Raw genomic sequence first — 57,671 nt, forward strand, 5'->3', positions numbered from 1 at the left:
AAACAGAATCACGACTTTGTGGCCCGTCTTGACCACCCAGCTTTGCAGCTTCACCAGTTCGCCTTGCAGGCGGAACAGTTCGCTGAAATAAATCCTTCGAGCAGCCTTCTCGGCGCTTTCCTCAACGTGCTCATCAAACAGGGTGTTGAGGTCATGCCCGTCTTCGGATAACTCCAGTTCCAGTTCTTCGTCACTGTGATCAAGCAGCTCACGGTGGATGCGCTGTATCAAGGCGTCTTCGGTTGAGTGCATGGGAGGAACTCGCGTCGGGGAGGGGAGTGGCAGAGTGTTAGTCGCAACTTGTTACGAAGTAATTACACGCGCACGCGCTGCTGCGGAGGCGGTAAACGGGGACAAAAGCGCTTCGCCATTCAATTTTCATAAAAACGTAACAAACCTATTGCAGAGTGCGGGAGCCCGTTATCACAAGGAGTTTCCTTAATGAAAAGCTTGATGAAGTCTGCTGCACTCGCCGTTGCGGTTTCTCTTTGTGCCAGTTCCATGGCGTTTGCTGAGGAAAGCGTTCGTCTGACAGGTTCCGGCGCCAGTTTCCCGGCACCGATCTACCTCACCTGGTTCAAGGATTTCAGCAAGAAAACCGCGGGTGTCACTGTGGATTATCAATCCAAGGGCAGTGGCGCAGGTGTGCAGGACTTCCTGAATAAAACCGTGGATTTCGCCGCCAGTGACTCGGCCATGAAAGATGAAGACATCGCCAAGGTTGCCGAGGGTGTGCAATTGCTGCCGATGACGGCGGGCGAAATCGTGCTGGCGTTTAACCTGCCGGGCAATCCTAAAGAGCTTAAGTTGCCTCGTGACGTTTACTCCAACATCTTCCTGGGCAAGATCACCAAGTGGAACGATCCGCAGATCGTCGCAGCCAACCCGAGCCTGAAACTGCCTGATATGCCGATCACCGTTGTGGTGCGTGCAGACTCCAGCGGTACCACTGCGGTATTCACCAAGCACTTGGCGGCAATCAACCCGGCGTTCCAGAAGGACCTGGGTGAAGGCAACACCGTCAACTGGCCAGCCAGCGACAAATTCATCAAATCGCCGAAAAACGATGGTGTGACCGCCACCGTGCGCCAGACCCCAGGCGCAATCGGCTACATCGAATACGGTTTTGCCAAGCTGGCCAAAGTTGACTTTGCCCAACTGCAGAACAAAGCCGGCAAGTACGTTGTACCTAACGCCGAAAGCGGTGCCGAGGCCCTGGCAGCAGTGAAAATGCCGGAAAGCCTGGTGGCCTGGCTGCCGGATCCGGACGGTGCCAAGTCCTACCCGATCACTTCCTACACCTGGATGATCTTCCGCAAGGACAACGGAAACCCGGCCAAGGCCAAAGCCATGCGCGAAATGGTCGAATACAGCCTGACCGAGGGGCAGAAAATCGCTGACTCGATGGGTTACATCCCTCTGCCGCAATCGGTTGTCGATCAGGTTCGCAAAGCGTCCGCCAACATCAAGTAACGCTCGTGAGGCCTCTCTCGGTGTACGCGCTCAGCCACGCCGGGGGAGTTTCCCCCCTGTTCCGGAACTAGCCAATGAACTCACCTTTTGTCGTACCGGTTAACCCGGATTCCGCCTGCCAGCCGCCCTCTACAAAGGATTTCCTGGTTGATCGCACCTTCCGTGCGCTTGCGCGAATAGGGGTGGTTCTGATTCTGGCGTTGGTCTTCGCCTTGGTCTTCGAGGTAGGACGCAAGGCCCTTCCAGGCATGGAAAAGCACGGTTTTGACGTGATTTTCGGCAGTGTCTGGGACGTTAATCAAGGCAAGTACGGCATTTTGCCGGCTATTTGGGGCACGCTGTACAGCGCCCTGATCGCGTTGCTGATCGCAGGCTTTTTCGGCGTCAGCATGGCGATTTTCCTGACCCAGGATTTCCTGCCGGCGAAGCTGGCAGCCGTGTTTCGTACCATCGTCGAATTACTCGCGGCCATCCCCAGCGTGGTGTATGGCCTGTGGGGCATCTACGTGGTGATCCCGGCGATTCGCCCGCTCACCGCGTGGTTGAACAGTGAACTGGGCTGGATACCTTTTTTCGGCACGTCCTTGAGCGGGCCGGGGCTGCTCCCTGCGGCGCTGGTATTGGCCATCATGATTCTGCCGACCATCGCCGCCGTTTCCCAGGACGCCCTCACCAGCGTACCGATGAAAACCAAGCAGGCCGCCTACGGCATGGGCACCACCCACTGGGAAGCGATTCTCAAGGTGATGGTGCCGTCTGCTGCCACGGGCATTTTCGGCTCCCTGGTCCTCGGCCTGGGCCGCGCGCTGGGTGAAACCATGGCGCTGGCCATGCTGGTGGGTAACGCAAACAACATTTCGCTTTCTCTGTTTGCGCCGGCCAACACGTTGGCCGCCTTGTTGGCGCTGAACTTCCCCGAAGCCGGGCCCAACGAGATCGAGGTGTTGATGTATGCCGCACTGGTGCTGATGTTCATCACGCTGCTGGTGAACATCATCGGTTCGATGATCATGCTCTACGCCCAGCGGGGTACCAAATGATGACTAACCTCACATCTCCTGTAGCCGCCGTCCCCAGCCTGCAGCGCAAGTTCGAAGGCCGCGCCCTGCGTAGCCTGGTGTTGACCACGCTGGTCTGGTTTGGCGCGCTGCTGGCTAGCGTGCCGCTGATTTCCGTGCTCTACATGCTGATCACGCGTGGCGGGGCACGGCTGAGCCTGGAGGTATTCACCGAACTGCCGCCCACCGGTTTCGAGACGGGCGGCGGCTTCGGCAACGCGATGGCAGGCACCTTCGTCATGGTCGGTATCGCGGCCGCGATCGCGGTGCCGGTCGGCATCATGGCAGCCATCTTCCTGGCTGAACTGGGGCCCGACAGCAAGCTGGCAAACGCCGCGCGTTTTGCCGCCAAGATGCTCACGGGCCTGCCGTCCATTCTGGCCGGTGTATTTGCCTACGCCCTGGTAGTCATGACCACCGGTACCTACTCGGCGCCGGCAGGTGGCGTGGCACTGGCGGTGCTGATGCTGCCCATCGTCGTGCTGACGGCTGAAGAGTCGATGCGGATGGTGCCCAAGATCATGAAGGACGCCGCCTACGGCATGGGCTGCACCCGCTCGCAGGTCATCTGGAAAATCATCCTGCCCACCGGCATGCCGGCGATCCTCACGGGCGTGATGCTGGCCGTGGCACGCGCTGCGGGCGAAACCGCGCCGTTGTTGTTTACCGCGCTGTTCAGTAACTACTGGATCTACCACGACGGCAGCCTGGCGGTCATGAATCCGACGGCATCGCTTGCCGTGCTGATTTACAACTTTTCCGGCATGCCCTTCGACAACCAGCTCGAACTCGCCTGGGCAGCTTCGCTGGTGCTGGTGATGATCGTGCTGGTGGTGAACATTGTGAGCCGCATTTTCGGCAAGCCCAAGTATTGAGAACGGGAGCAACTGAACTTTGAACGTATCAACTGCGCAAATAGCCGCTCCGTTTGTCACCCAGGAGCCTGTGGTCATGGACTGCAAGCTCGACAAGATTTTCTACGGCAACTTCATGGCGGTGCGTGACAGCCATGTGCCGATTGAGAAAAACAAGATCACCGGCTTTATTGGTCCTTCCGGCTGCGGCAAAAGTACCGTGTTGCGCAGCCTCAACCGGATGAACGACCTGGTGAAGGGTTTTCGCTTTGAGGGGCATGTGCATTTCCTCGGGCAAGACGTCTATGGCAAGGGCGTAGACCCGGTGGTCGTGCGTCGCTATATCGGCATGGTGTTTCAGCAGCCGAACCCGTTCTCGATGAGCATCTTCGACAACGTCGCTTTCGGCCTGCGCCTCAATCGCTACAAGGGCGACCTGGGCGACCGCGTCAAGCACGCCCTGCAAGGCGCCGCGCTGTGGGATGAAGTCAAGGACAAGCTCAAGGTCAGTGGCCTGTCACTTTCCGGTGGCCAGCAGCAACGGCTGTGTATTGCGCGTGCTATCGCCACCGAACCGGAAGTGCTGTTGCTGGATGAGCCCTGTTCGGCGCTCGACCCGATCGCCACTCGCCGGGTTGAAGAGTTGATGGTCGAGTTGAAGAAGGACTACACCATCGCCCTGGTGACCCACAATATGCAGCAGGCCATTCGCGTGGCTGACACGACCGCCTTTTTCTCGGTGGATATTTCCCAGGGCTCGCGCACCGGCTACCTGGTTGAGATGGGCCCGACTGCCGAGATTTTCGGCAGCCCGCGCGAAAAAATGACCGAGGATTACATCAGCGGCAAATTCAGCTAGGCAGCACACGTCCGATCAAGGCCGTATGCCACCAATGCCGAAAAACGGCGTTGGCCGGCATCCGGTCGTTTTACTTTCTTATCTACTGTTTCGCAGGGTCGCCAATGTCTGCAACGCGTCGTCTTGATTTACCCGCGATTGAACGCGCACTGCGTAAGGTGCAGGGCCGTTTTGCCGAGCTCAGCCGGGACTTTACCGAGCAGCGTGACCCCTTGACCGACGAGGTGTTGCAGAATGTGCTTGAAGGCTATGCGCTGATTGATGACTATGTCGCACGCGGCGTCGACCTGTTCGACCTTCAGCAACTGAACCTGATGCTGGAGATCAATGCCACCGTGCTCTGCGGCAAGGACCCGGTACGTCGACTGGAATACGCTCAGCACCTGGCGGCTACCGAGGAACACTTCTTCAACAATGTTGAGGGGGGAATAAAGGACTTGTACAACTGGTATTGCGCCTATCGCAGCGAGTCCGTCTGGAAGCGCGCGGCCGGTGTCTATGTGCGCATCCTCAGCAAACCGCAATTGTTCATTGAAGGTAACAACCGCAGCGGGTCGCTTATCGTCAGCTATTTGCTCATGCGTGCAGGCTTGCCGCCGTTTGTGCTGACGCTGGAAAACGCCGAGGGCTACTTCAACCCCTCATCGGTGATACGCAACTCCGCCAAGCATGGTGTAAAGGCTTTGTACGAATTGCCCAAGATCAAGAAAAAATATGCAGCCTTCCTGGAAGAGCAGGCGCCCGATCCCAAGGCGTTTTTCCTGGGCGAAACACCGCTGCCTGCCTATAAGGGAGGCCACTGATGAGCCGGTATCCAACCCTGCAGACATGCCGGGTTTACAGCGCGCGGGCGTGGCAGGCCATCAAGTCTTGCATGCCGGCACCCCTGTCCAGGCGCCCGCGCATCCGTATTTCGTTTGATATCGATGACACCTTGGCGTGTCAGCTCCACCACTGCGCTGTCGAACACAGCTGGCTGCCTGCCTGTATCCACCGGTGGCTGGGCGAGCCGTTGCGCATGGGCACACGCTCGCTGACCCGCGAGCTACGGCGCCAGGGCTGCAGTGTGTGGGTCTACACCTCGTCTGGTCGAACACCGTCCTACATCAAGCGTTGGTTGCTGCTGTACGGCATCCGTGTCGACGGCGTGGTAAACAGTGTGCTGCACAACCGCGCCCTGGCGGTGCATGGGTTGTTGAACTCGCCCTCGAAATTTCCGCCGGCATTCGACATCGACTTGCATGTCGATGATTCCGAAGGCGTGCAGCTTGAAGGCCATGATCACGGCTTTCGCGTGGTTGTGGTGAACCCAGAGGATGAGCACTGGGCGCAGAGGGTCCTGGATGCCGTCGCTGAAGTCCAGGCGCAACTTGCCAGGCAGCAACCGCTTAGGCATCCGCAACCGGTGCCACGACGCTCAGAAATTTTCTCCTCCTGACGCTAAAGCGATCCCTGAACCTGTTGGTCAAAGCCGAATATCTTCGGGCCCCTGGATAAGCGCTTCAATGTGCGTGCCCGTCGCGCGCTCTTCGTTGCTGAACCCGTCATAGTCGGCCAGGTTGGCGAACTGAATGCCGGTCAGTTGTTCGATTTGCAGCACGCTGCGGCGGTAGGTTCTGAGCTGGCCAAACATCAGGTCCAACTGATCCAGCTCGCGGCTTTGGTCGATCATATAGGCGCTGGCGGACGGTTTTCCGTCATCGCCCAGATAGGCGACCACTTTCCAGAACGCCTTGGGGATTTTGACGCCACGGTAGACACGGTCATCAGCCGCCAGCACCGGGCCGGTAAACACCGTGGCTCGGGCTTTCCAGCGCCGAGTGTTGTCGAGAATGTAGTCCTCGAGTTCCAGCCAGGTCTTCTGGTTGAACGCGCTCATCTGTGGCGAGCAGTTAGTGAAGTGGAAGGTGTCGAGGTTGGCGAGGGTCGCTTCTTCGCCCCAATTGGGGTCTTGTCGGCGCACCAGGTGGCCACGGTCCAGGCCATTACTGGCGTAGAGCTCGTCGCCCACCTGGGCGCTGACGGGCAGGCGGCCGTCGTAGGCCCAGCTATCGTTGCTGCGGGGCACCTCTACCTGCTGGCCGCCGTCGATATTGACGCCAACGTAGAGCGCCAGTCGTCGGGAGCGTGACATGGTCACTGAGAAATGCAGGTAGTCCAGCCGTGTGCCTCCGGTGTCCAGCGCTTGTACGTCGCCAGCCAGTGCCTCATCGACCGTGGGCCAAGGCACGACGAAGCTGCTGAGGAAGTCGTCGGCGTAGCCGTGCCGGTCTTGCAGGTCCTTGGCCGGCGTGACCTTTTTGGTCGCGGCCCTGGCTTCCATCAGCGTCATTGTCGGGCTGGCTGGGATCAAGGGTCGCAGGTCGGCGAGCCGAGGACGGTGCGACAGGTCGACTTTGGCTTTACGTGCAGGCATGGAGGTGCTCCTTGCTGGGCCTTGGATAACACAACTGCAACACAGGTTTATGACAATTGACGTCACGCGCTTACCCGCGGCGACTATCCTGAAGGGGTCGCCTGGATCTTCACCACGAGTCTAAAGGGAGCTGGTCAATGTGTGTTCGCCATGGTCGTAATCCGATTTTCTGCCTTATCCCCCCGTATATGCTCGATCAAATCGCGCGCAACGGCGATAAAGCCCAGCGCGACTGTGCGTTACGCACCCGCGCCAAGGACAGCACGTTCCGTTCGTTGCGCATGCTCGCGCTGCCGGCCAAAGGTCCAGCCCACATGGCCCTGGCGATGGCTGCTTCAAAGCGGCGGTCGATCTACAGCGCCGATGGCACCGATAGCCTGCCCGGCAAGCTGATCCGTGGCGAAGGGCAACCCGCCAGCGGTGATGCGGCGGTGGACGAGGCCTATGACGGTTTGGGCGCCACGTTCGACTTTTTCGAGCAGGTATTTGACCGTAACTCCATCGACGATGCCGGCCTGGCGCTGGACGCGACCGTGCACTTTGGCCAGAGCTATAACAATGCGTTCTGGAATTCGACCCAAATGGTCTTTGGTGATGGGGATCAGCAGCTGTTCAATCGGTTCACCATCGCGCTTGATGTGATTGGCCATGAGTTGGCTCATGGCGTCACCGAGGATGAGGCCAAGCTGATGTATTTCAATCAATCCGGTGCGTTGAATGAGTCGCTGTCGGACGTGTTCGGCTCGCTGATCAAGCAATATGCGTTGAAACAAAAGGCAGAGGACGCCGATTGGTTGATCGGCAAAGGGTTGTTTACCAAAAAGATCAAAGGCGTTGCCCTGCGCTCGATGAAAGCGCCCGGTACTGCATTCGACGATAAGCTGTTGGGTAAAGACCCTCAACCCGGGCATATGGATGATTTTGTGCAGACCTATGACGACAATGGCGGGGTGCATATCAATTCCGGCATCCCCAACCATGCGTTCTATCAGGTGGCCACATTGATCGGCGGGTTTGCCTGGGAGCGGGCAGGGCGCATCTGGTACGACGCCTTGCGCGACCCGCGTTTGCGGCCGAACTCGGGGTTTCTGCGGTTTGCGCGGATTACCTACGATATCGCCGGTCGGCTTTATGGTGCGAACAAGGATGAGCAGAAGGCGGTCAAGGAAGGCTGGAAAGCGGTGGGCATTGATGTCTGACAACACGCTTTGACAGTGAGGAACAGTGATGCATATCTCGATTTCGGAAAACGGCGGTCCGGCGTTTTTTCCCGGCTTGTCCAAACCCCGCACTGTGGAGGTGGGCACCTTGACTGAGCAGGACCAGCAAGAGTTGCGGCAACTGATCGAGGCTTCAGACTTTTTTCAGTTGCCGCAAAGTGCCCTGCCGACCTCCACCCATCCCGGCCAGGTGCATTACACCTTGACGGTAGCGGAGGGCGGGCTTGAGCACACGGTCTGCGTGCTGGCCCCGGTGAAGTCCCAGGCGCTGGATGGGCTGGTGCAGTGTGTGCGTCGACATATCCGGGGCTGAGGCGCAGTGAAAGGCTGATGCCCTCCAGCTTCTAGTTCACCCGGGGCGCCGCCTTGATGGCCATGTACTCATTCTTGATCTGCTCAAAACCATATTTCTCTTCAAGCCGTTTGACGATGAAGTGCCCCCGCGCCATGTCCTGATAGAAATGGGTGAACAGTGCGTTGATCGTCGCCCCGGTAAAGGCCCCCATCACGGGAACGGCCTGCGCCGCGAACTTGCTGGAAATGGTAAAGCCAAAACGTGTCGCGACGTTGTCGATCAAAATCGCCAGCCATTTCCCGGCTTGCCCCGGGGACAGGCTGCCGATGGCTTTGGAGCCCTGCTTGGCGGCTATCCCCGCGAGCTCCTTCGACAGTTGTTGCATGGCCTGGGTGGTGAAACTGCGGGTCATGTAGTAGCCCGTCTCCGTCGCATCGTCGGCCTGGCTGTTGCCCCCCATGGCAAACACCTCGATGCACGCCTGCTTGGTCGCAAAGTCTCCCAGGTCGAAACCTTCGCTGCGCGCCACGTCGGCGACCGAGCGCATCATGATGGTGGTGGAGATAGGCAGCTCGACAAACAGTGCCGCAAAACCGAAGGCCCCGCCGATAGCGCCCGAGGTCGCTGCGTAGACCTTGTGCAGCCGGGTCGAGGCGGGCTTTTTCGGGCGGTTGTCCAGGCTCTTCAGCGCCGCACCGGCGGATGAATGCAGCGCCGCCGCCACGGCGCCGTTGATCCTTTTTGAAACCGCCCCCGGCAATGCCTTTATCGCGCTTTCAATGGGTGAACCGATCATGCCGGACAGCCTCGCTGTCAGGGAAGGTGACTCCAGCAAGCCGACGGCCCGCTTGAGATCCTGGTAGTCCTCGGGGTTGTCTCTGATGCTCACAGGCGTCTCCATGAAATTTTTTCGGCTCTCATAAGGCAAAGACCCGCGAGGAGGGCCATCGTGCCGTCACGCTTTACCCATTCTTTACCTGCGCTTGTGCTTCGTTCGCCAGCGGGTCGGTTAGGCTGCCAGATCATCTTGATCTGGACGTGCGCGTGAATCGAATGAACCTTCAACCTCGGTACTGGCTGGCTGTGGGCGCCTTGGTGGGTAGCCTGGGATTGATCTCCGGTTGTGCGGGCGACCCGCCAAACCCGCGAGCCGAATTTACCGAACGGGTCAATAAAGAGCTGGGCACCGCCTATCAACCGTCCCACTACGAAACGGCCGGCTGGGGCGCAACCTGGCAACTCGATCAGCAATCGGTGGACGTTGCGTGGCTGGCGCCGGTGACCCATGAGCAGATGCCCTTGATTATTTACTTGCCAGGCTTGGGTGAGTCGGCCTCGGGCGGCGTGCAGTGGCGCAAGGCATGGGCGCAGGCCGGTTATGCGGTGCTGTCGGTTCAGGGGCACGCCCATGATCAGTCGATTTTTGCGTCGCAGCAGGCGGTGTATGGCGATTTTCGCGGGATGGCGAGCAGTCATTACTCAGCCGCTGCCTTACGCGACAGGCTGACCACATTGCAAAAAGTCCTGGCCGAGGTTCGGGCGCGGGCCGCCAAAGGCGATGCGCAACTGGCTGCCATCGACTGGAACCAGGTCGTGGTGGCCGGTTTTGATTTTGGAGCGCAGACCGCTGAGGCACTGGCCGGGGCGCTGGAACCTGGCGCCGCGTCGGGCGTTGCGGTTCAGCCTAAAGCGGTGTTGCTGCTCAGCCCTTATGTGGAAGTCGGCACCCGGCCTGAAGTGTTCGCCCGGATAGCAGCGCCGGTGCTGTCGATGACCGGTCAGCAGGATGAAGATCCGTTCAACTGGGTGAGTTCTTATCGCCAGCGAGAAGTGTTGGGAGAGTCGCTGACGGCAGTGGGCAGTGTTCAGTTGGAATTGAACAGTGCGACACACAAGACCTTGTCCGGTAGCGAGTTATTCAGCCGGCCGGCGAAAAAGGCCGACAAGGGCAGTGAGCCGCCCGGCGATGCGCCCAAAGGTCGAGGGCACAAGCACGGCCCCAAACCTGGCGGCGGTAGCCCGATGGCGGGCGAACCGGCTCCGGACCCCAAGCAAGTGGCGGCGATTCAGGCCGTTGGTGTGGCATTTCTGGATAGCCGCATCAAACACAACCCTGCGGCCACTGAATGGTTGCACAACGGCGCGCCAGCCTGGCTGGGTGAGGCGGGGCGGTTGAAGTAGCGTGAGGCGCGGCCGCTCTAGGCATCGCCCAATCGATACACCGTCGCGCTCCAATACTGGCTGCCGTCACGCGTTTGGCGAACCCATCCATCGGCCAGCAGTTGTTTGGCGATCATTCGGTTCATAAAACCATGCCCGAGCAGCAGAACCGGCCCTTCGCTGGCAACCGACTGCAGGCGCTGGGCTGCCGTGCTGGCGCGTAGCTTTGCAGCGGCGGCGGACTCGACGTCGCGCGCGTAACCGCACAGCCATAAGACGCGAAGGATAAACGCCCAGGTAAACGGCGACAGCCGTGGCAAATGCCAGCGAACAAAAGGCAGTTGCGCTTCACAGAAAAGCACGTCGACGAAAGCGGGCTTCAGCCCGAGTGCCTGGACCGAGGCCAGTGCACGCGGCGCGCTGCTCGAGACAATCACCGTGGCGGTTGCAGCGAGCCGCAAGCTGGCATCCGGGACGGGTTGGTGGGTGATTTCGGACTGGTTGTAGCGTTCGATCCAGCCTTCCATCTCAAGTCCCGACAGTTTGTCGGTGCCGAGCAGCTTTGGCTGCCCGTGGCGCATCAGGATTATTTCTCTACTCACGGTGGGTTGACGTCCTTGTACTGATGCGGCGAATGGATAGGTGCGGCCGTTCGGTGTGCAGAGTAAACGAAGGGCGTTGCGTTGCAGAGGGTATTTTTCAAAAGTAAACCTGGCGATTGAGCAGGTCCCGGGCCCGGTCGAGCGTGCGATTATGACGTTGATGCTGGGTGCTGCGGCGTACTAAGCGCGGGTCATTCATTTTACGGCGGCTGCATTTTTTGCCACGCTCGCGCGGGCCGCAGTGGATTCGCTACTATGTGGTTCACTGAACCCCGCCCGCCGTACCCGTTGGAGCCTCGAATGCCAAGCCAGAAGGACATCACCGCCGAGAGCGGCGCACCGATGATTCCTGATCAGCGCCGTGAGCTGATCCTGCGTCAGTTGCGCAAGCATCAAGTGCTGAGTGTTCATCAGTTGATGGAGATGTTCGACTGCTCACACATGACCGTGCGGCGCGATATCGCGTTGCTGGAGCAGGAAGGCCGGGCGTATTCGGTCACCGGTGGAGTGCGCATTGCCAGTCAGCTTCACAGCGAGCCGAGCCATCAGCTCAAGGCCGTGGTCGAGTTGCCGCAGAAGCAAGCCATGGCCAGGCTCGCCGCGCGCTTGCTGCGTGCAGACATGACGATTTACCTGGATGCAGGCACCAGCACGCTGGAGATCGTGCCTTACATCAAGGCACTCGCCGGCATGACGGTGGTGACCAACGACTTCGGGGTGGTGCAGGCGCTGATGGACGCCCCGCAAGTGACGGTGATTCACACCGGCGGGCAGTTGGATCACTCCAACCATTCGTGTGTCGGCGGGCTGGCGGTGGCCACCCTGCGCCAGGTGGTCACCGACATCGCCTTCATCTCCACCAGTTCCTGGGACCTGCGGCGTGGCATAACCACCCCTTCGGCGTTGAAGGTGGAGGTCAAGCAGGTCGCCATGCAGTCGGCGTCGCAAGTGGTGCTGGTGGCCAGCAGTTCCAAGTACGGCACCTTCAGCATGTACAAGATCGCTGGGCTTGAGCAGTTCGATATCGTCATCAGTGACGCAGCGTTGGCGCCCGCCGCGGCGGACGGCATACGCAAGCAAGGAGTCGAACTGATGTTGCCGTCCGACCTCACACCGGCCTAACGCACCTTCTCGGTCTGCTGCATAAACTGCCCCAACTCCTTCGTATAGAACTTCGCCATGCCGGTGGTGCCATGGCCACGGGTTTCTGCGCTGGCCGGAATCAGCAGCAACCGCGCATCCTTGAGTTCGCGCATCGAGGCTTCCAGGCGCCCGGTTTCCGGTGGGTTGCGTTCGTCGTCCGCCGAGTTGATGACCAGTACCGGGGCCTGGATTTTGTTCAAGCCTGGCGTTGCGTTGTAGTCGGCAGACGATTGCCACTGGTAGATAAAGTCGTTGGCGTCGGCGGTTTGCGGCGCGTTGAGGCGCTCATCCACCAGCTTGTCGGCCTGGGCCCGGGTAGGCGCCGCTGCCTGATAGGCCAGGTCGCCACCGCTGGTGCCGACGCTGAACAGCGCGTTGGCGAGGCGTAAGGACGGCGGTTGCACGCTGTAGTTGCCGTTGTTCCACGCCGGGTCCTGCTTGATCGACTCCACCAACAGCCGGCGCATCATCCAGTTGCGTGACGACATCTCGGTGGGCTGTGAGGCCATGGGCACCAGCGCGTCCATCATCTGTGGCCAAGTCTGGCCCCACATCCAGGTCTGCATGCCGCCCATGGAGTTGCCGATGACCAGGCGCAGGTGCTTGACCCCCAGGCCCTCGGTGACCAGCCGGTACTGGGCCTGGACCATATCCGTGTAGTTGTACTCGGGGAATTTGGTGCGCAGGCCGTCCGAGGGCTTGCTCGATTGACCGACGCCAATCCCGTCGGTGGAAATGATGTAGTACTTGCTGGCGTCCAGCGGCTGCCCGGGGCCGAACAATTCGCCACCGAAATCCTTGCTCAGCACATCACTGCCGGGCCGATACGTGCCGTGCAGGTAGAGGATGGCCGGATGCTTCGGGTTGCCAAGGGTGACGTAGTGCAGCTTCAGGTTGGCGAGCTTTTCACCGGTGTGGAAGGTGAACTCGGGGGCTACCCAGTCGCCTTCGGTCGCGGCCGGCAACGGCGCGGCGCTCACAGTGGAACCGGTAACAACCAGCGAAAACAGCAGCCCGATAGCGGGCCGGGAAGCGAAGCGCTGCATGGGAAGTGTCCTGTTGTTTTTGTTCTGGGAGCCCCTGCGCGAGCGGCGCGCAGGGGAGGGTAGCGTTGTTTAGCGTGCCTTCCAGTCGCGCAACCATTGCAGGCCGGCCGAGGTGTCGCCGCGCGGTCGATATTCGCAGCCTATCCAGCCGTCATACCCCAGTTCGTCGATCAGCTGGAACAGGTAAGGGTAATTCAGCTCACCGAGGTTCGGTTCATGCCGGTCAGGCACGCCGGCAATCTGGATATGGCCAATGCCGTCCATGTCGCGACGCAGCTTGACGGCCAGGTCGCCCTCGACGATCTGGCAGTGATAGCAGTCAAACTGCACCTTCAAGTTACTGGCACCGACCTCCTTGCAGATGGCCTGTGCCTGATCCTGGCGGTTGAGGAAAAACCCCGGCATGTCCCGGGTGTTGATCGGTTCCAGTAACACCGTGATGCCGGCCTGCTGCGCCTGGGCGGCAGCGTAGGCGAGGTTTTCCAGGTACACGCCATGGTGGCGCGCACGGTCGCTTTCCGAAGGCAGCAAGCCGGCCATCACATGGACGCGGGTATTGCCCAGCACGGCGGCGTATTCCAACGCCCGGTCGAAACCTGAGCGAAACTCGTCCTCGCGACCCGGCAAGGTCACGATGCCGCGCTCGCCCGCCGCCCAATCACCGGGCGGCGCGTTGAACAGGGCTTGTACCAGGCCGTTGTCGGTCAGGCGTTGTTGCAGTTCCTGGGGGCTGTACTCATAGGGAAAGAGGTACTCCACCGCTTCGAAACCATCGGCGGCGGCCGCGGCGAAGCGCTCCAGAAATGGATGTTCGGGGTAGAGCATGCTCAGGTTGGCAGCAAAGCGAGGCATGTGAGCTCCTTCAGACAAAAGGCCAGATCAACAGGGTGATAAGGAAGCCCAGGGTGCCCAGGAGGGTGGTGATCACCGTCCAGGTACGCAAGCCGTCAGCCACGTTGAGGCCGGCCAGTTTAGTAAAAATCCAATAACCGGCGTCGTTGATGTGCGACATCGCCAGCCCGCCACCGCCCATGGCCAGGCACAGCAGCGCCATATGGTTGGGCGTCAGGTTGAGCGTGGCAATCAACGGGCTGATGATACCCGCAGTCGTCACCAGTGCCACGGTGGTCGAACCCTGCACCGCGCGCAGCAACATGGTCAGCAAAAAGCCCAGTGCCAGCACCGGCAGCCCGGTGGTGCGCAGCAGGTCGGAGACCACCGCACCGATCCCGGTGTCCACCAGCACTTTGCCGAACACGCCGCCGGCCCCGGCGATCAGGATCACCATGGCCACGCCCGGCAATGCCGAGCCGATCACATCAGACACCTGGGTACGGCTCCAGCCGCGACGGGAGCCGAGCAACCAGGCACACAGCAAGGTGTCGAGCAGCAACGCCACCAGCGGCGCGCCGAGGACGGTCATGATCGCCCGCAGGGTCGATTCGATAGGCAGCAGCGACGTCGCCAGGGTGCCCAGCAGAATCAGGATTATGGGCAACAGGATCAGGCTGACGATCAGCCCAAAGCCCGGCGCCGGGGCGGGTGGCAGCTTGGCAACGATACTGCTGGTGGACTCTTCCAGGCCCATATGCGCGACGGCCCCGGCAGCCTGTTCGACGTTCTGGGCGTTGCCGTTGTGCCAGGCGCGCAGGTCGTCGTTAGTCACATGGGGGCCGTAGACTTCGGCACGGATATCATCGGACATCGGGTAGAAACGCCGTGTCATGCGGCCCGCCACGCGGTAACCGACGTAGCACAGGAATGCCGTGAGCGGCAGCCCGAACATCAGTACCCGGCCGAGGTCAGCGCCCAGTTGGCTGGCGGCCGCCACGGCACCCGGATGCGGTGGCAGGAACGCATGCACCGTGAGCAACGCCGCGCACATCGGCAAGGCAAACATCAGCAGCGGTTTGCGCGCGCGGCGGGCGACGCCGTACGCCAGGGGCATCAGGATGATCACCCCCACTTCGAAGAACACCGGCACACCGATGATGAAGCCGGCAACGGTCAGCGCCAGTGGCGTGCGCCGATTACCGAAGCGTTCGATCAGGGTTTTCGCCAGCGCCTCGGCACCGCCGGACAGTTCGATGATGCGCCCGATCATGGCGCCCAGGGCGATGATGATTGCGATGTGGCCGAGGGTCTTGCCCATCCCGCCTTCGATGGTGGCGACCAGGTCGGCCGGTTTCACCCCGGCGACCAAGGCCACCAGGATGCTCACCAGCATCAGCGCCACAAACGGCTGGAATTTGTACTTGAGGACGAGGAACAGCAGGAGCGTGATCCCAAGGCCCGCGGTTGCCATCAGAATAAGTGGGCTCATAGCATCCACCCGCCGCGCAGAACGTGTGAAAGGTGGGTGCCACTGTAAGCGTCAACACTGCAGTAGGGCTGGGTCATGCTGGAATGTCCTGTTGTTTTTATTGTTCAGGCACGTTGTCGCGACAGCTTGGCTGCCTCTCGTCGCGAAGGCGTGCATCAAGGGCGTTGCGGGTAAATCCCGAGGCCTACCACTGGGCGCCGAACGTCTCCCGCAGTTCGTTCAGTGCGGCCTGGTCCAGTGGCGCCGGTCGCGGGTTGCTCATCAGCCAAAGCCGGGCGGTTTCTTCGAGTTCTTCCAGGGCGTAACTGGCCCTGGACACGGAGCTTTCCCAGACCACCGGGCCCAGGCGTTCGAGCATCACGCCGCGCACGCGGTTGGCCAGTTGTGCCACCTGTTCGGCGACATTGGGGGCGCCAGGGCGTTGATAGTTGATCAACGGGATATGGCCGACTTTCATCACCTGATACGGCGTGAGCGGCGGCAGGATGTCGTCCTGGCTCCACACGCCGGCCAGCGTCAGGGCCACCAGGTGTGTGGAATGGGTATGCACCACGCCACCAACCCCAGGGTTGCGATCGTAGACCTGGCGATGCAGGGCCAGGGTTTTTGACGGCTTGTCGCCCGATACCCATTTGCCGGCCAGATCGACCTTGGCAATCGCCGCAGGGTCCAGGCGCCCAAGGCAGGCGTCGGTGGGGGTGATCAGCCAGCCGTCGTCGAGCCGGGCGCTGATGTTGCCGGCGCTGCCCACGGTATATCCGCGCTGGTAGAGGCTGTGCCCAACCGTGCAAATCTCCTCGCGCAGGGCGTTTTCGCGACTCATTGCGCACCTCCGGTCAATTGCTTCAGGGCCTTGTCGAAAAAGTCCCGGCCGCCGAAGTTGCCTGACTTGAGGGCCAGCGCCAGCGGCTCGGCGGTGTTGCTGACAGTGGCTGGTACGCCGGGGTCGATCTGCGCGCCAATCTGCAACAGGTGTACGCCGAGGGCTTTAACCACGGCGCCGGAGGTTTCACCACCGGCGACCACAAAGCGCCGCACACCGCTGTCGCGAAGGGCTTGGGCGATGGCGCCCAAGGCGCTCTCCACCAACTCGCCGGCACGCTCGACGCCCAGTTGCTGCTGGACCGCCTTGACCTCGTCCGGGGTGCTGGTGGCGTAGATCAATACGGTGTGTGGCTGGTTGCGTGCAAAAGCCACGGCGTTGGCCACCACCGGCTCACCGGCCGCGAGCGCCAGCGGGTCAATGCGCAGCGCTGGCCGCCCGGCCTCGATCCACGCGGCTACCTGGCCGTTGGTGGCAATCGACGCACTGCCGGCCAGCACCACTTCGCCGCCTTCTACCGTGGGCAGCGAGGCCGGGTCGAAGTCGCGCAGCTTGCCGGCGCGGCGGAAATTTTCCGGAAGCCCCAGGGCCAGGCCCGAGCCGCCGGTCAGCAGGGGCAAATCGGCGCAGGCGGCACCGAGGGTATAAAGGTCCTGGTCAGACAGCGCATCGGCTACTGCCATGCCGACACCTTGGGCGCGCAACTCGGCGATCTTCTCGCGTACTTGCGCAACGCCCTGGGCGATGCTGTCGTAGCGCAGCAGGCCAACCTTGTGGGAGGTTTGCGATTGCAGCACGCGCACCAGGTTGGCATCGGTCATGGGCGTCAGTGGATGGTGCTGCATGCCCGACTCATTGAGTAATTGGTCTTGCACGAACAGATGACCACGGAAAATCGTCCGGCCGTTTTCCGGAAACGCCGGGCAGGCGAGGGTGAAATCACTGCCCAGCGCCGTGAGCAGTGCTTCGCTGACCTGGCCGATATTGCCGGCAGAGGTCGAGTCGAATGTGGAGCAGTACTTGAAGAAAATCTGCTCGCAACCCTGTGCGCGCAACCATTCCAGGGCCGCCAATGAATCGGCGACGGCCTCTGCAACGGGCAGGGTGCGGGATTTCAGGGCAATGACGATTGCATCGGCGTCCAGCCCGGCCGCGACTTCGTCGCTCGGGATGCCAATGCTCTGCACGGTACGCATTCCGCCGCGCACCAGCATGTTGGCGAGGTCGGTGGCCCCGGTGAAATCGTCGGCGATGCAGCCCAGCAATGGGCGTGCGGCAGGTCGGTTCATGGAGCAGTCCTTATACGGAGTCGGGCTTGGCAACCGGCAGTTCGATGCCCGGGAAAATCTTGATCACCGCCGAATCGTCCTCACGCCCGAAACCGGCACTGGAGGCCTGCATGAACATCTGGTGCGCGGTGGCCGACAGCGGCAGCGGGAACTTGCTGGCCCGGGCGGTATCCAGCACCAGGCCCAGGTCCTTGACGAAAATATCCACGGCGGATAACGGGGTGTAATCGGCCTTGAGAATGTGCGGCACACGGTTCTCGAACATCCAGGAATTGCCGGCGCTGTGGGTGATCACCTCATACAAGGCGTCGGCGTCGACCCCCTCGCGCAGCCCCAATGCCATCGCTTCGGCGGAGGCCGCAATGTGCACGCCTGCCAGCAACTGGTTGATGATCTTGACCTTGGAGCCCAGGCCATGCACGTCGCCCAGTCGATAGACCTTGCCGGCCATGCCCGCGAGTACGTCATCAGCCTTGGCGTAGGCCTCGGCCGGGCCGGAAGTCATCATGGTCATTTCGCCGGCTGCTGCCTTGGCCGCACCACCGGAGATGGGTGCGTCCAGGTACAGCAACCCGACGTCTGCCAGGCGCTTGCCCAGCTCCACCGCATAGGTCGGTGCCACCGTGGCGCAGCCAATCACCAGGCTTCCCGGGCGCAATGCAGCCGCCGCCGAGTGCTCGCCAAACAGCACGGTCTCGGTCTGTTCGGCATTGACCACCACGGTGATGATCACATCGCATTCATCCGCCATCTGCTTTGGCGAGTTGCAGGCGATGCCGCCTTCGCTGGCGAACTGTTGTGTGACGGCTTCACGCACATCACAGGCATGCACATTGAAGCCGTTGCGCAGCAACGAGCGGGCAATGCCCAGGCCCATCGCGCCAAGTCCGATAACGCCTACGTTCTTATTATTCATGGGGGTTCCTGTTTTGTGGTCAGGGGGCGATACGTGTTGGGCTGATAATCCACCAGTGATCGGATTATGTGAAGTTATTTTTTTTAAATAACATATTTTAACATCGCTGGATCGTACCCTAGGCCAGGGCGGTGCCAGGTAAAGCGCAGGAACGGTGGGCGCTTGGTCGACCCGCTGCGGCAGGTTGGAACATTGCGCACCCGCGAGGGTCACTGATTAAAGATCTGAGCAGAGGACGCTGGCGTTGTCAGGCCGCTGTTTTCAGGTTGACGGCTATCGTGGTTTGGAGATGATTGAACCCCATAGCGTCCTGACGTCTTTTGGCTGAAATTTTTAATGTGTCTTAAAGGGGATTAACATTAATAGACTGACTGTTGAGGAAATTTCAGCGATTGCTGAGATAGAAGCCACCTCTAGCATTTTGAGGCTTACCGCTCGGTTGACGGATATGCGGTTCGCCGCCATTTCAAAAATGACGGATACCCACTGGATAGCATGTGCCGTGCACGATGAGTTGCACTTTGGCTTAGGGGCAGGCGAAGAGTTTTTAGTAGAAGCTACCCTCTGCAACGAACTGCGCGCCAGTCGAAAACCAATTGTCATCGAACATGCCAGTTTCGACCCCGTATTTTCAGAGCATCCATTGCCGAAACATTACGGTTTCGAAAGCTATGTTTCGCTGCCTATTGTGCTGGCAGACGGCACTTTTTTCGGTACGTTGTGTGCCTTGGACTCGTTACCGAAAAAGCTCCAAAATCCTGAAATGATTGAGCTTTTAGCTATTTTTACGCGGCTGATAAGTACCACGCTGGACGTTCAGCGCGGAAGTGGCGGGGCGGCACTTCAGAAGGTCTGAATTGCCTTTGTGCCTCTGGGCGACGGCCGCCCTTTTTGGCGATGCTCAGCGGTCTTCAGCGGGCGTAAAAACGCATTAAATTGACGTCAAATAAAAAGTCTGACTGGTGGTGTTTAGTTCCGTAACTGACAGCCGATAGCGCCTTTAGAGCCCACTGCTCTGAAGGGGTACGTCATGTTCAATAAAACGTTAAAAACAGAACTGGCGGCCAGGACGGCCGATGTTGCAGGGTACAAAGGATTGATGGCTGCACTTGAGCGCTCGATGGCCGTGGTCGAATTCGACTTGAACGGCAAGGTACTTCGCGCCAATGATAACTTCTTGCAGGCTTTGGGATATCGCCCGGATGAATGGAGTACAAAGTCACATCGGGACTTTTGCTTGCCTGCCTTGACGAGCAGCGCAGCGTACAGCGAATTTTGGGCCGAGCTTCGGGCTGGAAAATTCGTCTCCGGCACCTTTCAGAGGGTCCATAAAGACGGGCAGACTGTCTGGCTGGAGGCCAGTTATAACCCGGTGCTGGACGAGCGTGGCCAGGTGTTGAAAATCGTCAAGTACGCGCTTGTCGTCACAGACAAAGTGGCACAGGAGGCCGCCACCCGCAGCAAGCTCGCGGCGCTGGACCGGGCCATGGCGGTGATCGAGTTCGACCTGAGCGGTAATGTATTGGTCGCCAACGAAAACTTTCTGAATGTCATGGGTTATGGGCTGGCGGAACTCAAGGGCAAGCATCACCGCCTGTTTTGCGAACCCGCCCTGGTTAACAGCAATGAGTACACCGACTTCTGGCGTCGCCTGAATGCGGGCGAGTTTTTCAGCGGGCAATTTAAACGCCTCGGCAAGCACGGCCGTGTCGTGTGGCTGGAGGCAAGCTATAACCCGGTCTATGACGCTGACGGCAAGTTAACCAAGATCGTCAAGTTCGCCAGTGATATCACCGAGCGGGTCGAGAAATTCGAGGCCGACTCCCGCGGAGCTTCTCGGGCTTACCATATTTCTGCCGAGACGGAGAAGTTTGCCGAGCAGGGCACTCAGGTCATTCAAGAGACCGCCAGTGAGATGCGCCGCATTGCCGAAAACATCGGCGCGTCTGCGCGCTTGGTGGGGCAACTGGGGGATCGTTCCGAGCAGATCACCGCGATCGTCAATACCATTCGCGGGATCGCCGACCAGACCAACCTGCTGGCACTCAATGCGGCCATCGAGGCCGCCCGCGCAGGGGATCAAGGGCGGGGGTTTGCGGTCGTCGCCGATGAGGTCAGGCAACTGGCGGGACGCACCAGTCGCTCAACGGCGGAAATTTCCGAGATGATCAGCAAGATACTCGCCGAGACACGGGACGCGGTGGTCAGCATGAACACCACGCAGGAAGGCGCGCAGCGCGGCGTTACGCTGGCCGATCAAGCTGGCTCGGTAATTTTGCAGATTCGCAATGGCACCAGTGACGCGGTCGAGGCGGTAAGCATGTTCGCTTCCAAGCTGGATGAATCGGAAGTGATTCCAAAGACCGCGATCAGTTGGGTGGGGTAGAGCCTCGCTTTGTGCGAGCGCCCGCCTTGGTCTTGACGTCGAACCGGGTATGAAAAAAAACGCCACTCATTGAGTGGCGTTTTTTTTTGCCGGCGCGGTGTGTGGTTCAGGGATTACCCTCAGCGAAATGCCGGTACCACGTGCCTGATAAACATCTCCAGGGATTTTTTCTTCTCCGCGTGGGGCAAGCTGTTATCACACCAGAAGCTGAACTCGTCGACACCCAACTCCTGGTAATACCGGATGCGCGGGATGATTTCTTCCGGCGTGCCAATCATCGCGGTCTTGTGCAAGCTCTCCAGTTCAAACTCCGGGCGGCCGGCGAATAGAGTGATGTGCGTTGCCTTGCGGCAAGCTGACAAATGGCTGGGAATGATGTGGCGCTGGAGACGGTGAGCTGTTCACCGCCGCGCAGGCGGGCTCAGAACTTGAAGCGACCCACCAGGCCCTTGAGCTGACCGGAAATATCCGTCAACCGTCCGGACCCGGTCTGGGCCGAATGAGCAAAGCCTTCCACCAACTGGGCATCGGCATGGATCTGCGCGATGTGCCGGTTGATCTCTTCGGCCACCTGGTGCTGTTCCTCGGCGGCCGTGGCGATCTGGGTGTTCTGGTCGCGAATCGAGTCGACCGAGCCACGGATCTTGTCGAAGCTGTCGCGGGCCTGCTGGATGCGCTCCACGCTGGTGTGCGAGACCTGCAGGCTGCCCTGCATCTGCAGGGTGACTTCCTGGGTGCGGCGGGCGAGGTTGCCGAGCAGGCTGTCGATCTCGCCGGTGGAATCGGCGGTGCGTCGGGCGAGGGCGCGGACTTCGTCGGCCACCACGGCAAACCCACGGCCCTGGTCACCGGCTCGAGCGGCTTCGATGGCGGCGTTGAGGGCCAGCAGGTTGGTTTGCTCGGCAATCGAACGGATGGTGTCGAGGATGGTGTTGATGTTCTTGCTGTCCTGTTCGAGCAACTGCATGGTCTGGGTCGACTTTTGCAGGTCTTCGCTCAGCTTGAGTACGCTGCCGGTGGCTTCGCCGATGTGTTGCTGGCCATCGTGCACGTCCCGATAACCTTCGTCGGCACTCGAGGCCGCCGCGCTGCACGAACGTGCGACTTCGTTGGCGGTGGCCACCATTTCGTTGAACGCGGTGCTGACCAGCTCCACGGCTTCGCGCTGGCGGCCGGCGGCCTGGTTCATGTTGTGCGCGACTTCACGGGTGTCGGCGGCCGCGGTTTGCAGGTCGGATGAGGCGCTGCCGATGCGCTGCACCAACTGGGCGATCATGCTCAAAAACTGGTTGAACCAGCCTGCCAGGCTGGCGGTTTCGTCCTTGCCTTGTACCTTGAGCTGGCGGGTGAGGTCGCCTTCACCTTCGGCGATTTCTTGCAGGCCGTCGGCCACGCCACGAATCGGGCGCACGATCACACGCGCGAAGCTGGCGCCGACAATGGCGAAGATCACCGCCAATGCCGCCGCGATGGCGACGATCAGCCAAGTCAGGCGTGTCGCGCCGGCCATCACTTCGTCACGCTTGATCAGGCCGATAAAGCGCCAGCCCAGGCCTTGGGAGCTGACCACGTTGGCCATGTACGGCACGCCGTCAATCTCGACCTGGGTCACGCCGTCGCCGCGCTTGGCCAGTTCGGCATAGTTGGGGCCCAGGTCGGCCATTGGCTTGAAGTTGTGCTTGGCGTCGCTCGGGTCTACCAGCACGTTGCCGTTGGCTTCCACCAGCATCAGGTAGCCGCTGTCGCCCAGCTTGATGTTGCGCACCAGTTCGGTGAGTTGCTTGAGGGACACATCCAGGCCGACCACACCCAGGATATTGCCGGTGGCGTCGGCGACGGTGTGCACGGTGCCGATCAGCACCACATCGTCCGGTGCCCAATAGTAGGCGCCAGTGCGCACGGTGGTACCCGGCGCGGCGATGGCAGCTTTGTACCAGGGGCGTACGCGCGGGTCGTAGTTATTCAGTTTGGTATCGTCAGGCCAACTGGCGTATCCGCCGTCGCTCAGGCCCAGGGACAGGTAGGCGGTGCTCGGATGGCTTTTGGCGAACTGGTCGAAAATCGCCAGCAGGTCTTTGTTCGTCGGGGTCAGCGGGGTTTGCGCGGCGTCGGCGCCGGCGTAGCTCTTGAGGTCCTTGGCCGCGACAACGCGCGGGTCCTTGGCCACGTAGTCGACGTTCTGGCTGATGCCGTCGAAGAACTGCTTCATGCCATTGTCGATCTGGCGGATCTCGCGACCGCTGCTGTCGAGGAAGTTGGCCAAGGCCCCGTCGCGCACATTCAGCACAACGAGCACGGCCACCAGGATGACCGGCAGGCACGCGATGGCCGCAAAGGCCCAGGTCAGCTTCTGCTTGATATTCATGATTTCACCCGCGGGTATTTATAGTTTTTGGCAAGGAGGAAACAGTAGCGTCGAGCGTCGCATGTGTTGTGGTGAGTACGGTGTAGCCCATGCATACCCCCTGTATATCGACTGAGGGGGCGCGCACTTGAGGCTGGAGGGGGTGTTTAAGCGGGGAAGGGCAGGAGGGTGCGATGGGGCCAAGCCCCGCGTTACAGCGGGGTCAGCACATTCATCACCGTGTCCAGCGCCACGCGGGTGTCATCCAGCTGCACCAGGGAGGCATGCCGGGCGCCGAGGGCGTCGCGGTTCTGGATGGCGGTAAGGATGGCCTTGTGGCGGGGCAGGCTCAGGCCCTGGATATCCGGGCGGCGGTTGGTGATGTTGATCGACTCGCGCAACGGCAACGACAGCATGTTGCACATGTAGGCGAGCAGGTCGTTGCGGGTGGCGTCGGCAATCGCGCGGTGGAAGTCCAGGTCGGCCTGCAACAGCGCTTCGTGGGTGTTCGCGGTTTCCATGCCGAGGTAGGCTTTTTCGATGGTGGTGATGTCGGCGTCGGTGGCGGTGGTCGCCGCCATGGCGGCGATTTCCGGCTCCAGGATCCGGCGTACACCGGCCAGCGTGTTGAAAAACTCGCTGTGGGGCGTCGACTGCATCAGCCAGGACAGCACGTCCGGGTCCAGCAAGTGCCACTGCACCCGGGGGCGCACAACCGCGCCGACCTTGGGCTTGGAAATCACCAGGCCCTTGGCGCTCAGTACCCGAGTGGCCTCCCGCAATACCGACCGGCTGACTTTGTATTCCTCGCACAGGGTGGCCTCCATGGGCAATCGTTCTTCCGGCTTGAAGCGCCCGGAAACGATGTGCATGCCCAAGTCCTGAACGATTTGGGCGTGCATGCTCTTGCGCGGCTTGGTCGGCTGCTGATCCATAACAGGAAGGCTACTCTGGCGAAATTGGCGGCATCATAGCATTCCTCCCGTCCCAATTAGTGGGAATGACGCGGCACTTCGGCGCCACGGCAGCCCACCAGGAAGTCGAAGTCGCAGCCCTGGTCTGCCTGCAATACGTGGTCGATGTACAGCTGCCGGTAGCCCCCGACAATCAGTTGCTGTGGTGGTGCAAGGTCGGCCATGCGTGCTGCCAGTTCGGCGTCCGGGATGTCCAGGTGCAGGCGCCCGTTGGCGCAATCCAGTTCGATCCAGTCGCCTTCTTTCACCGTGGCCAGGGGGCCGCCGGCTGCCGCTTCCGGTGCCACGTGCAGCACCACGGTGCCATAGGCCGTACCGCTCATGCGCGCATCGGAAATACGCACCATGTCCGTTACGCCCTGGGCCAGCAGTTTGGCCGGCAAGCCCATGTTGCCGACTTCCGCCATGCCCGGGTAACCCTTGGGGCCGCAGTTTTTCATCACCAGGATCGAGTTGGCATCCACGTCCAGTTCCGGGTCGTTGATCCGTTCCTTGTACATGTCGAAGTTCTCGAACACCACCGCGCGCCCGCGATGCTGCATCAGTTCAGCGCTGGCCGCCGAAGGCTTGAGCACCGCACCCAGTGGGGCGAGGTTGCCACGCAGCACACAGATACCGCCGTCGGCGCGGATCGGGTTGTCGAGGGTGCGGATCACTTCGTCCTGGCCGTAGATCGGCGCGTCCTTGGTGTTTTCGCCGAGGGACTTGCCGTTGACGGTCAACGCGTTTGGGTGCGGGATCAGGTTGGCTTCACCGAGGCGGCGCAGCACCGCCGGCAGGCCACCGGCGTAGTAGAACTCTTCCATCAAAAAACGCCCGGACGGTTGCAGGTCGACGATGGTCGGCATGCCACGGCCCATGCGGGTCCAGTCGTCCAGGTCAAGCTCGACACCGATGCGCCCGGCGATGGCTTTCAGGTGAATCACCGCGTTGGTCGAGCCGCCGATGGCGGCGTTGACACGGATCGCATTCTCGAAGGCCTCCTTGGTCAGGATCTTCGACAGCTTCAAGTCTTCACGCACCATCTCTACCGCACGCATGCCAGACATGTGCGCCAGCACATAACGCCGTGCATCCACCGCCGGAATCGCCGCGTTGTGGGGCAGGGAAGTGCCCAGTGCTTCGGCCATGCAGGCCATGGTCGAGGCGGTGCCCATGGTGTTGCAGGTGCCCGCCGAGCGCGACATGCCGCCTTCGGCCGCGAGGAAATCGTCGAGGGTGATGGTGCCTGCCTTGACTTGTTCGCTGAGCTGCCACACCACGGTGCCCGAGCCGATGTCCTGGCCCTTGTGCTTGCCGTTGAGCATCGGCCCGCCGGTGACGACGATCGCCGGTACGTCGCAACTGGCGGCGCCCATCAGCAGTGCCGGGGTGGTTTTGTCACAGCCGGTCAGCAGCACCACGCCGTCGATGGGGTTGCCGCGAATGGCTTCTTCAACGTCCATGCTGGCCAGGTTGCGGGTGAGCATGGCGGTGGGGCGCAGGTTCGATTCGCCGTTGGAGAACACTGGGAACTCCACGGGAAAGCCACCCGCTTCAATCACCCCGCGTTTCACATGCTCGGCAATCTGGCGGAAGTGCGCGTTGCAGGGCGTCAGTTCCGACCAGGTGTTGCAGATCCCGATGATCGGCTTGCCATGGAACTGGTGATCGGCAATCCCCTGGTTTTTCATCCAGCTGCGGTACATGAAGCCGTTTTTGTCGGCAGTACCAAACCAGCTGGCGGAGCGCAGGACGGGCTTTTTCTCGGACATGATGTGTTCTCTTATTGTAAGACTATATTGATCTAATCTCGGCTTAACATAGGCGTAAAATCGCCGCTTTGGAAGTGTTGTTGATTAAATAGTAATACTATATAGTCCGATTCAACGAGGCTTGGCCCTGGCGGTTTTCCGCGAGAGGCGACCCGCAACGCTCTATAAAAATAACAATCGGAGACTGCTCACATGAGCCAGGAACAGCGGCTGATACGTCGCATCACGCTGAAACTGATTCCTTTCCTGATCTTGCTGTACCTGATTGCCTACGTGGACCGCTCGGCCGTGGGCTTCGCCAAATTGCACATGGGCGCGGATGTCGGCATCGGCGATGCCGCGTATGGCTTGGGGGCAGGGCTGTTCTTTATTGGCTACTTCCTGCTGGAGATCCCCAGCAACCTGATGCTTGACCGTTTCGGTGCCCGGCGCTGGTTTGCGCGGATCATGGTCACCTGGGGCGCCATCACCATTGGCATGGCGTTCGTCCAGGGCCCCCACAGTTTCTATGTGATGCGCTTTCTGCTGGGCGCAGCGGAAGCCGGGTTCTTCCCGGGCGTCCTCTACTACATCACCCAATGGTTTCCGGTGCGCCATCGCGGCAAGATCCTCGGGCTGTTCATCCTGTCCCAACCCATCGCCATGATGATCACCGGCCCCGTGGCGGGCGGCCTGCTCGGCATGGACGGGATCCTCGGCCTGCACGGTTGGCAGTGGTTGTTCATTGTCATTGGTACCCCGGCGATCCTGCTGACCTGGCCGGTGCTGCGTTACCTGCCGGACGGGCCGCACCAGGTCAAATGGATGGACCAGGCCGAGAAGGACTGGCTCACCGGTGAGCTGGCCAAAGACCTGCAAGCCTACGGCCAGACCCGGCACGGCAACCCGCTGCATGCGCTGAAGGACAAACGCGTATTGCTGCTGGCGCTGTTCTACCTGCCGGTGACCTTGAGCATCTATGGCCTGGGCCTGTGGCTGCCGACCTTGATCAAACAGTTCGGCGGCAGCGACCTGACCACCGGCTTCGTATCGGCGGTGCCCTACCTCTTCGGGATCATCGGTTTGCTGATCATCCCGCGCAGTTCCGACCGCCTGAATGATCGCTACGGCCACCTGGCGGTGCTTTACGTGTTGGGCGCCATTGGCCTGTTCTTCAGCGCCTGGTTGACGGCGCCGCTGTGGCAACTGGCAGCGCTGTGCCTGGTGGCGTTCGCGCTGTTCTCGTGCACGGCGGTGTTCTGGACCTTGCCCGGGCGGTTTTTTGCCGGCGCCAGCGCGGCGGCGGGCATCGCCTTGATCAATTCGGTGGGCAACCTTGGCGGCTACATCGGCCCGTTCGTGATCGGCGCACTCAAGGAGTACACCGGCAACCTCGCGTCGGGCTTGTACTTCCTGGCGTGCGTGATGGTGTTCGGTGTGGTGTTGACCGGCGTGGTGTATCGGCTGCTGGAGCGCAAGCACGTGCTGCCACCCGACCAGTTCGCCGCCAGCGCCCGCGGCGCCACGCGTACTTAATTGGCAATCAGGAGAACACTCATGGGTTTAGTGCAGTTTGAATTGAGTAACGGCGAACGCCGGGTGGGCGTGGTCGAGGGCGGGCAGGTGCGCGAGGTGCACTCCGCACGCACGGTGCGCGACCTGGCACTCGCCGCCATCGAGGCGGGTGTCACTTTGCAACAGCAGGTGGAGCGTCTGGGCCTTGGGGCCAGCCACGACTACGCCGAACTGCTGGCCGCGCAGCGCATCCTGCCGCCGCTGGATCACCCGGACCCGGCGCATATGCTGGTCAGCGGTACCGGCCTGACCCACCTGGGCAGCGCGTCGGCGCGGGACAAGATGCACCAGCAGGCCGGTGACGAGAGCACGATGACCGACACCATGCGCATCTTCAAATGGGGCGTGGAGGGCGGCAAACCCGCCTCTGGCCAGGCCGGTGTGCAGCCGGAGTGGTTCTACAAGGGCGACGGCAGCATCGTGGTGCGCCCGGGCCAGCCGTTCCCGGTGCCGGCCTTTGCCGAAGACGCCGGCGAAGAGCCGGAAATCGCCGGGCTGTATGTGATTGGTCACGACGGCAAACCCTATCGGCTGGGCTACGCGGTGGGCAACGAGTTTTCCGACCACGTAATGGAACGCAAGAATTACCTGTACCTGGCCCACTCCAAACTGCGCAGTTGCAGCTATGGTCCAGAGTTGCGTCTGGGTGAATTGCCCAAGCACCTGGCGGGCACCAGCCGTATCGTGCGTAACGGCGAGGTACTGTGGCAGAACGAATTCCTCAGTGGCGAAGCCAACATGTGCCACAGCCTTGAAAACCTTGAATACCACCACTTCAAATACAGCCAGTTCCTGCGGCCCGGGGATGTACATATCCACTTCTTCGGCACGGCAACCCTGTCGTTTGCCGACGGCATTCGTACCCAGCCGGGCGACGTGTTCGAAATCAGCCAGGCCGAATTCGGCGCACCCTTGATCAACGGCATTGCGCTGGTTGATGGGGTCGTGGCACCCGGCGGCGTAGGCACTCTTTAAAGGAGACAGGCATGACCCAGATTTACGGCCACAACTACATCGGCGGCCAGCGCAGCGCCACCGGCAGCGTCACGCTTCAAAGCGTCGACGCCAGCACCGGCGAGGTCTTGCCCTATGATTTCTACCAGGCGACGGCGCAGGAAGTCGACGCCGCAGCCAACGCCGCCGCTGCGGCTTACCCGGCCTATCGAACCCTGAGTGCGCAGCATCGCGCGTCATTCCTGGAGGCGATAGCTGATGAGCTGGACGCCCTTGGCGATGACTTCGTCGCCTTGGTCTGCCGCGAAACAGCGCTGCCCGCCGGGCGTATCCAGGGCGAGCGCGGCCGCACCAGCGGCCAGATGCGGTTGTTCGCCAAGGTGCTGCGGCGCGGTGATTTCTACGGTGCGCGTATCGATCAGGCACTGCCGAATCGCCAGCCCTTGCCACGCCCGGATTTGCGCCAGTACCGCATCGGCCTCGGACCGGTCGCGGTGTTTGGGGCGAGCAATTTCCCCCTGGCCTTTTCCACTGCCGGTGGCGACACCGCTGCAGCGCTGGCGGCCGGTTGCCCGGTGGTGTTCAAGGCCCACAGCGGCCACATGGCCACCGCCGAGCGGGTTGCCGATGCGATCCTTCGCGCGGCCCACAGCACCGGCATGCCCGACGGCGTGTTCAACATGATCTTCGGTGCCGGTGTGGGTGAAGCACTGGTCAAGCACCCGGCGATCCAGGCCGTGGGTTTCACCGGTTCGCTCAAGGGCGGTCGGGCCCTGTGTGATATGGCGGCTGCACGCCCGCAACCGATCCCGGTGTTCGCCGAGATGTCCAGCATCAACCCGGTCATCGTCTTGCCCCAGGCCTTAGAAGCCCGGGCAGACACTGTGGCCCGCGACCTGACGGCCTCGGTGGTACAAGGCTGCGGCCAGTTCTGCACCAATCCGGGCCTGGTGATCGGTATTGCCTCGCCACAGTTCAGTGCATTCACCCAGCAGGTCGCCCAACTGATCGGCGACCAACCGGCGCAAACCATGCTCAACGCCGGCACCTTGAGCAGCTACGGCAAAGGCCTGAAAACGCTGCTCGCACATCCTGGCATCGAGCACCTTGCGGGCGACGTACAAGCCGGTAATCAGGCGCAGCCACAGCTGTTTAAAGCGAATGCCCGCTTGCTGATCAACGGCGATGAAGTGCTGCAGGAAGAAGTGTTCGGCCCCACCACGGTGTTCGTCGAGGTTGCCGACCAGGCGCAACTGAGTGCCGCGTTGCACGGCCTGCACGGCCAGTTGACGGCGACGATCATCGGCGAGCCGGCAGACTTCGCGCAGTTCAGCGAACTGACACCGCTGCTGGAGCAAAAGGTCGGCCGCATCCTGCTCAACGGCTACCCCACCGGTGTCGAGGTGTGCGACGCGATGGTCCACGGCGGGCCTTATCCGGCAACGTCCGATGCCCGCGGTACCTCGGTAGGCACCCTGGCGATCGACCGTTTCCTGCGGCCAGTGTGCTTCCAGAATTACCCTGATAGCCTGCTCCCCGACGCGCTGAAGAATGCCAACCCCTTGCGCATTCAGCGTCTGGTGGATGGGCAGCCGTCTCGCGAGGCGCTGTAACCCGTACCACCTGAAAACAACAAGAAAGCAGGAGGTTTCATGTCGTGGACCGCAGTCACCCCGCACCGAGCGCGACTGGGCGAAGGCCCGTTCTGGGACGTGCCGGGCCAGGCGCTGTATTGGGTGGATATCATCGGCCAGCAGGCGTTGTGCCTGAAGGGCGGGCAACTGCACACCTGGCAACTTCCGGAGCCTGTGTCGGCATTTATTCCGTGTGCCAGCGGCGATGCACTGGTGACCCTGAGCAGCGGTGTGTACCGACTCGACCTCGATTCGGCCCATGCCGATCCACGCCTGACCTTGCTCTGCGTCGCCGACCCGCAACCGGGCAACCGTGCCAACGAAGCCCGCTGCGACGCCCTTGGCCGGCTGTGGCTGGGCACCATGCAGAACAACATCGGCGCCCACGGTGAAGACCTGCCGGTGCTGCGGCGTTCCGGCGGCCTGTTCCGCGTGGATGTCGACGGGCAGGTCACGCCGTTGCTGCAAGGCCTGGGGATTCCCAACACTTTGCTGTGGAACGAGGAAGCCACCCACGTGCATTTCGGCGACAGCCTGGACGGCACGCTGTATCGGCACGCGATCACCGACGCTGGCCAGCTGGAACCTGCGCAAGCCTGGTTCGGGCCTCACGATCGAGGTGGCCCGGACGGCTCGGCCATGGACGCCGACGGATACATCTGGAACGCCCGCTGGGACGGCAGTTGCCTGCTCCGGTTGACGCCGGGCGGTGAGGTCGACCGCGTGATCGAGCTACCGGTCAGCCGCCCCACCAGTTGCGTGTTCGCCGGTCCCGATCTCAAGACCTTGTACATCACCAGCGCCGCCAGCCCGCTGAATCACCCGCTGGACGGCGCGGTACTGGCGATCGAGGTCGATGTGCCGGGGAAAATCTGTCACCGGTTTGCAGGATAACCAACAGGCTTCACCGCTGTTTAACGCATTCAAAAACAACAACAAGGAGTCACCCTATGAATCGTCGTCGTGGTATCCGTTCCCTGTGCTGCGCCGCTGTGGCGGTCTCGGCCGTCAGCCTGAGCAGCCTGTTGCTGGCTGCAGAGCCGGTGAAGATCGGCTTTCTGGTCAAGCAGGCCGAAGAGCCGTGGTTTCAGACTGAATGGGCTTTCGCCGAAAAGGCTGGCAAAGACAAGGGCTTTGAAGTGATCAAAATCGCCGTGCCCGACGGCGAGAAAACCCTCTCGGCCATCGACAGCCTGGCCGCCAACGGCGCCAAGGGCTTTGTGATCTGCCCGCCGGACGTGTCCCTCGGCCCGGCCATCATGGCCAAGGCCAAAGCCAACGGCTTGAAAGTGATTGCCGTGGATGACCGCTTTGTCGATGCCAAGGGCAACTTCATGGAAGACGTGCCTTACCTGGGCATGGCCGCCTTTGAAGTCGGCGAGAAGCAGGGCAGCGCGATGGCCACTGAAGCGAAAAAACGCGGCTGGGACTGGAAAGACACCTACGCGGTGATCAACACCTACAACGAACTCGACACCGGCAAAAAACGCACCGACGGTTCGGTCAAATCCCTGAAAGCGGCGGGTATTCCAGACGACCACATTCTGTTTGCGGCCCTCAAGACCCTCGACGTACCCGGCAGCATGGACGCCACCAACTCGGCGCTGGTGAAACTGCCCAGCGGCGCGAAAAACCTGATCATCGGCGGCATGAATGACAACACCGTGCTCGGCGGCGTACGCGCCACCGAAAGCGCCGGCTTTGCCGCCGCCAATGTCATCGGTATCGGCATCAACGGCACCGACGCCATCGGCGAGTTGAAGAAAGCCAACAGCGGCTTCTTCGGTTCCATGCTGCCTAGCCCGCACATCGAGGGCTACAACACCGCGAGCATGATGTTCGAGTGGATCACCACCGGTAAGGAACCACCGAAATACACCGCGATGGACGAGGTGACGCTGATCACCCGCGAGAACTTCAAGCAGGAGCTGGAAAAGATCGGTCTGTGGAACTGAAGACCGCTGGCGTTTCCCGGCAGCCCTGGTGACAGGGCTGTCTGACCTGTGTGATGAGGTGGTTATGCACGCGCAACTGAAACAACCCGACAGCGCCGGCGCGAGCCTGTGCTTCAACGGTATCGGCAAGACGTTTCCCGGGGTCAAGGCGCTGGATGGCATCAGCTTCAGCGCCCACCCTGGGCAGGTCCACGCCTTGATGGGCGAGAACGGCGCCGGTAAGTCCACGCTGCTGAAAATCCTCGGTGGCGCTTATGTGCCGAGCAGCGGCAGCGTGCAGATCGGCGCGCACACCATGGCCTTCAAGTGCGCGGCGGACAGCATCGCCAGCGGCGTTGCTGTGATTCACCAGGAGTTGCACCTGGTGCCGGAAATGAGCGTGGCCGAAAACCTGTTCCTCGGGCATCTGCCGGCCAGCTTTGGCTTGATCAATCGCAGTGCGTTGCGCCAGCAGGCATTGGCGTGCCTCAAGGGCCTGGCGGATGAAATCGACCCGCAGGAGAAAGTCGGCCGGCTGTCCCTGGGCCAGCGCCAGTTGGTGGAAATCGCCAAGGCGCTGTCCCGTGGTGCCCATGTGATTGCTTTCGACGAACCCACCAGCAGCCTGTCGGCGCGGGAGATCGACCGCCTGATGGCAATCATCGGTCGCTTGCGGGACGAGGGCAAAGTGGTGCTGTACGTGTCCCATCGCATGGAGGAGGTGTTCCGCATCTGCAATGCGGTGACGGTGTTCAAGGACGGTCGCTACGTGCGCACGTTCGAGGACATGAGCACGCTGACCCACGATCAACTGGTGACCTGCATGGTCGGTCGCGATATTCAGGACATCTACGATTACCGCCCACGGGCGCGGGGCGGGGTGGCGCTCAAGGTCGATGGCCTGCTGGGCCCCGGCTTGCGTGAGCCGGTGAGTTTCGAGGCGCACCAGGGCGAGATTCTCGGCCTGTTCGGGCTGGTGGGCGCTGGGCGTACCGAGCTGCTGCGGCTGCTGGGTGGCTTGGCGCGTACCACGGCCGGCAGCCTCGATTTGTGCGGCGAAACACTGCGCCTGCGCTCACCGCGTGACGCCATCGATGCCGGTATTTTGCTGTGCCCCGAAGACCGCAAGAAGGAGGGCATCGTGCCGCTGTCCAGCGTCGCCGAGAACATCAATATCAGCGCGCGCAGTGCGCATTCGCGCTTTGGCTGGTTGTTGCACGGCAGTTGGGAGAAGCACAACGCCGCCACGCAGATCAAGGCGCTGAAGGTCAAGACGCCCACGGCAGCGCAGAAAATCATGTACTTGTCCGGCGGCAATCAGCAGAAGGCCATTCTCGGTCGTTGGCTGTCGATGCCGATGAAAGTCCTGCTGCTCGACGAGCCCACCCGTGGCATCGATATCGGTGCCAAGGCCGAGATTTACCAGATCATCCATGACCTGGCGGCCCGTGGGATCGCGGTGATTGTGGTGTCCAGCGACCTGATGGAAGTGATGGGCATTTCCGACCGCATCCTGGTGCTGTGTGAAGGCGCAATGAGCGGCGAGATGCACCGCGAACACGCCAATGAATCCAACTTGCTGCAAATGGCCCTGCCGCGCCAACGCGCTAACAGCCAGGGGAACTGACGAGGTGACTATGACAAGCCAAAACACTGCTGTGCCCACGGCGCGCAAGCCCCTGGACCTGCGCAGCCTGCTCGATAACTGGGCGATGCTGTTGGCGGCGGTGGGGATCTTCGTGCTCTGCACCTTGCTGATCGATAACTTCCTGTCGCCGCTCAACATGCGTGGCCTGGGGCTGGCGATCTCGACCACCGGGATTGCCGCGTGCACCATGCTGTATTGCCTGGCGTCGGGGCATTTCGACCTGTCGGTGGGCTCGGTGATTGCCTGCGCCGGGGTGGTAGCGGCGATCGTGATGCGCGACACCGACAGCGTTTTGCTCGGCATCGGTGCCGCGCTGCTGATGGGGCTGGTGGTGGGGTTGATCAACGGGATTGTGATCGCCAAGCTACGGGTGAATGCGCTGATCACGACGCTGGCGACCATGCAGATCGTGCGCGGCCTGGCCTATATCTTTGCCAATGGCAAGGCGGTCGGCGTGTCCCAGGATGCGTTCTTCGTCTTCGGCAACGGCCAGTTGTTTGGCGTGCCGGTGCCGATCCTGATCACCATCGTGTGCTTCCTGTTCTTCGGCTGGTTGCTCAACTACACCACCTACGGGCGCAACACCATGGCCATTGGCGGCAACCCGGAAGCGGCGTTGCTGGCGGGGGTGAACGTTGATCGCACCAAGATCATCATCTTCGCCGTGCATGGGGTAATTGGCGCTTTGGCCGGCGTGATCCTCGCCTCGCGCATGACCTCCGGCCAGCCGATGATTGGCCAGGGTTTTGAATTGACGGTGATTTCTGCCTGCGTGTTGGGCGGGGTGTCGTTGAGTGGCGGGATTGGCATGATTCGCCATGTGATTGCCGGGGTGCTGATTCTGGCGATCATCGAGAATGCGATGAACCTGAAAAACATCGATACCTTCTACCAGTATGTGATCCGGGGTTCGATCCTGTTGCTGGCGGTGGTGATCGACCGCATGAAACAACGTTGATCCCTGTGGGAGCTGCGATCGTTCCCACGCAGAGCGTGGGAACGATCAACTGATCCCACCGGTTTACTCGGCGGTGAACTTCAGCACGGTGTTATGAGTATAGGTCTGGCCTGGATTGAGTCGGGTTGACGGGAAGCTGGGTTGGTTGGGCGCATCGGGATAATGCTGGGTTTCCAGGGTGAACGCGCTCCAGTGGGCGTAAGGTTTGCCACCCTTGCCCTTCATCGAGCCGTCGAGGAAGTTGCTGGTATAGAACTGCACGCCCGGCTCGCTGGTATAGAGCTGCAAGCGGCGACCGGACTGCGGGTCACTCACCTCGACGGCCACTTTGCCCACATCGCCCTGGGTATCCAGTACCCAGTTGAAGTCAAAGCCACCTTGTTTCGGTTCGGCGAATTTCAGCTGGGGATGATCGTCCTTGATGTGCTGGCCGATGGGGGTGGGTTTGAGAAAGTCCATCGGCGTACCGGCCACAGGGGCCAGTTCGCCGGTAGGAATCAAGGTGCTGTTGACCGGGGTGTAATGGCTGGCATGCAGGGTGGCCAGTTGCTTGAGCACGTCACCGTTACCGGCGCCGGCGAGGTTGAAGTAACTGTGGTTGGTGAGGTTCAGCACCGTGGGTTTGTCGGTGGTGGCCTTGTAGTCGATGTGCAGCTCGTTTTTGTCGTTGAGGCTATAGGTGACATCGACTTTCAGGTTGCCGGGAAAGCCCATCTCGCCGTCCTTCGACAGGTAGCTCAGGGTCACGCCCACCGAGTCCTTTTGCTTGACCGGCTGGGCTTTCCACACATGCTTGTCGAAGCCCTGCGCGCCGCCATGCAGCGAGTTCGGGCCGTCGTTGAGTGGCACTTGGAAGCGTTTGCCGTCCAGCTCGAACGCGCCCTTGGCCAGGCGATTGCCAAAACGGCCGATGGTCGCGCCAAAGAACGCGGTGCCGGCCTGGTAACCCTGGACGTCATCGAAGCCCAGCACCACGTCGGCGAACTGGCCGTGTTTGTCCGGTACCTTGAGCGACTGCAATACAGCGCCGTAGGTGATGACCGTGGCTTGCATGCCATGGCTGTTACGCAACACGTACTGCTCGACGGCCGTGCCGTCATTGGTTTTGCCGAAGGGTTTGTGTTCGCTGGACAGGCCTGCCGCATGAGCGCCAAGGCTGGCCATCGCCAGGGAGAGGCCGAGGCCGGTAAGCAGGAATCGGGATTGCCGCATGACTGAGCTACCTTTTATTGTTGTTGATTAAATAGTTCGACTATTTATTGTATTTCGATCAGATGCAGTGCTGATATATAGACAAAATCGCGAAATTTGCAATATAAAATAAGACTAAATAGCTCGGAGAGACCGTCACATGAACACTGATAAACAGCCTGTCGCCCAGGCGACGTACCCGGACCTGCGCGATAAAACCGTGCTGATCTCCGGTGGAGCCTCAGGAATTGGCGAATCCATGGTGCGTGCCTTTGCACGCCAAGGCGCCAAGGTGGCGTTCGTGGACCGGGCGCAAGGGCAGGGCGACCGGTTGGCGGCGATCTTGTCGGCCGAGGGTCATCGCGTCGAATTTGCGCATTGCGATATCACCGACGAGATCGCCTACAAGGCCGCGATCGCGTGCCTTGCCCAGACCCTGGGGCCGATCAACGTGCTGGTGAACAACGCCGCCAATGACGTTCGGCACACCCTGGATGAAATCGATTCGGAGACCTTCGACCAGCTGATTTCAGTCAACCTCAAGCACGCTTTTTTTGCCGCCCGGGCGGTGGTGCCGATGATGAAGGCGGCGGGAGGCGGGTCGATCATTAACCTGGGTTCCATCGGCTGGATGATGGCCTCCAGCGGCTATCCGGTGTACGCCGCCAGCAAAGCCGCGGCCCACGGCATGACCCGCGCCCTGGCACGGGAATTGGGGCCCGGCCGGATCAGGGTCAATACGCTGGTGCCGGGTTGGGTGATGACCGAAAAACAACTGGCGATGTGGGTGGATGATGCGGCCCGGGAACTGATCAGCCGCAGCCAGTGCTTGCCGGGCAGTGTGCAGCCGGAAGATATCGCCAACATGGCGCTGTTTCTGGCGTCCGATGTGTCGGCGATGTGTTCGGCGCAGAATTTTATTGTGGATGGGGGGTGGGTTTAGGGGCGCCTTTCAGTGGGTGAAAGGTGAGCGGTAATCGGCAGGTTGTTGGCGCCCCAGGCAATTGTCACAAACTGCTTACTTGATAATTGTTCTCTGTCACGCGGCTGTCATTCGTCACTCCTATATTCCTGCGACACCCGTCACGAGGCTGCTGTTCCGGGCCTCTGACCCAACTTTCGCAGGGAATGCGCTCGATGTACCCGGCTACCGGCCTGGAGGAAATCAATCGTGGATGCGACGCTGACACCCCTGCTGCACCTTCAGCCATTGCCTGCCGGCAGTGCCTCGCGATTACTGCGCCGGGGATGCGCGGTGGCGGTGGTGGTGGCGCTGCATGTGTTGGCATTGAACATGGTGAGCAGGTCATCGACCTCGGCGCTTGCGCAACCGGTGATTCGTACTATTTATGCCTCGGTCATTAATGAACCGACTCCGACTCCGGCTCCCGCGCCCGCGCCAGCCGCCAGTGCCGCACCCACGCCGGCGCCTCCCGTTGCCCCGGTCGTACCGGCGCCTGTGGCCGTTCAGCCGGTGGCCCGGCCCAAGCCCGTGGCCAAGCCGCACGCGATGCAACGGCCTGCTGCGGCCGTCGCAACGACTGCCCCCGTAACGAATGCCCCCGCGACCATCAGCACTGCGGCCGCCGCACCGGTAGTCACGCCAGCTCCCGCGCCACCGCCTCAGCCCAAGACCCTCACACGAGGCGTCGAATACGTGCATGAGCCACAACCCGAATACCCAGACAGCGCCCGTGAAGAGGGCCACGAGGGTACCGTGATCCTGCGGGTGCTGGTGGACGAACACGGCAAGCCTGGCGCGGTAGACATCGTGCGTTCCTCGGGCTTCGGCAACCTCGACGAAGCGGGCAGGGCGGCGGTGCGCGGTGCGTTGTTCAAGCCTTATTTGGAGGAGGGGCATGCGGTGTCGGTATACGTGATCGTGCCACTACGATTCCAGCTCGACAGTTAGCACTCATGCAGGTGTAACCCCGCCATCTTTTATCGAAGGGCCTCCCGGTCAGGGCAGCGCTCACCTCAAAGAAAGGAAATACACATGGACACCGGAACACTGGGTTTGAATGTTTTGTGGCAACAGGCCGACTTTGTCACCCGTGGCGTGGCCTTGATGTTGTTGGTGATGTCGATTGCGTCCTGGTACGTGATGCTCGACAAACTGGTGCGCCTGGCACTGCATCGCCTGCGCTCACCGAGGTTGCTGGCGGCATTCTGGAACGCACCAACGCTCAAGGATGGCGTGCAACAGTTGGGTCATCACAGTGCCTACGCCGAACTCACCCATGCCGGCGTCAGCGCCGCACGCCAGCACCGCGATGCGCTGGATGGCGACATGAACCCGCCGGCCTTCAGCGAATGGCTGACCCGCGCCTTGCGCCAAGCCACCCTGAGCGTGGGCGGGCAATTGCAAGGCGGCATGGCGATTTTGGCCACCGTGGGTTCCAGCGCACCTTTTATCGGTTTGCTCGGCACCGTGTGGGGCATCTATCACGCCTTGATGAAGATCGGCCTGACCGGCGACGCGAGCATCGACAAGGTCGCAGGCCCCGTCGGCGAAACGCTGATCATGACCGCCCTGGGCCTGGCCGTGGCCATTCCGGCCACCCTCGGCTACAACCTGCTGGTGCGCAGTAACAAGCAGACCCTGGCTGAGTTGGGCAAGTTTGCCTTCGAACTGCACGACCTGCTGGTGATCGGCGCCCGTGCTACCCCACGCGGAGCGCTGCCTGCACGCAGCACGTTCAACGCCCAGGCGGAGTACGTCTGATGGCCGGTGGATTGCTGGGCGGTGACGAGCTGGAAGAGGACGGCTTCAACCCCGAGATCAACACCACGCCGCTGGTGGACGTGATGCTGGTGCTGTTGGTGATCTTCATCATCACCGTGCCGGCCATCCAGCACGCGGTGAAGATTGACCTGCCCAAGGCCGCCGCGCAGCAGGACAACAAACCGCCGCCCTCCGTGGACCTGGCGCTGGACAACGATGGCCGCCTGCATTGGGACGACCACGACATCAGCGAAAGTGACTTGCCGGCCCTGATCGCCGAGGCCGCCGCGCGTCAGCCGGTACCGGAGTTGCACCTGCGCGCCGAGCGCAATACCCCGTATGAAAAGGTGGTGCAGGTAATGGCTGCAGCGCAGTCCGGTGGCCTCGACAAGATCGGCTTCGTAACCCAGGCCGTCACGCCTTAACAACCGCGTCGCCTTCGTCCAACCCCCTCGGGCGGCTGTTACAGCCGGCCACGGCGAAGTGCGCGCCACAGAAATCAACCAGGCCGTGAGCGGCCGTTTTCGAAGGTGCAGTCATGTTTCGCAAATCCCCGTTGTATGTGCGTGCAGGTCTCGGTTTCGCAGCGTTTGCCCTGGCCTTGCCGTCTTTTGCGGCCGATGCACCACCGGCCATCGACGACAGTACGTTGGCCACGTTGCCTCAAGTCACGGTAAAGGCTGCCAAGCGCAAGCCGGCGCTGCACCAGCAGACCAACAGCGGTGCCTTGGGCAGCCACGCGGTGATCGACACGCCGTTTTCGTTCAAGAGCGTAGGCAGCGACGAAATCCAGGCGCGTCAGGCGGGCATCCTGTCTGAGGCCGTCAAGTACGATGCCTCGGTCACCTCAATCAGCTCCAGCTATGGCACCCACCCAGCCACACTGGCCGTTCGCGGCCTGCCCCTGGATGACCTGAACGGCTACAAAGTCGACGGCATGGCCAACATCAACCGCGGTGTGGAAATGCCGCTTGAAATGTTTGAGCGAGTCGATGTGCTTAAAGGCCTGTCGGGCTTCATGTATGGCTTCGGCAGCCCGGGCGGCATCGTCAACTACGTGACCAAGCGACCTACCGACAAGACCACCCTCAGCGTTGATGCCGGCTACCAGTCCAACAACGTCTATAAGGAACACCTGGACGCCGGCGGGCGCCTGGATGACCCGCGTTTCGGCTACCGGGTCAACGTGGTGCACGAGGAGGGCGATGCCGCTTCGGGTGACGCCAAGGTCAACCGCACGGCGGTCGGCGTGGCCCTGAACGCGCAGCTCAGCGATGACCTGAGCGTCGACTTCGACACCCTGTACCAGAAGCGCACTACCAGCGGCGGCACCGACATCATCGTCAACACCAAGAACGCCTTGCCCAGCCCGATTGATGGCAGCAAACGCCTGTACAGCAATGGCTCCTACACCGATGTCGACTACAGCCTGTCGACCGTGAGCGCCACCTACAAGTTTTCGCCCGACTGGACCGGTAAATTGGCCTACCGCTACACCGATTCGACTCGCCGTTATGTGAAGGACCAATACCAGATTTCCAGCGATGCCGGCGCCTACACCGACAAGGTCACGTCCGAGTACCACGCCTACGACTACAACGACACCATGGGCACCCTGGAAGGCAAGTTCACCACGGGATGGTTCACTCACGACCTGGTACTGGGCGCCAGCTATTCGCAATTGAACTCGGACAAATCCGTGGTCACCCCCAAGACCACCGTGGGCAAGGGCAACCTGTACAACCCGACGATCTTCTCGGTGTACAACATCGACTACAGCGGCGGCACGTACGGCGACGACAACGTCAAGGAAACCGCGGTGTTCGCCAGCGACACCATCGGCCTGGGCGAGCACTGGTCGTTGCTGGCGGGCCTTCGCAACGAAAACTTCCGTGAGCAAACCCACGACTCCTCCACCTCCGCGGCGACGCAATACAAGGCCCGGCCGGCCACCCCGACCGTTGCGTTGATGTACAAGCCGACCCAGGACGTGACGCTGTATGCCAGTTACGTCGAATCCCTGGAAAGCGGCGGTACCGCACCCAGCACCGCGGTCAACTCCGACCAGACCCTGGGCCCGCTGCGCAGCAAGCAATATGAGGTGGGCGTGAAAGCCCAGCAGCGTAACTGGAGTGCCACCGCCGCAGCGTTTCGCATCGACCGTGGCGCCGAGTACACCAACGACGCCAACGTCTACGTGCAAAGCGGCACCATCCGCTATCAGGGCCTGGAGTTGAACGCCAGCGTCGATGCCACACCGGACCTGACCGTGGAAGGCAGCGTCATGTCGCTGGACTCCGCCTACCACGATGCGGGGGACGGTGTGGACGGAAACCGCGCAGCCGGCGCGGCGCACTATCAGGCCGCGACCCAGGTCACGTACCGTGTGCCCATGGTGCCGGGGATGTTCCTGCACAGCGGCGCCCAGCGTATCGGCGAAATGGCGGTGGATTCGGGCAACGTGCACACCCTGCCGGCCTACAGCCTGTTCGATGCCGGTGGCGGTTATCGTCTGCGTATGGGCGATGGTCATGCGCTGACCTTTGGTGCCAACGTCACCAACCTGGCCAACAAGAAGTACTGGACCTACTACCAGGAAAACTACCTGCAGCCTGGATCGCCACGTACGTTAAGCCTCAATACCCGCTATGACTTCTAGGCCTGTGATGATGAAATCGACGTTATTGAAGTACGCGGGTTTGGCGCTGGGCGTGTGCCTGGCGCTTCCTTCGATGGCCGCGCCTCTGGACACCACCGGGCTGCGCCTGGACAAGGTGGTGCTGGTGATGCGCCACGGCATCCGCCCGGCGACCGACACGGTCGAGTTGCAAAGCTGGTCGGCCAAGACCTGGCCGGCGTTTGGTACCCGCGACGGCCAACTGACCGCCCATGGCCGCGCTGCCACCGTACTGCTGGGCCAATGGCAGCGCCACACGCTGGATTCACTCGGCCTGTTCAAGGCCGGGCAATGCCCGCAGGTGGGAGAGGCCTACGTGTGGTCCAGCCCGGTAGCGCGTACCCAGGCCACCAGTGCGGCGTTGGTACAGGGGATGTTCCCGGGCTGCAACGTAGCCGTACACCATGTGCGGGAACGTGAAGACCGGCTGTTCCACGGCGGCGAAAATGGCCTGGCACCCCTGGACCCGGCGCAAACCCAGGCGGCGATGCTGGCGGCCATGGGCGGCAGTGTAGACGCCGCTCGCGAGCGCTTCGCCGCGCCGGTATTGGCCATGCAGCAATTGGTAGGTGTGCCGACGGCGTGCGGGAAAAAGACCTGTACCCTGAGCGAGCAATCCTGGGCGCTGAAAGAGAAGGCAGGCGTCATCAAGCTCGGCGGTCCGTTGAGCGTGGGCGCGGCCATGAGCGAAACCTTCCGCATGCAATACGCCGAAGGCTTGCCACTGGACCAGGTGGCGTTTGGCGAAGGGCGCACCGCCGCCGACGTATCGCGCTTGATGGCCTTGCGTTCGGGCAAATACGCGCTGAGCAATCACGTGCCTTACATTGCCCGGCGGGGTGCTTCGCAATTGCTCGGACAAATCCTCCTGGCGCTGCAACCTGCATCTGTGGGCAGCCCGCCGGGTACCAAATGGCTGGCGTACGTGGGCCACGACAGCAACATCGCGCAGTTGCGCACGCTGCTGGGTTTTGACTGGAAAATCGCCGAATACCCCGAGAATGACGCAGCACCGGGCGGCACGATTGCGTTTGAACGCTGGGTGAACGACCGCACAGGCGCGCAGTTTGTCAGCGTTGCCTATGTGGCGCAGAGCCTGGACCAATTACGCAGTTTGTCCGATGCAGCGCCGTATCAGGCGCAGTACCCGGGGTATGCGGGGGAGAGCTTGATGCCATTGAAGGGGTTTGTTGCCGAGATGCAAAAGCGCATTGATCCTTCTGCGACTGAGGCGCAGCATTACAGTAGCCGTTAACGAGGATGCGCGATCCTGCTTCAGGATCGCGAGACAGACCTGATTGTAGACAAGGCTCTTGCCAGGGAAGCGGGCCTTTGTATACGTTATCCTCAAACGTCATCAACCATTTTTTTGGGCGTGATACGCTAGCCTTACTTTTGAATTGGCACTGGTCGTTCCCGCGTATACGGCGACAGTGAGGAGTGAACATGTCCAAAGTTTCCCACCATAATCTACGACGCTCGTTTCGCGAGTTGCTGGCCTCCAAAAACTGCTTTCATACTGCCTCGGTGTTCGATCCGATGTCGGCCAGGATCGCTGCTGACCTGGGCTTTGAGGTCGGTATCCTGGGAGGCTCGGTGGCGTCGCTGCAGGTCTTGGCTGCGCCGGACTTCGCGCTGATTACCCTGAGTGAGTTCGTCGAGCAGGCCACCCGCATTGGCCGGGTAGCACAACTTCCGGTGATCGCCGACGCCGACCATGGCTACGGCAATGCGCTGAACGTGATGCGCACCGTCCAGGAACTGGAGCGTGCGGGCGTTTCGGCGCTGACGATCGAAGATACCTTGCTCCCTGCGCAGTTCGGGCGTAAATCGACCGACCTCATCAGCACGGAAGAGGGCGTGGGCAAGGTGAAGGCGGCCCTGGAGGCACGCGTCGATCCGCAGCTTTCAATCATCGCGCGGACCAACGCCGCCGTGCTGCCGGTGGAAGACGTTATCCATCGCACCAAAGCGTATCAAGAAGCCGGCGCAGACGGCATCTGCATGGTGGGCATTCGCGACTTCGACCACCTTGAACAGATCGCCGACGGCCTGACGCTTCCCCTGATGCTGGTGACCTACGCCAACCCGAACCTCAACGACAATGAGCGCCTGGCCAAACTGGGTGTGCGGATTGTGGTTGCCGGTCACGGCGCCTACTTCGCCTCGATCAAGGCGACCTACGACAGCCTTCGCGAACAGCGCAACCTCACGCGCAGCACGTCAAACCTGACGGCCAGCGAATTGACCCATACCTACACGTTCCCCGACACCTACGTGAACTGGGCCAAAGAGTTCATGGACGTTCAAGAGTGACGGTGATCGCCTAAACCCAAACGTTTGCGCGGTGGTTTCCACCGCGCCTTCGCGCCAGCATCCCCATCTAAGCTAATTCCATAAAATTATTTATTTTAATTTTAATAGATCAATATCATCTATCTGAGTTGACCCTTCGAGCGCCGCAAACTGTGCGGCTCACGTCTTATCCGCTCAGAAATCCCTAACAATGAAAACGCTGAAACTGGCCCGGAACCTCATCTCGGCTGTGGGCCTCGCTGTGCTCTCGTTAAGCGCTCAGTCCGCCGACTTGACCATTGGTTACATCAACGGCATCGACCCGATCAAACGCGCGATTGCCGATGGCGAATATGAAAAAGGTATTGGCCAGAAAATCGATTGGCGCAGATTCGACGCGGGCCCGGCCGTGCTGGCCGCCATGGCGTCCGGCGACGTGCAGATCGGCAACCTGGGGTCCAGCCCGTTGGCCGCAGCGGCTTCGCGAAACATGCCGTTGGTGGCGTTCATTGTCAGTGCACAGATTCGCAGTTCCGAGGCACTGGTTGTGCGCGATGGCAGTGGGATCAAGACCCCCGAAGACCTGATCGGCAAAACCATCGCCGTGCCGTTTGTGTCGACCTCCCATTACAGCCTGCTGGGCGCCCTGAAGCACTGGAACCTGGACCCGCGCAAGGTCAATATCGTCGACCTGACACCGGCGCAAATCACCGCCGCCTGGGCCCGTGGCGATATCGACGGGGCGTTTACCTGGTCGCCTGCCCTGGGTGAGATTCGCAAGACCGGCAAGATCCTCACGGATGCTGCCGAGGTTTCCAGCTGGGGCGCACCGACCTTTGAAGTGTGGGTGGCGCGCAAGGACTTCGCAGAAAAGAACCCGAAAGTCGTGGCCGACTTTGCCAAGGTCAGCCTGGCGGCGATTGCTGATTATGCGGCGCATAAAAAAGACTGGACCGCTGATTCTGCACCGGTGAAGAGCATCGCCCGGCTTACGGGTGCCAACGCTGCGGACATTCCCGAGCTGCTCGAAGGCTCTTCGTTCCCGATTGCCTCGGAACAAAAGAGCGCTCAATATCTCGCCGGCGGTACCGCCAAGGAAATCGGCAAGACTGCCGAGTTTCTGAAAGAGCAGGGCAAAATCGAAAAGGTGTTGCCGGACTATTCAGCGTTTGTCAGCGACAAGTTCATCGGGGAGTAAGGTGGAGGATCAGTTGATGGGCGTGCTCGACAAAGAAGCCGACGCAGGCCTGCCCTCGGTGATCAACCCGGACGACTATCTGGAAACGGAGTTCGGCAGGGAGTTCACCCCTGAGCGGAATCGACAGGCATGGCAGCTTGCGTATGCGCGCTTGAGGCACGAGCTTTCACAAGCGGTAAAGGGCGCTCATGTGTACGTGGTCATGGGCGTGCAGGGGGCGGGCAAGTCTCGCTGGGTGTCGGAAAACCTTGATCGGTTGGGTCGCGGGGCGATTGTTTTCGATGCTGCCCTGCCTGCGCGGCGTCATCGGGAGGAGCTGCTTTCCATCGCGGGGGAATATGCAATCCCGGTGATCGGCATCCTGGTGAGTGCACCGCTGGAGTTGGCGTTGGCACGAAACGCGTCGCGCAGTGCTGACAAGAGGGTGCCTGAGGAGGCGCTGAAAAGCGTATTCAACATGCTTGAGCCGCCTGATGAAGAGGAAGGGTTTGTGCGGGTGCAAACCATTGAACAACGGGCTTGCCTGCCCACAACCCTGCAAACTGCCCGGGTGACATTGGTTGCGCCTGATGTGGCGCTTGCCGAAAAACTTGCCGATGCCTTGAACGCCAGCTATGCACTGCACCGCCAGTTTCTCGAATGGAGCAAGCCGCACTGGACGCTGGAAAACACGCAGCAAAGCCTTCAGCGCGCTATAAAAGACTTCGATGCACCTGCCGGGGAGAAAAGATTTTTTCTGCTATCTCGCGACGACGGCCAGCAGTTGGTGGGCTGTATCGGTTTGCTGCCGCTGGCCGACGAGGTTCACAGCTTCGAAATCGGCTATTGGGGCAATCAGGCCCATGCCGGTCGGGGGTTGATGAGAGAGGCATTGATTGCCCTGGTTTCGCAGTTGGCCGGGCACACGCTGCGCCTGACTACCTCTTCGGCGAATACCTCCAGCCAAAGGCTGGCTGAGGCGGCGGGATTTGAATGGGTTGAAACCCTGCAAGGCGCGCGTCGCTGCGAGTACTTCGGTGTACGCGATACGCTGGTTTACCGCCGGGCTGCACGCTGACCCTTTTATTAAAGGTATTCACACTCCCCACGAAGCAGTGAAAGCTGAACCAGGTCTTGATGAGTTCCGTTCCAGTATCCCGCCTGCCTCAACGTTCCTTCACGCACGAACCCGGCTTTTTCAAGCAGGTTCAGTGACCGGGTGTTATCGGGATGGACCAACGCTTCGATTCTATTGAGTTCCATGTGCTGGAACGCCCATCGAACGGCAGCGAGAACCGCCTCCTTCATGAGTCCCCGCCCTTGTGCCGATTGCGCCAACTCAAACCCGATGGCGCAGCTTCGCCACGAACGATTCCATTTGAAGAAACCGCAGGTGCCGATCAGCTCTGCGGTGTTGCTGTCCTCAATCCCCCAGCGAACTCCCGGAGTGGGCGACTTACGCCAACTGGCAAACAGCTCGATCAATTGCTCCGCCTGATGAGGCGCGGTCAGTGGATCGGCGCCGAACCATTTCATCGCCTCTGCGTTGCTATGAATCGAAAACAGAGCGCTGGCGTCTTGCGGTGTCAGTTCCCTGAGGATCAGGCGTTCAGTGTTGAGGACGGGAAAATCGGACACTGCGGGCGTCACCTTTCAGAAAAACGATTCCCTAAGGTGTGTCGTACGGGACAAAAAATCAATCAGGCGGCCCCAGGCGATGCGTGACAAGCGGCTTTATGGGCCAGGCGGGGCGGATCAAGATCAAAAGCAGAGCCGCTTTATGTGGGAGCGGGCTTGCTCGCGAAGAACCAGAGAGCGCCGCGTTTATCCAGGCTGCCAACGTCATCGTTAACGACCTTCGCGAGCAAGCCCGCTTCCACAGTGGGCCGTGCCCGCTTTAGCTTTTGCCTTTGCTCTACCCCCCACCTAGCCCCCGCATTGCACCCAAGCCCCGGAATCGCTAGTCTTGCAAATCATTACCAAAACCCCTCTGCGCCCAGCGTTCCCCGGCCATTGGGTAAAAGGAGAGGTTTGTGAACATCGGACAGTTCGCCTTTCAACGCCAGGTTGAAAATCTATACGTCGACCACAACGGCTGGCTGCGTACCGTGCTGCGGCGCAAGCTGGGCAACGCATTCGACGCCGCAGACCTGGCCCACGACGTCTACCTGCAACTCATGCGCAAGGGCCAACTGCCGCCCACCGGCGAATCCCGGCGCCACCTCACCCAAATCGCCAACGGCCTGGTCATCGACCTCTACCGGCGCCGCCAGATCGAATCCGCCTACCTGCAAGCCCTGACCCTCCTGCCCGAACCCTGCGCGCCCGATGAAGAAACCCGCGCCCTGGCCATCGAGGCACTGATCGAAATCGACGCCGCACTCCATAGCTTGCAACCCAAGGCACGCCAGGCATTGTTGCTGTGCAAACTCGACGGCCTGAGCTACCGCGAGATCGCCGCCGAGCTACACGTGTCCGTCTCCTCGGTAGAAAAATACATCGCCGCCGGCCTGCTGGCCTGCTACCAGACCCTGCACGGCTGACCCGTCGCGATGTTGACCGAACAGCCAATCGCCCCCGATATTATCGAACGCGCCACCGCCTGGATGGCCCGCCTGTGGGCCGACGACGCCAGCGCCGAAGACCAGGCCAACTGCCTGCGCTGGCGCGCCGAACACCCCCATCACGAACTGGCCTGGACGCGCTTGCAGCACTTCGAACAAAAACTGCACAGCGTCCCCGCACCGCTAGCAAAACACAGCCTGGCCGAACCCGACGCCTCCGACGCCCTCAATCGCCGCAGCACTCTGCGACTGCTCGGCCTGCTGATCGCAGCCGGTGGCCTCACCTACGGCGTGCGCCGCACCGACGCCTGGCAACTGGCGAGTGCCGGCCATAGCACCCACACGGGCGAAGTTCGCGAGGTCGTATTGCCCGACGGCACCCGCCTGGTGTTGGCATCCGCCTCGGCGATCGACGTGCAATTCGACGAACACCAGCGCCTGGTGATCCTGCGGGCCGGCGAGGCGTTCATCACCACCGCGCCTTCGCCCCGGCCGTTTCGGCTGCAGACTCGCCAAGGCCTGCTTCAGGCCCTGGGCACACGCTTCAGCGTGCGCCAGTGCGACGACAGCTGCCAGTTGGCGGTGCTTGAGGGCGCCGTGCAGGTCCAGCCCGACCAGGGCACCGGTGTGCGAGTGGATGCCGGGCAAGGCGCGATGATTTCCAGGGACAAGGTGCAACCTGCTGCGGCGGTGACTGACCGCAGCGTCGCCTGGGTCAAGGGCCTGTTGATGGCCGATGGCACACGGCTGGACGAGTTGATCGCCGAACTGGCGCGCTATCGCCCTGGGGTGCTGCGTTGTGCGCCGGAGGTGGCGATGCTGCGGGTCAGCGGCGTGTTGCACCTGGACAACACCGACATGGCGCTGGACAACCTGGCCGCCGCGTTGCCGGTGCAAGTGGTGAGGCGTACACGCTATTGGGTGACGGTGCGCGCCCGCGTCTGAAAATTACTTGAGGCTTCGATTGAGGGTTTTGGCTGCTCATTCGGAAGATAAGGTAAGGGCGAGCAAAGGCTCATTCAGTCAGGGAGACTTCATGAGTAACAAGGATAGGACTGCGGCCAAACCCGGGGGGCGGGGCGCGGTCTCGCAGGTGCTGCGGCCAGTTCGCGGGCGATTGATCGCTGCGGCATTGCTGGCCGCTGTGGGCAGTATGCTGACGCTGGTGCCGCTGGGCGGCATCGTGCATATCGCCAGGATCGCCCTCGGCGGGCCGTCGATTGCCCAGGCATCGGGCGAGCTGTGGTTGACGATCGCCGTCAGCCTGGCGTGCCTGTTCGTGGGCATGCTGTTGATGACGGTCGCAGAGACGGTCACGCACCTGGCCGACAACCACATCACTCGCCACTTGCGCCTGGCGATCGCCCAGCGACTGAGCCAGGTGCCGCTGGGCTGGTTCACTGAGCGGGCGTCCGGCGAGGTCAAGCAGGCGATGCAGGATGACATCGGCACCCTGCACAGCCTGACTGCGCATTTCTATACCACCGTGGGCCGTTGCGCCGGGGCCGTGCTGCTGTCGGCGGTCTATCTGCTCACGGTTGACTGGCGCATGGCGCTGGTCTCGCTGCTGCCGTTTCCGGGGTTTTTCGTGTTTTTTGCCAGGGCGATGAAAGCCAGCGCCAGCAATATGCAGTCCTTTGTCGAGCGCATGACCCGGGTTAATAACGCGGTGGTCGAGTTCGTCAACGGCATTCCCGTGGTCAAGGCTTTCGGTGCCACCGGCAAGGCCCACGCCAGCTACCGCGAGGCGGTGGATGATTTCAGCGAGGCCTTCGTTGAATTCACCCGGCCGTGGGTGGGGACGATGGCCAACGCCAACGCGATGATCGCCCCTGTGACGGTGCTCGCGATGGTGCTGACGTTCGGCATGGTGTTTGTCAGCCTGGGCTGGATCAACGCCGTGGAGGTGCTGCCGTTCGCGATTGTCGCGCCCGGCATTTGCGCACCGCTGATGCTGCTGAGTTACATCACCCACGACTTGAATAACGCCGCCGGCGCCGCCCAGCGCGTGCAGGCGCTGCTGGCGACACCGGTGCTGGCGCAGGTGGAGCCGGGCTGCGAGCGGCTGCCCAAGGACGCCGAGGTGCGCGTGGAGCACCTCGGTTATGCCTACGACCCGCAGAACCCGGTGCTTTCCGACATCAGCTTCACCCTCAAGCCTGGCACCGTGACCGCCATCGTCGGCGCCTCGGGCTCGGGCAAATCGACCCTGGCGCACCTGCTGCTGCGATTTTTCGACCCCACCGAGGGGCGTATCACCCTGGGCGGCGTCGACCTGCGGCAGATCGAAACCTCGCAGCTCTACAGCCTGATCGGTTTTGTGCTGCAAGAGGTGCGCCTGGTCCACGCCAGCGTTGCCGAAAACATCGCCCTCGGCCGGCCCAGCGCCAGCCAGAAAGAAATCGAGGCCGCCGCGCGGGCGGCGAATATCCATGAGTGCATCCTCGGCTTGCCGCGGGGCTATGCCTCGGTGATCGGCGAGGATGCGCAACTGTCCGGTGGCGAGCAGCAGCGTATCAGCATCGCCCGCGCGGTATTGCTGGCGCCGCCGGTGCTGGTGCTGGATGAACCGACGGCCGCCTTTGATGCCGCAAACGAGGTGGCGATCCAGGAGGCGCTGTCGCGTTTTGCCCAAGGTCGCACGCTGCTGGTAATCGCCCACCGCCTCGACACCGTGATGCATGCCGATCACATTATCGTGCTGGAAAACGGCCGCATCGTTGAACAAGGCAACCATCCTCGACTGATCGCGCAGGAGGGTCGCTACGCGCGCCTGTGGGCGTCGGGCGGTTACAAACAGACCCGGGAACAGGCGCTGCCGACATGCTGAAAACCTATATCGAACTGTTGGGCGACGATGGGCCGGTCTTCCATCGTTACGTCGGGAAGGTGGTGTTCTACGGCGCGCTGTGCGGCCTGACCATCGCCGCGCTGGTGCCGGTGCTCACCGACATGCTCAACGGTGACCTTGTCGAAGCGGCGTTGTGGCTGGTGGTGTTCCTGGCGGCGGTGGTGACGTGTTGGGCCACGCGGCGGGAAGTGGAAAAGGCCGGCGTCGCGGTCGGCGTGGCGGTGCTGCAAGGCGGGCGTCAGCGGATCGGCGACCATGTGGCCGGGCTGCCTGTCGGCTGGTTTACGCCGGATAACACGGCGCGGCTCAACCAGGTGGTGACGCAAGGCATGATGGCAGTGGCCCAGCTTCCCGCCCATGTGTTTACCCCGGTGCTCAGCGGTGTGGTGACGCCGTTGGTGCTGGTGTTGGCGCTGTTTGTGCTGCACTGGAAAATGGGGCTGATCGCATTGTTGGCGTTGCCGATTCTCGGCGCTGCGTTTTGGCTCAGTGCGCGGCTTGGGCGGCGTGCCGACCGGGCATTCCAGCGCAGCTCGGCCGATACCAGCCAGCGCATGCTGGAGTTCGCCCAGTCGCAGTCGGTGCTGCGCGCATTCAGTGGCGTCGGCAGCACGGTGTTGCTGCAACGGGCGATTGAACAGCAACACGCGACTGGGGCACGCCTGATCCTGCTGTCTGCGACCTCGGTGCTGCTCAATATGTGGCTGGTGCAGGCGGTGCTCGCGGCCTTGTTGATCGCTGCCGCGTTGTGGCTGGACGCCTACCTGGGGAACGCATTGCACGTGGGCTCGGTGATCGCGGTGATGGTATCGCTGTTGCTGGTCAGCCGCTTCATTGACCCGCTGCTGGAGGTGGCTGGCTATGGCGAGACGTTGCGCGGCGCCGGGGTGCACCTTGAGGCGGTGCGCGAGATCCTCGCCGCAGCGCCGCTGAAGGAGCCGAGTGCGCCGCAGTCTCCACGGGATGCCTCGGTGGAATTGTTTGATGTGAGCTTTCGCCACCCGGGCGGTCCTCGGGACGTGCTGCGCGGAGTGAGCCTGCGCATTGAACCCGGCAGCATGACCGCGCTGGTGGGCGCTTCCGGTTCCGGCAAGACGACGCTGCTGCGGCTGGTCGCGCGGTTTTTCGAGGTCAGCCAGGGTCAGGTGTGTATCGGTGGCGTGGACGTGCGGCAGATGTCTGGCGAGCAACTCAACGCGCAGATCAGCCAGATCTTCCAGGACACGTACCTGTTCCAGGGCAGCGTCGCCGACAATATTCGCCTCGGCAAGCCTGGCGCCAGCGATGCGCAAGTGCTGGAGGCTGCGCGCCAGGCCGGTGTGCAGGGGATTATTGAGCGCCTGCCCATGGGGCTTTCCAGCAGCGTCGGCGAGGGCGGGGCGCGCCTGTCGGGTGGTGAACGCCAGCGTATCGCGATCGCCCGTGCGTTGATCAAGGGCGCGCCGATCCTGCTGGTGGACGAGGCCACTGCTGCGCTGGATGCCGAGAATCAGGCGGTTATCGCCCAAACCCTGACGCGCTTGCGCGGCAAGTGCACGTTGATCGTGATCGCGCATCAGTTGTCGACGGTGGCGATGGCTGACCAGATTGTGGTGCTCGAAGAGGGCTGGATCGTAGAGCAGGGCACGCCTGAACAATTGACGGCCCGTCAGGGGCGCTATGCGAGGTTTCTGGCGCAGCGTCGGGCGTCGAAGGGTTGGCGTATCGCTTAGTGGACCCGCCAGGACGGCGGGTCCGGCGGGTCGATCAAAGCTTCGGCAACTGCCCGATGCGGCCCATCATTTCAGTGACGATCTGCAGGTCCAGCAGGAACTGGTCGACGGTCTTGAACTCGTTGTCGGTATGGCCGGTGTACTTGACCTCTGGCCGCGCCAGGCCGAATTGCACGCCATTGGGTAGCTCATGCACCGAGGTCGCACCAGCGGAGGTGCCGTACTTGTGCTCCATGCCCAGGTTCTCGCTGGCCACCGCCAACAGCGCCTTGACCCACTCGCCTTCAGGGTTGCGGTACATCGGCTCGGCGATCGAGTAGTCGAAGCTCACGGCCACGTGGTTTTTCTTGGTCCAGGCAGCCAGCTTGTCGGCAATTTCGGCCTTGAGCACTTCCGGTGACTTGCCCTTCGGCACCCGCAGGTTAACCGCCAACTTGAAGGCTTTGTCGTCCTCACCCACATAGGTCAGCGACGTGGTCAACGGCCCCATGAATGCATCGGAGAAGCCCACGCCCAGCTTGCCCCCCAGGTAATCCAGGCCCCAGTTGTTGGCGGCGTAACGTGCGGCGTCGGTGAACGGGTTGTGCTTGAGCGCCACCTTGCCGTCGAGGCTGTTGAGGAAGTCGAGCATCCTGGCCACCGGGTTCACCCCGGACTCCGGCTCGGAGGAGTGCGCGGATACACCGGTGACGGTCAGCTTGACGTCCTTGCCGACGACCTTGGCCGCCACCTCGAAGTCGCCGCCATTGCGCTTGGCGTACTCGCTACCGGCCTTTTGCAGGCTGGCGGCCAGCTCGGCGGGCTTGTCGCTCAGCAACGTCACCACCGAGGCGGACGGAATCTGGTTGGTGGCCAGGCCGCCGGTCATCGAGACGATCTCTGCGCCTTTGCCTTCAGCCTTGCGCTTGGGGAACTTGGCCATGACCGTGCCGTAGCCTTTCTCGGCGATCACCACCGGGTAGCCGCCATCCAGCGCCAGGTTGTAGTTGGGCGTGGGGTTATGTTCGAAGTAGTACGGAATCGCGTCGCCGGAGGTTTCCTCGGTGGTGTCCACCAGCAGCTTGAAATTACGTGCCAGCGGCAGCTTCTCTTCCTTGATCACTTTCATCGCGTACATCGCCACCACGATGCCGTTCTTGTCATCCTCGGTGCCGCGGCCATACATGCGGTCGCCGATCAGCGTGACCTTGAACGGATCGAGCTTGGTACCGTCTTTCAGCACCCAGTTTTCCGGGGTTACCGGCACTACGTCGGCGTGGGCATGGATGCCGACGACTTCATCGCCGCTGCCTTCCAGGGAGATTTCGTAGACGCGGTTGTCGATGTTGCGGAAGTTCAGGTTGAACGACTCGGCGAGGCTCTTGATCTTGTCGGCGATCTTGATGAACTCGGGGTTGTCGTGCTGGGCTACGCCGGCCACCTGGAAGGTCGGGATCTCCACCAACTCACGCAGGGTTTCGGTGGCGGCGGCGCCGTACTTCACTCGCGCATACAGGCCCAGCAGGCGGTGAATTTCGTTCTGCTGGTCGGCGGTCAGGTTTTTGTTGTCGAGGAAGGCACTGATAGCCGGGCCGAGGTTGTCACTCTTGGCCACATCGCTCTTGGCCAGGCTGGCGAGGAACTGCCTGAAATCCTTGACCGAGGCATCGCTGAAGGTCTTCAGGATGATCGCGTTCTGTTGCGGGGTGAGGTTGGCTTGAGCTTGGGTGGTGAACACCGAAAGGCTGGCCGCCATCAGGGTGGCTGCGGCCAGTTGCTTGAGGGAAAAATCCATTGCTGGGGGCATTCCTTTGCAGAGAGTGAGTGAGAAATGTCTGATCGAAAGGTCAGAAACAATTTCACACACTACCATCGGGAGGCTGGGGTAGGGGAGTGCTTGAGTAGGAAATTTCCCATAGACATGCACCGCGACCCACAGAGCGGAAAGCTCCGGTATTGTTCTCCGGTTAGGGTGTTATTTGGGCAAAGGAGTGATGTTGATGATGCTTTCAGACCGTTACCGCGGCAGCCTGCTTGGCTTGGCGTGCGGTGATGCAGTAGGGACCACGGTTGAGTTCATGCGCCGAGGTTCGTTTGCTCCTGTCACCGATATGGTCGGTGGCGGGCCCTTCCAGCTGTTGCCGGGGCAGTGGACGGATGACACGTCCATGGCGTTGTGTCTGGCCGAAAGCTTGCTACGCAAGAATGGTTTTGACGCTTTAGACCAGATGGGGCGTTATTTGAACTGGTGGAAGTGGGGCTACCTGAGTTCTACGGGTGAGTGTTTCGACATTGGCACGACGGTGAGTGATGCGTTGGCGGCGTATCAACGCTCCGGTGACCCGTTTGCGGGTTCCACCGATCCGTACTCGGCGGGTAACGGGTCGGTGATGCGCCTGGCGCCGGTGGTGCTGTTCTATTTTCCCGATACTGAGTGCATGCGTGAGTTTACCGTCGACAGCTCCCGCACCACCCATGGTGCGATGGAGGCGATTGAATGTTGCCTGGTGCTGGCTGAGTGTATTGCGAATGCGCTGCGTGGGGATTCGAAAGCGCAGGTATTGAAGGTGGACTATCTGGAGTTAAGCGAACCCAAAGTTGCGGACATTGCCGGTGGGCACTGCCTCGATAAGGCGCGGGGTGACATCGTTGGTTCTGGTTACGCGGTGGCTTCGCTTGAGGCGGCGCTGTGGTGTTTTCATCACACCGACAGCTTTGCCGAGGCCGTGCTGGCTGCGGCAAACCTTGGGGATGACGCCGACACCACCGCGGCGATTGTGGGTCAGTTGGCTGGCGCATATTACGGCGTACAAGGCATTCCCACCGAGTGGTTGGGCAAGCTGTGGCAGCGTGAAGATATTCAGGAAACTGCCGATGCGTTGTTTCAGGCGGCGCAACTGCGGGCTGCCGCACTTTAGGTATCTGTCAGTCCTTCAACTCCGCCACCTGCTTCCAGTCAATCGAAAACCGTGCCAGGTATTTGCGCAGGCGGTCGGCATCGTTCGGTTGCGCCTTGGCTTGCCGGGAGACGCCGAACAGGCGCCTTCCCGCATCGGAAATACTGTCGGACTGGCGGCACGTTTCGATCACGGCGTTTAGCTGTAACTGGTCGAACAGGTCCAGTTCGGTATCTACACCCAAGCGAGACAACCAATCGTTTTGCGGCGACTCCAGGCCCCAGGCGTAACGCAGTCGATCAATTTCTTCCTGGGTCTGGCTCTCGTCGATACGCCCGCTATCCGCCAGGGTGGCCATGCGCGTGATGGACGCCGACAGTTCGCGAAAGTTGCCCAGCCACGCCGCTTCGCTGGAGCAGGCAAAGGCGAGGTAGCGCCGCCGTGCTTCGAGGTTGAAACGCACCACCTGGCCTTGTTCGCGGGCGTGGCGCTCCAGTTCGAAGTCGATGTTGGGTTCGATGTCTTCGCGGCGCCCGGCCAGGCCCGGAAGGTCGAAGGTCCAGAGGTTGATCCGCGCGTACAGGTCTTCGCGGAACAGGCCTTCGGCGACGCGGCCGCGCAGGTCGCGATGGGTGCCGGCGATGATCAGGAAGTCACTGGTGACCTCCTGGTCGCCACCGAGTGGGAAGAAACGCTTTTCTTCGACTGCCTTGAGCAGCATCGCCTGTTCGTCGAGCCCCAGTTCGCCAATTTCATCTAAAAACAACATGCCGCCGTCTGCCGCGCGCAGCAAACCATCGCGGGCGTTCTGGGCGCCGGTGAAGGCGCCTTTGATGTGGCCGAACAGCGCCGACATCGCGCCATCGCCGCGCAAGGTGGCGCAGTTCACTTCGACAAAGCGCCCCTGGACCTGATGCCGGCTGCGCTTGAGTTCGTAGATGCGCCGCGCGAGGAATGACTTGCCCGCACCGGTGGGGCCGATCAGCAGCATCGGCGCCTTGGAGCGCACGGCTACGCGTTCGATCTGTTCGATGGAGCGGTTGAAGGCCGGGTTGCGTGTGGCGATTCCGGACTTGAGGAAGGCCAGGCTTTCCAGGCGTTTATGGGCGAAGCGCGACGCAATGCGGTCGTAGCGCGACAGGTCAAGGTCGATCAGTGCGTGGGTGCCGGTGGCGCGTTCTTCTTCATTGCGCAGGCGAGCCGGGGACGTCTGGATCAAACGGGCCGGCAGGTAGCGTGCTTCCGTCAGCAGGAACCAGCAGATCTGTGCGACGTGGGTGCCTGTGGTGATGTGGACCAGGTAGTCCTCGTGGTCGGTATCGAAGCGGTAGGCGGTGGTGAAGTCGTGCAGCGCACCGTACACCTCCTCGAAATCCCAGGGATTCTTCAGGTGCATGGGGTGCAGCCGCACCTCGGTTTCCGGTGACACCTGCTGGATGTCGTCGCGTACCCGCTGCGCCAGGCTGACGTCGCGTGCATCGACGCCGTGAATCAGTTCCAGGCGATCAATCAGTACCTCTTGCTGCTGGCACAGGCCAACGCTGGGCCGCCAATGGTTCCAGCGGTTGCCACCTTTGCCCACGCGGTCGAGGGTTGAGCCGATAAAACCAATGGCAACGGTGCGCTTGCGAATCATGGCGATACCAAAATATAGATGACGATATATGAGGATAAATAATTTCTGGTGCGAATGTCATCACAGCTGAGCTGTGAAATCACAGAAATTAAAAATATCTATATAAAACAGATAGATAAAAAAATTGTTCCTCGAAAAAATAAACCTGGCATGACGGCTGCAATAACTCTCGCAACGAAACACACAACAGAGCGAGACGCCACGATGGCCAACTCCCAAGTCTTCAACACCCAGCAGGCGAAACTGCCCGCATGTGACACCTTGAACGCTACACAAGTACCGGCTTATGCCTACAGCGCCAAGCACAAGCTGGCCCAGTTGGCGGTCACCGGTTGCTTGAACCAGACCTTCCACGCCTCGGCTGAAAGCCAGCTGGACAGCGTGTTGCAACTGGCTTGCGAGCTGGACAGCCGCTATGTCGCCAAGGTTGCGTGTTATGCCCGCCGCCAGGGCCATATGAAAGACATGCCGGCGTTGCTGTTGGCCGCACTGGTGGCGCAGCGTTCTGTGAGGGTGCCGCAGGTGTTCGGGCAGGTGGTGGACAGCGGCAAGATGTTGCGCAATTTCGTGCAAATCCTGCGCAGTGGTGTGACGGGGCGCAAGTCCCTGGGATCGCAGCCCAAGCGTCTGGTACAGAACTGGTTGAACACCGCGACCGAGCGTCAGTTGTTGCAAGCCTCGGTAGGTAATCAGCCGTCGTTGGCGGATGTAGTGAAAATGGTTCACCCCAAGCCCACTGAGCCATGGCGTGAAGCGTTCTTCGCCTGGTTGATCGGGCGGCCGGTGGATGTACAGGCCTTGCCGGAGTTGACCCGGGCCTTGCTCGCCTTTCGTAGCGGTTCAACCACGCAAGTGCCGGCGGTACCGTTCCAGTTGCTTGGAAACGAGAAGCTCAGTAAAGAACAGTGGGCTGGCCAGGCCGATAACATGGGCTGGCAGGCGCTGCGCATGAACCTCAATACCTTTGCACGCCAAGGCGCGTTTGAGGTGCCAGGGTTTGCATGGCAAGTGGCAGCGCGGTTGGCTGATGCAGAGGCAATCGCAAAAGCTCGGGTGTACCCGTACCAGTTGCTGGCGGCGTATCGGATGGCGGGAGACGACGTACCGGCCTGTGTACGGGAAGCGTTGCAGGACGCGCTTGAGTTGTCCCTGGCCAACGTGCCGGTGTTGCAAGGTTCGGTAGTGGTTTGCCCTGACGTGTCGGGTTCGATGCACAGCCCGGTGACCGGTTATCGTGAGGGCGCCACGACCGCTGTGCGTTGCATCGATGTGGCGGCTTTGATCGGTGCAGCGATACTGCGCAAGCAGCCGGACGCACGCTTGATGCCGTTTGAAAACCAGGTGGTGGAT

General features: G+C 61.4%; 49 protein-coding genes and 5 pseudogenes (2 of these 54 cut by a window edge). 35 read left to right on the plus strand and 19 right to left on the minus strand.

Annotation, left to right across the window (positions count from 1 at the left end; translation table 11 throughout):
- On the minus strand, nt 1-252 hold the beginning of the coding sequence (gene ppk2, locus CEC48_RS09115; protein WP_088423436.1) for a polyphosphate kinase 2. 666 nt of this gene lie to the left of the window's left edge; only the first 252 of its 918 coding nucleotides appear in the window; the start codon lies at nt 250-252; its stop codon lies beyond the left edge, outside the window.
- Nucleotides 253-441: 189 nt separating this feature from the next.
- On the opposite strand from ppk2, the gene pstS reads away from it, so the two are divergent.
- The 6 genes from pstS (at nt 442) to CEC48_RS09145 (ending at nt 5,682) form a co-directional block, all read left to right on the plus strand.
- On the plus strand, nt 442-1,473 hold the full coding sequence (gene pstS / locus CEC48_RS09120) for a phosphate ABC transporter substrate-binding protein PstS (RefSeq protein WP_088423437.1): 1,032 nt from the start codon (nt 442-444) through the stop codon (nt 1,471-1,473).
- A 74-nt stretch (nt 1,474-1,547) separates the two neighbouring features.
- The gene (gene pstC / locus CEC48_RS09125; RefSeq protein ID WP_088423438.1) at nt 1,548-2,513 is read left to right on the plus strand and encodes a phosphate ABC transporter permease subunit PstC; all 966 of its coding nucleotides are present in this window, start codon (nt 1,548-1,550) and stop codon (nt 2,511-2,513) included.
- On the plus strand, nt 2,513-3,406 hold the full coding sequence (gene pstA / locus CEC48_RS09130; RefSeq protein ID WP_088423439.1) for a phosphate ABC transporter permease PstA: 894 nt from the start codon (nt 2,513-2,515) through the stop codon (nt 3,404-3,406). The genes pstC and pstA overlap by 1 nt, the downstream gene beginning before the upstream one ends.
- 76 nt (nt 3,407-3,482) lie before the next feature.
- A complete protein-coding gene (pstB, locus tag CEC48_RS09135; protein WP_218192528.1) occupies nt 3,483-4,244 on the plus strand; it encodes a phosphate ABC transporter ATP-binding protein PstB in 762 nt (253 codons plus the stop codon).
- 104 nt (nt 4,245-4,348) lie between these two features.
- On the plus strand, nt 4,349-5,047 hold the full coding sequence (locus CEC48_RS09140; protein ID WP_088423441.1) for a hypothetical protein: 699 nt from the start codon (nt 4,349-4,351) through the stop codon (nt 5,045-5,047).
- A complete protein-coding gene (locus CEC48_RS09145; RefSeq protein WP_088423442.1) occupies nt 5,047-5,682 on the plus strand; it encodes a hypothetical protein in 636 nt (211 codons plus the stop codon). The genes CEC48_RS09140 and CEC48_RS09145 overlap by 1 nt, the downstream gene beginning before the upstream one ends.
- Nucleotides 5,683-5,709: 27 nt before the next feature.
- On the opposite strand, the gene CEC48_RS09150 is transcribed toward CEC48_RS09145, so the two are convergent.
- A complete protein-coding gene (locus CEC48_RS09150) occupies nt 5,710-6,660 on the minus strand; it encodes a DNA/RNA non-specific endonuclease (protein WP_088423443.1) in 951 nt (316 codons plus the stop codon).
- A gap of 137 nt (nt 6,661-6,797) precedes the next feature.
- On the opposite strand from CEC48_RS09150, the gene CEC48_RS09155 reads away from it, so the two are divergent.
- Nucleotides 6,798-7,859: a M4 family metallopeptidase gene (locus CEC48_RS09155; protein WP_088423444.1), complete on the plus strand. Its 1,062-nt coding sequence runs from the start codon at nt 6,798-6,800 to the stop codon at nt 7,857-7,859.
- Between the two features lie 28 nt (nt 7,860-7,887).
- On the plus strand, nt 7,888-8,193 hold the full coding sequence (locus CEC48_RS09160; protein WP_088423445.1) for a protealysin inhibitor emfourin: 306 nt from the start codon (nt 7,888-7,890) through the stop codon (nt 8,191-8,193).
- Between the two features lie 31 nt (nt 8,194-8,224).
- Here CEC48_RS09160 and CEC48_RS09165 read toward each other — a convergent pair whose 3' ends face one another.
- Nucleotides 8,225-9,076 (minus strand): EcsC family protein, encoded by an 852-nt coding sequence (locus tag CEC48_RS09165; RefSeq protein ID WP_088423446.1) that lies wholly within the window; start codon nt 9,074-9,076, stop codon nt 8,225-8,227.
- Nucleotides 9,077-9,228: 152 nt separating this feature from the next.
- Here CEC48_RS09165 and CEC48_RS09170 point away from each other — a divergent pair, with 152 nt between their 5' ends.
- A complete protein-coding gene (locus tag CEC48_RS09170) occupies nt 9,229-10,356 on the plus strand; it encodes an alpha/beta hydrolase (protein WP_088423447.1) in 1,128 nt (375 codons plus the stop codon).
- 17 nt (nt 10,357-10,373) lie between these two features.
- Here CEC48_RS09170 and CEC48_RS09175 read toward each other — a convergent pair whose 3' ends face one another.
- Nucleotides 10,374-10,916 (minus strand): histidine phosphatase family protein, encoded by a 543-nt coding sequence (locus CEC48_RS09175; protein WP_088423448.1) that lies wholly within the window; start codon nt 10,914-10,916, stop codon nt 10,374-10,376.
- A 321-nt stretch (nt 10,917-11,237) separates the two neighbouring features.
- Here CEC48_RS09175 and CEC48_RS09180 point away from each other — a divergent pair, with 321 nt between their 5' ends.
- Nucleotides 11,238-12,059 (plus strand): DeoR/GlpR family DNA-binding transcription regulator, encoded by an 822-nt coding sequence (locus CEC48_RS09180; protein ID WP_088423449.1) that lies wholly within the window; start codon nt 11,238-11,240, stop codon nt 12,057-12,059.
- Here the strand turns inward: CEC48_RS09180 and CEC48_RS09185 are convergent.
- The 6 genes from CEC48_RS09185 to ltnD all read right to left on the minus strand — a co-directional run bounded on the left by CEC48_RS09185 (nt 12,056) and on the right by ltnD (nt 18,537).
- Nucleotides 12,056-13,126 (minus strand): alpha/beta fold hydrolase, encoded by a 1,071-nt coding sequence (locus tag CEC48_RS09185; RefSeq protein ID WP_088423450.1) that lies wholly within the window; start codon nt 13,124-13,126, stop codon nt 12,056-12,058. The genes CEC48_RS09180 and CEC48_RS09185 overlap by 4 nt on opposite strands.
- 69 nt (nt 13,127-13,195) lie before the next feature.
- Complete coding sequence (gene otnI, locus CEC48_RS09190) at nt 13,196-13,978, minus strand: 2-oxo-tetronate isomerase (protein WP_088423451.1); 783 nt, start codon at nt 13,976-13,978, stop codon at nt 13,196-13,198.
- Between the two features lie 10 nt (nt 13,979-13,988).
- Entirely contained in the window at nt 13,989-15,449 is a 1,461-nt protein-coding gene (locus CEC48_RS09195) for an SLC13 family permease (protein ID WP_088423452.1), read from the minus strand.
- 184 nt (nt 15,450-15,633) lie between these two features.
- Nucleotides 15,634-16,272, minus strand: coding sequence for an aldolase (locus CEC48_RS09200; protein WP_088423453.1), 639 nt, complete (start codon nt 16,270-16,272; stop codon nt 15,634-15,636).
- A complete protein-coding gene (gene otnK / locus CEC48_RS09205; protein ID WP_088423454.1) occupies nt 16,269-17,561 on the minus strand; it encodes a 3-oxo-tetronate kinase in 1,293 nt (430 codons plus the stop codon). The genes CEC48_RS09200 and otnK overlap by 4 nt, the downstream gene beginning before the upstream one ends.
- Before the next feature lie 10 nt (nt 17,562-17,571).
- Nucleotides 17,572-18,537 carry an L-threonate dehydrogenase gene (gene ltnD, locus CEC48_RS09210; RefSeq protein ID WP_256579692.1) on the minus strand — a complete coding sequence of 322 codons (966 nt, stop codon included), beginning with the start codon at nt 18,535-18,537 and terminating at the stop codon, nt 17,572-17,574.
- A 292-nt stretch (nt 18,538-18,829) separates the two neighbouring features.
- Between ltnD and CEC48_RS09215 the strand changes: the two genes are divergently transcribed.
- The 3 genes and pseudogenes from CEC48_RS09215 to CEC48_RS32130 all read left to right on the plus strand — a co-directional run.
- Nucleotides 18,830-19,333, plus strand: coding sequence for a GAF domain-containing protein (locus CEC48_RS09215; RefSeq protein WP_088423456.1), 504 nt, complete (start codon nt 18,830-18,832; stop codon nt 19,331-19,333).
- A 243-nt stretch (nt 19,334-19,576) separates the two neighbouring features.
- Nucleotides 19,577-20,272: pseudogene (locus CEC48_RS32125) on the plus strand (PAS domain-containing protein); the annotation flags it as partial.
- A 117-nt stretch (nt 20,273-20,389) separates the two neighbouring features.
- A pseudogene (locus CEC48_RS32130) lies at nt 20,390-20,863 on the plus strand (methyl-accepting chemotaxis protein); the annotation flags it as partial.
- Between the two features lie 119 nt (nt 20,864-20,982).
- Here the strand turns inward: CEC48_RS32130 and CEC48_RS09225 are convergent.
- The 5 genes and pseudogenes from CEC48_RS09225 to CEC48_RS09240 all read right to left on the minus strand — a co-directional run.
- A pseudogene (locus tag CEC48_RS09225) lies at nt 20,983-21,189 on the minus strand (LLM class flavin-dependent oxidoreductase); the annotation flags it as partial.
- A 95-nt stretch (nt 21,190-21,284) separates the two neighbouring features.
- A pseudogene (locus CEC48_RS32135) lies at nt 21,285-21,821 on the minus strand (methyl-accepting chemotaxis protein); the annotation flags it as partial.
- A gap of 327 nt (nt 21,822-22,148) precedes the next feature.
- Nucleotides 22,149-23,228, minus strand: a pseudogene (locus CEC48_RS32140) (cache domain-containing protein); the annotation flags it as partial.
- A 191-nt stretch (nt 23,229-23,419) separates the two neighbouring features.
- Nucleotides 23,420-24,142, minus strand: coding sequence for a FadR/GntR family transcriptional regulator (locus CEC48_RS09235; protein ID WP_088423459.1), 723 nt, complete (start codon nt 24,140-24,142; stop codon nt 23,420-23,422).
- Between the two features lie 56 nt (nt 24,143-24,198).
- Entirely contained in the window at nt 24,199-25,935 is a 1,737-nt protein-coding gene (locus CEC48_RS09240) for an IlvD/Edd family dehydratase (RefSeq protein WP_088423460.1), read from the minus strand.
- A gap of 192 nt (nt 25,936-26,127) precedes the next feature.
- Here CEC48_RS09240 and CEC48_RS09245 point away from each other — a divergent pair, with 192 nt between their 5' ends.
- The 7 genes from CEC48_RS09245 to araH all read left to right on the plus strand — a co-directional run bounded on the left by CEC48_RS09245 (nt 26,128) and on the right by araH (nt 34,617).
- Complete coding sequence (locus CEC48_RS09245; RefSeq protein WP_088423461.1) at nt 26,128-27,450, plus strand: MFS transporter; 1,323 nt, start codon at nt 26,128-26,130, stop codon at nt 27,448-27,450.
- 21 nt (nt 27,451-27,471) lie between these two features.
- Nucleotides 27,472-28,464: an AraD1 family protein gene (gene araD1, locus CEC48_RS09250; protein WP_088423462.1), complete on the plus strand. Its 993-nt coding sequence runs from the start codon at nt 27,472-27,474 to the stop codon at nt 28,462-28,464.
- An 11-nt stretch (nt 28,465-28,475) separates the two neighbouring features.
- Nucleotides 28,476-30,056 carry an aldehyde dehydrogenase (NADP(+)) gene (locus CEC48_RS09255; protein WP_088423463.1) on the plus strand — a complete coding sequence of 527 codons (1,581 nt, stop codon included), beginning with the start codon at nt 28,476-28,478 and terminating at the stop codon, nt 30,054-30,056.
- 39 nt (nt 30,057-30,095) lie between these two features.
- Complete coding sequence (locus CEC48_RS09260) at nt 30,096-30,971, plus strand: SMP-30/gluconolactonase/LRE family protein (RefSeq protein WP_088423464.1); 876 nt, start codon at nt 30,096-30,098, stop codon at nt 30,969-30,971.
- 56 nt (nt 30,972-31,027) lie between these two features.
- Nucleotides 31,028-32,032: a substrate-binding domain-containing protein gene (locus CEC48_RS09265; RefSeq protein ID WP_088423465.1), complete on the plus strand. Its 1,005-nt coding sequence runs from the start codon at nt 31,028-31,030 to the stop codon at nt 32,030-32,032.
- Between the two features lie 64 nt (nt 32,033-32,096).
- On the plus strand, nt 32,097-33,638 hold the full coding sequence (gene araG / locus CEC48_RS09270; protein WP_088423466.1) for an L-arabinose ABC transporter ATP-binding protein AraG: 1,542 nt from the start codon (nt 32,097-32,099) through the stop codon (nt 33,636-33,638).
- 10 nt (nt 33,639-33,648) lie between these two features.
- On the plus strand, nt 33,649-34,617 hold the full coding sequence (araH, locus tag CEC48_RS09275; protein ID WP_088423467.1) for an L-arabinose ABC transporter permease AraH: 969 nt from the start codon (nt 33,649-33,651) through the stop codon (nt 34,615-34,617).
- Nucleotides 34,618-34,680: 63 nt separating this feature from the next.
- Here the strand turns inward: araH and CEC48_RS09280 are convergent, their stop codons facing one another.
- Nucleotides 34,681-35,829: an aldose epimerase family protein gene (locus CEC48_RS09280; protein ID WP_088423468.1), complete on the minus strand. Its 1,149-nt coding sequence runs from the start codon at nt 35,827-35,829 to the stop codon at nt 34,681-34,683.
- Nucleotides 35,830-35,968: 139 nt separating this feature from the next.
- On the opposite strand from CEC48_RS09280, the gene CEC48_RS09285 reads away from it, so the two are divergent.
- The 9 genes from CEC48_RS09285 to CEC48_RS09325 all read left to right on the plus strand — a co-directional run bounded on the left by CEC48_RS09285 (nt 35,969) and on the right by CEC48_RS09325 (nt 45,760).
- Entirely contained in the window at nt 35,969-36,751 is a 783-nt protein-coding gene (locus tag CEC48_RS09285) for an SDR family NAD(P)-dependent oxidoreductase (RefSeq protein WP_088423469.1), read from the plus strand.
- Between the two features lie 228 nt (nt 36,752-36,979).
- Nucleotides 36,980-37,720, plus strand: coding sequence for an energy transducer TonB (locus CEC48_RS09290; protein WP_088423470.1), 741 nt, complete (start codon nt 36,980-36,982; stop codon nt 37,718-37,720).
- An 84-nt stretch (nt 37,721-37,804) separates the two neighbouring features.
- Complete coding sequence (locus tag CEC48_RS09295; RefSeq protein ID WP_088423471.1) at nt 37,805-38,533, plus strand: MotA/TolQ/ExbB proton channel family protein; 729 nt, start codon at nt 37,805-37,807, stop codon at nt 38,531-38,533.
- Nucleotides 38,533-38,958, plus strand: a complete 426-nt coding sequence (locus CEC48_RS09300) for a biopolymer transporter ExbD (RefSeq protein WP_088423472.1) — start codon at nt 38,533-38,535, stop codon at nt 38,956-38,958. Before CEC48_RS09295 ends, CEC48_RS09300 begins: the two co-directional genes overlap by 1 nt.
- 113 nt (nt 38,959-39,071) lie before the next feature.
- Complete coding sequence (locus CEC48_RS09305) at nt 39,072-41,192, plus strand: TonB-dependent siderophore receptor (RefSeq protein ID WP_088423473.1); 2,121 nt, start codon at nt 39,072-39,074, stop codon at nt 41,190-41,192.
- 7 nt (nt 41,193-41,199) lie between these two features.
- Nucleotides 41,200-42,465 carry a histidine-type phosphatase gene (locus CEC48_RS09310; RefSeq protein WP_176438696.1) on the plus strand — a complete coding sequence of 422 codons (1,266 nt, stop codon included), beginning with the start codon at nt 41,200-41,202 and terminating at the stop codon, nt 42,463-42,465.
- A gap of 191 nt (nt 42,466-42,656) precedes the next feature.
- Nucleotides 42,657-43,526 (plus strand): oxaloacetate decarboxylase, encoded by an 870-nt coding sequence (locus CEC48_RS09315; RefSeq protein ID WP_088423475.1) that lies wholly within the window; start codon nt 42,657-42,659, stop codon nt 43,524-43,526.
- A 190-nt stretch (nt 43,527-43,716) separates the two neighbouring features.
- Nucleotides 43,717-44,703 (plus strand): taurine ABC transporter substrate-binding protein, encoded by a 987-nt coding sequence (tauA, locus tag CEC48_RS09320; protein WP_088423476.1) that lies wholly within the window; start codon nt 43,717-43,719, stop codon nt 44,701-44,703.
- Nucleotides 44,704-44,719: 16 nt separating this feature from the next.
- Nucleotides 44,720-45,760, plus strand: a complete 1,041-nt coding sequence (locus CEC48_RS09325; protein WP_088423477.1) for a GNAT family N-acetyltransferase — start codon at nt 44,720-44,722, stop codon at nt 45,758-45,760.
- Between the two features lie 8 nt (nt 45,761-45,768).
- On the opposite strand, the gene CEC48_RS09330 is transcribed toward CEC48_RS09325, so the two are convergent.
- Complete coding sequence (locus tag CEC48_RS09330; RefSeq protein WP_088423478.1) at nt 45,769-46,320, minus strand: GNAT family N-acetyltransferase; 552 nt, start codon at nt 46,318-46,320, stop codon at nt 45,769-45,771.
- Between the two features lie 395 nt (nt 46,321-46,715).
- Between CEC48_RS09330 and CEC48_RS09335 the strand changes: the two genes are divergently transcribed.
- The 4 genes from CEC48_RS09335 (at nt 46,716) to CEC48_RS09350 (ending at nt 51,809) form a co-directional block, all read left to right on the plus strand.
- Nucleotides 46,716-47,225: a sigma-70 family RNA polymerase sigma factor gene (locus tag CEC48_RS09335; protein WP_088423479.1), complete on the plus strand. Its 510-nt coding sequence runs from the start codon at nt 46,716-46,718 to the stop codon at nt 47,223-47,225.
- A gap of 9 nt (nt 47,226-47,234) precedes the next feature.
- On the plus strand, nt 47,235-48,191 hold the full coding sequence (locus tag CEC48_RS09340) for a FecR domain-containing protein (protein WP_088423480.1): 957 nt from the start codon (nt 47,235-47,237) through the stop codon (nt 48,189-48,191).
- A gap of 91 nt (nt 48,192-48,282) precedes the next feature.
- Complete coding sequence (locus CEC48_RS09345) at nt 48,283-50,076, plus strand: ABC transporter ATP-binding protein (RefSeq protein WP_088423481.1); 1,794 nt, start codon at nt 48,283-48,285, stop codon at nt 50,074-50,076.
- Complete coding sequence (locus CEC48_RS09350; protein ID WP_088423482.1) at nt 50,070-51,809, plus strand: ABC transporter ATP-binding protein; 1,740 nt, start codon at nt 50,070-50,072, stop codon at nt 51,807-51,809. The genes CEC48_RS09345 and CEC48_RS09350 overlap by 7 nt, the downstream gene beginning before the upstream one ends.
- Before the next feature lie 34 nt (nt 51,810-51,843).
- Here CEC48_RS09350 and CEC48_RS09355 read toward each other — a convergent pair whose 3' ends face one another.
- A complete protein-coding gene (locus tag CEC48_RS09355; RefSeq protein WP_088423483.1) occupies nt 51,844-53,583 on the minus strand; it encodes a dipeptidase in 1,740 nt (579 codons plus the stop codon).
- A gap of 199 nt (nt 53,584-53,782) precedes the next feature.
- On the opposite strand from CEC48_RS09355, the gene CEC48_RS09360 reads away from it, so the two are divergent.
- A complete protein-coding gene (locus tag CEC48_RS09360) occupies nt 53,783-54,706 on the plus strand; it encodes an ADP-ribosylglycohydrolase family protein (protein ID WP_088423484.1) in 924 nt (307 codons plus the stop codon).
- A gap of 7 nt (nt 54,707-54,713) precedes the next feature.
- Here CEC48_RS09360 and rtcR read toward each other — a convergent pair whose 3' ends face one another.
- Nucleotides 54,714-56,321 (minus strand): RNA repair transcriptional activator RtcR, encoded by a 1,608-nt coding sequence (rtcR, locus tag CEC48_RS09365; protein ID WP_088423485.1) that lies wholly within the window; start codon nt 56,319-56,321, stop codon nt 54,714-54,716.
- 204 nt (nt 56,322-56,525) lie between these two features.
- Between rtcR and CEC48_RS09370 the strand changes: the two genes are divergently transcribed.
- Nucleotides 56,526-57,671, plus strand: the 5' portion of a protein-coding gene (locus CEC48_RS09370; protein ID WP_088423486.1) for a TROVE domain-containing protein. Its footprint extends 405 nt past the window's final position; 1,146 of the gene's 1,551 nt are visible here — the first part of the coding sequence; the start codon lies at nt 56,526-56,528; its stop codon lies beyond the right edge, outside the window.

Origin of the sequence: Pseudomonas sp. K2I15, from assembly GCF_002204795.1 — a bacterium.
Taxonomy (GTDB): domain Bacteria; phylum Pseudomonadota; class Gammaproteobacteria; order Pseudomonadales; family Pseudomonadaceae; genus Aquipseudomonas.

Coding starts and splice junctions, on each gene's coding strand:
- pstS (WP_088423437.1), top strand. CDS start 442: ATGAAAAGCTTGATGAAGTCTGCTGCACTCGCCGTTGCGGTTTCTCTT.
- pstC (WP_088423438.1), top strand. CDS start 1,548: ATGAACTCACCTTTTGTCGTACCGGTTAACCCGGATTCCGCCTGCCAG.
- pstA (WP_088423439.1), top strand. CDS start 2,513: ATGACTAACCTCACATCTCCTGTAGCCGCCGTCCCCAGCCTGCAGCGC.
- pstB (WP_218192528.1), top strand. CDS start 3,483: ATGGACTGCAAGCTCGACAAGATTTTCTACGGCAACTTCATGGCGGTG.
- CEC48_RS09140 (WP_088423441.1), top strand. CDS start 4,349: ATGTCTGCAACGCGTCGTCTTGATTTACCCGCGATTGAACGCGCACTG.
- CEC48_RS09145 (WP_088423442.1), top strand. CDS start 5,047: ATGAGCCGGTATCCAACCCTGCAGACATGCCGGGTTTACAGCGCGCGG.
- CEC48_RS09150 (WP_088423443.1), bottom strand. CDS start 6,660: ATGCCTGCACGTAAAGCCAAAGTCGACCTGTCGCACCGTCCTCGGCTC.
- CEC48_RS09155 (WP_088423444.1), top strand. CDS start 6,798: ATGTGTGTTCGCCATGGTCGTAATCCGATTTTCTGCCTTATCCCCCCG.
- CEC48_RS09160 (WP_088423445.1), top strand. CDS start 7,888: ATGCATATCTCGATTTCGGAAAACGGCGGTCCGGCGTTTTTTCCCGGC.
- CEC48_RS09165 (WP_088423446.1), bottom strand. CDS start 9,076: ATGGAGACGCCTGTGAGCATCAGAGACAACCCCGAGGACTACCAGGAT.
- CEC48_RS09170 (WP_088423447.1), top strand. CDS start 9,229: ATGAACCTTCAACCTCGGTACTGGCTGGCTGTGGGCGCCTTGGTGGGT.
- CEC48_RS09175 (WP_088423448.1), bottom strand. CDS start 10,916: ATGCGCCACGGGCAGCCAAAGCTGCTCGGCACCGACAAACTGTCGGGA.
- CEC48_RS09180 (WP_088423449.1), top strand. CDS start 11,238: ATGCCAAGCCAGAAGGACATCACCGCCGAGAGCGGCGCACCGATGATT.
- CEC48_RS09185 (WP_088423450.1), bottom strand. CDS start 13,126: ATGCAGCGCTTCGCTTCCCGGCCCGCTATCGGGCTGCTGTTTTCGCTG.
- otnI (WP_088423451.1), bottom strand. CDS start 13,978: ATGCCTCGCTTTGCTGCCAACCTGAGCATGCTCTACCCCGAACATCCA.
- CEC48_RS09195 (WP_088423452.1), bottom strand. CDS start 15,449: ATGAGCCCACTTATTCTGATGGCAACCGCGGGCCTTGGGATCACGCTC.
- CEC48_RS09200 (WP_088423453.1), bottom strand. CDS start 16,272: ATGAGTCGCGAAAACGCCCTGCGCGAGGAGATTTGCACGGTTGGGCAC.
- otnK (WP_088423454.1), bottom strand. CDS start 17,561: ATGAACCGACCTGCCGCACGCCCATTGCTGGGCTGCATCGCCGACGAT.
- CEC48_RS09235 (WP_088423459.1), bottom strand. CDS start 24,142: ATGGATCAGCAGCCGACCAAGCCGCGCAAGAGCATGCACGCCCAAATC.
- CEC48_RS09240 (WP_088423460.1), bottom strand. CDS start 25,935: ATGTCCGAGAAAAAGCCCGTCCTGCGCTCCGCCAGCTGGTTTGGTACT.
- CEC48_RS09245 (WP_088423461.1), top strand. CDS start 26,128: ATGAGCCAGGAACAGCGGCTGATACGTCGCATCACGCTGAAACTGATT.
- araD1 (WP_088423462.1), top strand. CDS start 27,472: ATGGGTTTAGTGCAGTTTGAATTGAGTAACGGCGAACGCCGGGTGGGC.
- CEC48_RS09255 (WP_088423463.1), top strand. CDS start 28,476: ATGACCCAGATTTACGGCCACAACTACATCGGCGGCCAGCGCAGCGCC.
- CEC48_RS09260 (WP_088423464.1), top strand. CDS start 30,096: ATGTCGTGGACCGCAGTCACCCCGCACCGAGCGCGACTGGGCGAAGGC.
- CEC48_RS09265 (WP_088423465.1), top strand. CDS start 31,028: ATGAATCGTCGTCGTGGTATCCGTTCCCTGTGCTGCGCCGCTGTGGCG.
- araG (WP_088423466.1), top strand. CDS start 32,097: ATGCACGCGCAACTGAAACAACCCGACAGCGCCGGCGCGAGCCTGTGC.
- araH (WP_088423467.1), top strand. CDS start 33,649: ATGACAAGCCAAAACACTGCTGTGCCCACGGCGCGCAAGCCCCTGGAC.
- CEC48_RS09280 (WP_088423468.1), bottom strand. CDS start 35,829: ATGCGGCAATCCCGATTCCTGCTTACCGGCCTCGGCCTCTCCCTGGCG.
- CEC48_RS09285 (WP_088423469.1), top strand. CDS start 35,969: ATGAACACTGATAAACAGCCTGTCGCCCAGGCGACGTACCCGGACCTG.
- CEC48_RS09295 (WP_088423471.1), top strand. CDS start 37,805: ATGGACACCGGAACACTGGGTTTGAATGTTTTGTGGCAACAGGCCGAC.
- CEC48_RS09300 (WP_088423472.1), top strand. CDS start 38,533: ATGGCCGGTGGATTGCTGGGCGGTGACGAGCTGGAAGAGGACGGCTTC.
- CEC48_RS09305 (WP_088423473.1), top strand. CDS start 39,072: ATGTTTCGCAAATCCCCGTTGTATGTGCGTGCAGGTCTCGGTTTCGCA.
- CEC48_RS09310 (WP_176438696.1), top strand. CDS start 41,200: ATGATGAAATCGACGTTATTGAAGTACGCGGGTTTGGCGCTGGGCGTG.
- CEC48_RS09315 (WP_088423475.1), top strand. CDS start 42,657: ATGTCCAAAGTTTCCCACCATAATCTACGACGCTCGTTTCGCGAGTTG.
- tauA (WP_088423476.1), top strand. CDS start 43,717: ATGAAAACGCTGAAACTGGCCCGGAACCTCATCTCGGCTGTGGGCCTC.
- CEC48_RS09325 (WP_088423477.1), top strand. CDS start 44,720: ATGGGCGTGCTCGACAAAGAAGCCGACGCAGGCCTGCCCTCGGTGATC.
- CEC48_RS09340 (WP_088423480.1), top strand. CDS start 47,235: ATGTTGACCGAACAGCCAATCGCCCCCGATATTATCGAACGCGCCACC.
- CEC48_RS09345 (WP_088423481.1), top strand. CDS start 48,283: ATGAGTAACAAGGATAGGACTGCGGCCAAACCCGGGGGGCGGGGCGCG.
- CEC48_RS09350 (WP_088423482.1), top strand. CDS start 50,070: ATGCTGAAAACCTATATCGAACTGTTGGGCGACGATGGGCCGGTCTTC.
- CEC48_RS09355 (WP_088423483.1), bottom strand. CDS start 53,583: ATGGATTTTTCCCTCAAGCAACTGGCCGCAGCCACCCTGATGGCGGCC.
- CEC48_RS09360 (WP_088423484.1), top strand. CDS start 53,783: ATGTTGATGATGCTTTCAGACCGTTACCGCGGCAGCCTGCTTGGCTTG.
- rtcR (WP_088423485.1), bottom strand. CDS start 56,321: ATGATTCGCAAGCGCACCGTTGCCATTGGTTTTATCGGCTCAACCCTC.